The 57,671-nt window shown below is 47.6% G+C and carries 52 protein-coding genes and 1 other annotated feature (2 of these 53 only partly in view); of the genes, 13 read left to right on the top strand and 39 right to left on the bottom strand.

What is annotated here, in order from left to right:
- Positions 1-511, top strand: partial view of a helix-turn-helix transcriptional regulator gene (locus tag HPY28_RS09175; protein WP_017251032.1) — the 3' portion only. The gene continues 176 nt to the left of window position 1, outside the view; only the last 511 of its 687 coding nucleotides appear in the window; its start codon lies off the left edge, out of view; it ends in the stop codon at positions 509-511.
- A 133-nt stretch (positions 512-644) separates the two neighbouring features.
- Here HPY28_RS09175 and rplT read toward each other — a convergent pair whose 3' ends face one another.
- The 10 genes from rplT to HPY28_RS09125 all read right to left on the bottom strand — a co-directional run bounded on the left by rplT (position 645) and on the right by HPY28_RS09125 (position 10,877).
- The gene (gene rplT, locus HPY28_RS09170; protein WP_007728568.1) at positions 645-1,004 is read right to left on the bottom strand and encodes a 50S ribosomal protein L20; all 360 of its coding nucleotides are present in this window, start codon (positions 1,002-1,004) and stop codon (positions 645-647) included.
- Between the two features lie 91 nt (positions 1,005-1,095).
- Positions 1,096-1,293 carry a 50S ribosomal protein L35 gene (gene rpmI, locus HPY28_RS09165; RefSeq protein WP_017251031.1) on the bottom strand — a complete coding sequence of 66 codons (198 nt, stop codon included), beginning with the start codon at positions 1,291-1,293 and terminating at the stop codon, positions 1,096-1,098.
- Between the two features lie 30 nt (positions 1,294-1,323).
- Positions 1,324-1,827: a translation initiation factor IF-3 gene (gene infC / locus HPY28_RS09160; RefSeq protein WP_035291699.1), complete on the bottom strand. Its 504-nt coding sequence runs from the start codon at positions 1,825-1,827 to the stop codon at positions 1,324-1,326.
- 263 nt (positions 1,828-2,090) lie between these two features.
- The gene (moaA, locus tag HPY28_RS09155) at positions 2,091-3,110 is read right to left on the bottom strand and encodes a GTP 3',8-cyclase MoaA (RefSeq protein WP_017251029.1); all 1,020 of its coding nucleotides are present in this window, start codon (positions 3,108-3,110) and stop codon (positions 2,091-2,093) included.
- A gap of 212 nt (positions 3,111-3,322) precedes the next feature.
- A complete protein-coding gene (locus tag HPY28_RS09150; RefSeq protein WP_174230453.1) occupies positions 3,323-5,377 on the bottom strand; it encodes a methyl-accepting chemotaxis protein in 2,055 nt (684 codons plus the stop codon).
- Between the two features lie 134 nt (positions 5,378-5,511).
- Positions 5,512-7,425: a threonine--tRNA ligase gene (gene thrS, locus HPY28_RS09145; protein ID WP_017251027.1), complete on the bottom strand. Its 1,914-nt coding sequence runs from the start codon at positions 7,423-7,425 to the stop codon at positions 5,512-5,514.
- Between the two features lie 58 nt (positions 7,426-7,483).
- Positions 7,484-7,719: a binding site (T-box leader), on the bottom strand.
- A 25-nt stretch (positions 7,720-7,744) separates the two neighbouring features.
- On the bottom strand, positions 7,745-8,665 hold the full coding sequence (gene ytxC, locus HPY28_RS09140) for a putative sporulation protein YtxC (protein WP_017251026.1): 921 nt from the start codon (positions 8,663-8,665) through the stop codon (positions 7,745-7,747).
- A gap of 180 nt (positions 8,666-8,845) precedes the next feature.
- On the bottom strand, positions 8,846-9,952 hold the full coding sequence (gene mqnC, locus HPY28_RS09135) for a cyclic dehypoxanthinyl futalosine synthase (RefSeq protein ID WP_173622364.1): 1,107 nt from the start codon (positions 9,950-9,952) through the stop codon (positions 8,846-8,848).
- Positions 9,953-10,098: 146 nt separating this feature from the next.
- Complete coding sequence (locus HPY28_RS09130) at positions 10,099-10,323, bottom strand: hypothetical protein (protein ID WP_007728577.1); 225 nt, start codon at positions 10,321-10,323, stop codon at positions 10,099-10,101.
- A gap of 122 nt (positions 10,324-10,445) precedes the next feature.
- On the bottom strand, positions 10,446-10,877 hold the full coding sequence (locus HPY28_RS09125; protein ID WP_173622363.1) for a hypothetical protein: 432 nt from the start codon (positions 10,875-10,877) through the stop codon (positions 10,446-10,448).
- A gap of 188 nt (positions 10,878-11,065) precedes the next feature.
- On the opposite strand from HPY28_RS09125, the gene HPY28_RS09120 reads away from it, so the two are divergent.
- On the top strand, positions 11,066-11,632 hold the full coding sequence (locus tag HPY28_RS09120; protein ID WP_017251023.1) for a YqaA family protein: 567 nt from the start codon (positions 11,066-11,068) through the stop codon (positions 11,630-11,632).
- A gap of 52 nt (positions 11,633-11,684) precedes the next feature.
- Here the strand turns inward: HPY28_RS09120 and HPY28_RS09115 are convergent, their stop codons facing one another.
- The 3 genes from HPY28_RS09115 to HPY28_RS09105 are packed head-to-tail and all read right to left on the bottom strand — an operon-like array spanning position 11,685 to position 15,477.
- Entirely contained in the window at positions 11,685-13,496 is a 1,812-nt protein-coding gene (locus HPY28_RS09115) for an acyl-CoA dehydrogenase family protein (protein WP_174230452.1), read from the bottom strand.
- Positions 13,493-15,064, bottom strand: coding sequence for a class I adenylate-forming enzyme family protein (locus HPY28_RS09110; protein WP_174230451.1), 1,572 nt, complete (start codon positions 15,062-15,064; stop codon positions 13,493-13,495). Before HPY28_RS09110 ends, HPY28_RS09115 begins: the two co-directional genes overlap by 4 nt.
- Positions 15,061-15,477 carry a MerR family transcriptional regulator gene (locus HPY28_RS09105; RefSeq protein WP_017251020.1) on the bottom strand — a complete coding sequence of 139 codons (417 nt, stop codon included), beginning with the start codon at positions 15,475-15,477 and terminating at the stop codon, positions 15,061-15,063. The genes HPY28_RS09110 and HPY28_RS09105 overlap by 4 nt, the downstream gene beginning before the upstream one ends.
- A 169-nt stretch (positions 15,478-15,646) precedes the next feature.
- Here HPY28_RS09105 and HPY28_RS09100 point away from each other — a divergent pair, with 169 nt between their 5' ends.
- The 3 genes from HPY28_RS09100 to HPY28_RS09090 all read left to right on the top strand — a co-directional run bounded on the left by HPY28_RS09100 (position 15,647) and on the right by HPY28_RS09090 (position 16,998).
- Entirely contained in the window at positions 15,647-16,069 is a 423-nt protein-coding gene (locus HPY28_RS09100) for a cell wall hydrolase (protein ID WP_017251019.1), read from the top strand.
- 32 nt (positions 16,070-16,101) lie between these two features.
- The gene (gene gerQ, locus HPY28_RS09095; RefSeq protein WP_174230450.1) at positions 16,102-16,554 is read left to right on the top strand and encodes a spore coat protein GerQ; all 453 of its coding nucleotides are present in this window, start codon (positions 16,102-16,104) and stop codon (positions 16,552-16,554) included.
- A gap of 126 nt (positions 16,555-16,680) precedes the next feature.
- Positions 16,681-16,998, top strand: coding sequence for a hypothetical protein (locus HPY28_RS09090; RefSeq protein WP_174225730.1), 318 nt, complete (start codon positions 16,681-16,683; stop codon positions 16,996-16,998).
- Here HPY28_RS09090 and HPY28_RS09085 read toward each other — a convergent pair.
- From HPY28_RS09085 to HPY28_RS09020, 14 genes are all read right to left on the bottom strand, one after another.
- Complete coding sequence (locus tag HPY28_RS09085) at positions 16,995-18,137, bottom strand: DUF2087 domain-containing protein (RefSeq protein ID WP_174225729.1); 1,143 nt, start codon at positions 18,135-18,137, stop codon at positions 16,995-16,997. The genes HPY28_RS09090 and HPY28_RS09085 overlap by 4 nt on opposite strands.
- A gap of 116 nt (positions 18,138-18,253) precedes the next feature.
- The gene (locus HPY28_RS09080) at positions 18,254-18,730 is read right to left on the bottom strand and encodes a PilZ domain-containing protein (protein WP_017251015.1); all 477 of its coding nucleotides are present in this window, start codon (positions 18,728-18,730) and stop codon (positions 18,254-18,256) included.
- Positions 18,731-18,807: 77 nt separating this feature from the next.
- Entirely contained in the window at positions 18,808-18,981 is a 174-nt protein-coding gene (locus HPY28_RS09075; RefSeq protein ID WP_174225728.1) for a hypothetical protein, read from the bottom strand.
- Positions 18,982-19,071: 90 nt separating this feature from the next.
- A complete protein-coding gene (locus tag HPY28_RS09070) occupies positions 19,072-20,322 on the bottom strand; it encodes a GNAT family N-acetyltransferase (RefSeq protein WP_174230449.1) in 1,251 nt (416 codons plus the stop codon).
- 148 nt (positions 20,323-20,470) lie between these two features.
- Positions 20,471-21,907, bottom strand: coding sequence for an MDR family MFS transporter (locus HPY28_RS09065; protein ID WP_174230448.1), 1,437 nt, complete (start codon positions 21,905-21,907; stop codon positions 20,471-20,473).
- A gap of 155 nt (positions 21,908-22,062) precedes the next feature.
- Positions 22,063-22,692: an NUDIX hydrolase gene (locus tag HPY28_RS09060; protein ID WP_174230447.1), complete on the bottom strand. Its 630-nt coding sequence runs from the start codon at positions 22,690-22,692 to the stop codon at positions 22,063-22,065.
- Positions 22,693-22,819: 127 nt separating this feature from the next.
- Entirely contained in the window at positions 22,820-24,394 is a 1,575-nt protein-coding gene (locus HPY28_RS09055) for a glutathione ABC transporter substrate-binding protein (RefSeq protein WP_174230446.1), read from the bottom strand.
- Between the two features lie 833 nt (positions 24,395-25,227).
- A complete protein-coding gene (locus tag HPY28_RS09050) occupies positions 25,228-26,445 on the bottom strand; it encodes an amidohydrolase family protein (protein WP_174230445.1) in 1,218 nt (405 codons plus the stop codon).
- A gap of 36 nt (positions 26,446-26,481) precedes the next feature.
- Entirely contained in the window at positions 26,482-28,056 is a 1,575-nt protein-coding gene (locus HPY28_RS09045; protein WP_174230444.1) for a glutathione ABC transporter substrate-binding protein, read from the bottom strand.
- A 99-nt stretch (positions 28,057-28,155) separates the two neighbouring features.
- Entirely contained in the window at positions 28,156-29,742 is a 1,587-nt protein-coding gene (locus HPY28_RS09040) for a glutathione ABC transporter substrate-binding protein (RefSeq protein WP_174230443.1), read from the bottom strand.
- 317 nt (positions 29,743-30,059) lie between these two features.
- On the bottom strand, positions 30,060-31,664 hold the full coding sequence (locus tag HPY28_RS09035) for a glutathione ABC transporter substrate-binding protein (protein WP_173622357.1): 1,605 nt from the start codon (positions 31,662-31,664) through the stop codon (positions 30,060-30,062).
- A gap of 520 nt (positions 31,665-32,184) precedes the next feature.
- Positions 32,185-32,817: a sterol desaturase family protein gene (locus HPY28_RS09030; RefSeq protein WP_174230442.1), complete on the bottom strand. Its 633-nt coding sequence runs from the start codon at positions 32,815-32,817 to the stop codon at positions 32,185-32,187.
- A gap of 25 nt (positions 32,818-32,842) precedes the next feature.
- The gene (locus HPY28_RS09025) at positions 32,843-33,559 is read right to left on the bottom strand and encodes a GntR family transcriptional regulator (protein WP_174230441.1); all 717 of its coding nucleotides are present in this window, start codon (positions 33,557-33,559) and stop codon (positions 32,843-32,845) included.
- Between the two features lie 177 nt (positions 33,560-33,736).
- Positions 33,737-34,810: a branched-chain amino acid aminotransferase gene (locus HPY28_RS09020; RefSeq protein WP_174230440.1), complete on the bottom strand. Its 1,074-nt coding sequence runs from the start codon at positions 34,808-34,810 to the stop codon at positions 33,737-33,739.
- Positions 34,811-35,041: 231 nt separating this feature from the next.
- Between HPY28_RS09020 and HPY28_RS09015 the strand changes: the two genes are divergently transcribed.
- Positions 35,042-35,824, top strand: a complete 783-nt coding sequence (locus tag HPY28_RS09015; RefSeq protein WP_174230439.1) for an SDR family oxidoreductase — start codon at positions 35,042-35,044, stop codon at positions 35,822-35,824.
- Between the two features lie 50 nt (positions 35,825-35,874).
- Here the strand turns inward: HPY28_RS09015 and HPY28_RS09010 are convergent, their stop codons facing one another.
- On the bottom strand, positions 35,875-37,344 hold the full coding sequence (locus HPY28_RS09010; protein WP_174230438.1) for an amidohydrolase family protein: 1,470 nt from the start codon (positions 37,342-37,344) through the stop codon (positions 35,875-35,877).
- Positions 37,345-37,627: 283 nt separating this feature from the next.
- Here HPY28_RS09010 and HPY28_RS09005 point away from each other — a divergent pair, with 283 nt between their 5' ends.
- On the top strand, positions 37,628-38,869 hold the full coding sequence (locus HPY28_RS09005; protein WP_173622353.1) for an amidohydrolase family protein: 1,242 nt from the start codon (positions 37,628-37,630) through the stop codon (positions 38,867-38,869).
- Between the two features lie 321 nt (positions 38,870-39,190).
- On the opposite strand, the gene pdxR is transcribed toward HPY28_RS09005, so the two are convergent.
- A complete protein-coding gene (pdxR, locus tag HPY28_RS09000) occupies positions 39,191-40,570 on the bottom strand; it encodes a MocR-like pyridoxine biosynthesis transcription factor PdxR (protein WP_174230437.1) in 1,380 nt (459 codons plus the stop codon).
- Between the two features lie 102 nt (positions 40,571-40,672).
- Here pdxR and HPY28_RS08995 point away from each other — a divergent pair, with 102 nt between their 5' ends.
- The 3 genes from HPY28_RS08995 to HPY28_RS08985 are packed head-to-tail and all read left to right on the top strand — an operon-like array spanning position 40,673 to position 42,696.
- Positions 40,673-41,296, top strand: coding sequence for an FMN-binding negative transcriptional regulator (locus HPY28_RS08995; RefSeq protein WP_174230436.1), 624 nt, complete (start codon positions 40,673-40,675; stop codon positions 41,294-41,296).
- A gap of 33 nt (positions 41,297-41,329) precedes the next feature.
- Positions 41,330-41,968 (top strand): LysE family translocator, encoded by a 639-nt coding sequence (locus HPY28_RS08990; protein WP_174225712.1) that lies wholly within the window; start codon positions 41,330-41,332, stop codon positions 41,966-41,968.
- A gap of 17 nt (positions 41,969-41,985) precedes the next feature.
- A complete protein-coding gene (locus HPY28_RS08985) occupies positions 41,986-42,696 on the top strand; it encodes a B3/B4 domain-containing protein (protein ID WP_017250993.1) in 711 nt (236 codons plus the stop codon).
- 35 nt (positions 42,697-42,731) lie between these two features.
- Here HPY28_RS08985 and HPY28_RS08980 read toward each other — a convergent pair whose 3' ends face one another.
- The gene (locus HPY28_RS08980) at positions 42,732-43,106 is read right to left on the bottom strand and encodes a nuclear transport factor 2 family protein (protein ID WP_017250992.1); all 375 of its coding nucleotides are present in this window, start codon (positions 43,104-43,106) and stop codon (positions 42,732-42,734) included.
- 154 nt (positions 43,107-43,260) lie between these two features.
- Here HPY28_RS08980 and HPY28_RS08975 point away from each other — a divergent pair, with 154 nt between their 5' ends.
- Positions 43,261-44,103 (top strand): DUF92 domain-containing protein, encoded by an 843-nt coding sequence (locus HPY28_RS08975; RefSeq protein WP_173622348.1) that lies wholly within the window; start codon positions 43,261-43,263, stop codon positions 44,101-44,103.
- A gap of 52 nt (positions 44,104-44,155) precedes the next feature.
- Here HPY28_RS08975 and HPY28_RS08970 read toward each other — a convergent pair whose 3' ends face one another.
- On the bottom strand, positions 44,156-45,376 hold the full coding sequence (locus HPY28_RS08970; protein ID WP_017250990.1) for an MFS transporter: 1,221 nt from the start codon (positions 45,374-45,376) through the stop codon (positions 44,156-44,158).
- A gap of 133 nt (positions 45,377-45,509) precedes the next feature.
- Here HPY28_RS08970 and HPY28_RS08965 point away from each other — a divergent pair, with 133 nt between their 5' ends.
- Entirely contained in the window at positions 45,510-46,394 is an 885-nt protein-coding gene (locus HPY28_RS08965) for a LysR family transcriptional regulator (protein ID WP_017250989.1), read from the top strand.
- Between the two features lie 12 nt (positions 46,395-46,406).
- Here HPY28_RS08965 and HPY28_RS08960 read toward each other — a convergent pair whose 3' ends face one another.
- Positions 46,407-47,789: an MFS transporter gene (locus tag HPY28_RS08960; RefSeq protein WP_174230435.1), complete on the bottom strand. Its 1,383-nt coding sequence runs from the start codon at positions 47,787-47,789 to the stop codon at positions 46,407-46,409.
- Between the two features lie 112 nt (positions 47,790-47,901).
- Between HPY28_RS08960 and HPY28_RS08955 the strand changes: the two genes are divergently transcribed.
- A complete protein-coding gene (locus HPY28_RS08955) occupies positions 47,902-48,789 on the top strand; it encodes a LysR family transcriptional regulator (protein ID WP_174230434.1) in 888 nt (295 codons plus the stop codon).
- A 343-nt stretch (positions 48,790-49,132) separates the two neighbouring features.
- On the opposite strand, the gene HPY28_RS08950 is transcribed toward HPY28_RS08955, so the two are convergent.
- From HPY28_RS08950 to HPY28_RS08920, 7 genes are all read right to left on the bottom strand, one after another.
- On the bottom strand, positions 49,133-50,020 hold the full coding sequence (locus tag HPY28_RS08950) for an ABC transporter ATP-binding protein (RefSeq protein ID WP_017250986.1): 888 nt from the start codon (positions 50,018-50,020) through the stop codon (positions 49,133-49,135).
- 4 nt (positions 50,021-50,024) lie between these two features.
- Complete coding sequence (locus HPY28_RS08945; RefSeq protein ID WP_217444769.1) at positions 50,025-52,907, bottom strand: ABC transporter permease; 2,883 nt, start codon at positions 52,905-52,907, stop codon at positions 50,025-50,027.
- A gap of 18 nt (positions 52,908-52,925) precedes the next feature.
- Complete coding sequence (locus tag HPY28_RS08940) at positions 52,926-54,104, bottom strand: efflux RND transporter periplasmic adaptor subunit (RefSeq protein ID WP_174230432.1); 1,179 nt, start codon at positions 54,102-54,104, stop codon at positions 52,926-52,928.
- Positions 54,067-54,741: an ABC transporter ATP-binding protein gene (locus HPY28_RS08935; RefSeq protein ID WP_106832967.1), complete on the bottom strand. Its 675-nt coding sequence runs from the start codon at positions 54,739-54,741 to the stop codon at positions 54,067-54,069. The genes HPY28_RS08940 and HPY28_RS08935 overlap by 38 nt, the downstream gene beginning before the upstream one ends.
- 195 nt (positions 54,742-54,936) lie before the next feature.
- Positions 54,937-56,154: an amidohydrolase family protein gene (locus HPY28_RS08930; protein WP_174230431.1), complete on the bottom strand. Its 1,218-nt coding sequence runs from the start codon at positions 56,152-56,154 to the stop codon at positions 54,937-54,939.
- A 34-nt stretch (positions 56,155-56,188) separates the two neighbouring features.
- Positions 56,189-57,412, bottom strand: a complete 1,224-nt coding sequence (locus HPY28_RS08925; protein ID WP_174230430.1) for an amidohydrolase — start codon at positions 57,410-57,412, stop codon at positions 56,189-56,191.
- 15 nt (positions 57,413-57,427) lie between these two features.
- On the bottom strand, positions 57,428-57,671 hold the final stretch of the coding sequence (locus HPY28_RS08920; RefSeq protein ID WP_174230429.1) for an amidohydrolase. 992 nt of this gene lie beyond the right edge of the window; only the last 244 of its 1,236 coding nucleotides appear in the window; its start codon lies off the right edge, out of view; its stop codon occupies positions 57,428-57,430.

Here is a 57,671-nt window from a genome sequence, read left to right as displayed (position 1 = left end):
CCAAGAGTTATGCTCCATCCGCGATATACGGGTGGACATGCGCAACATGCCCCTTATCCAGCATGCGATCCGTGAACAGAGAGCCGTACTGCTAGATTCTGAAGCAATCCGTCAATTCCCGCCCAATTTAGTGTACGGCGCCCCTTATGCGCTCATTCTCCCCATCAGCTACGGGCCTAACGTACTCGGCTACGCCGGTATCTCCTGGCATCAGGATGGCTGTTCTGGCATCAACCAACAATTGGTACAATCTTTGAGCGCATACTGTCTGATGCTGGGCAAAGTATTGGCAACCGACTCCCATCGCCCTAAAACCGTCAAGCTCTCACGCCGAGAAGTCGAAGTCATGCAGCGGATTTCATGGGGCGAAAGCGTTAAGGAGATGGCGGACTGGATGGGAATTAGTGAGTTTACCGTGCAGGATTACATCAAGTCCGCCTTAAAAAAGCTCGGTGTGCAAAATCGCGCACAAGGTGTGGCGGACGCCATTCGACAGCGAATCATTTGTTGAATAAAAATAGAAAAAACAACCGAATGTGTTTTCGGTTGTTTTTTTGACTCAAACTGATTTCTACCACTATCTAGACCACAACAAAAAAGCCGCCCTTCCCTCAATCGGAAAGATCGGCTCTTCTATTCAAAAATTAAGCGTTCAGTTTGCTTTTTGCAACTGTTGCCAGTTCGTTGAACGCAGCTTTGTCGTTAACAGCCAAGTCAGCCAGCATTTTGCGGTTAACTTCGATGCCAGCAACTTTCAGGCCGTGCATCAAACGGCTGTAGGACAGACCGTTCATGCGAGCTTGCGCGTTGATACGAGTGATCCACAGTTTGCGGAAATCACGTTTCTTTTGACGACGGTCACGGTATGCATACAGCAGGGATTTCATTACCTGCGCATTAGCGGATTTAAACAGGCGATGTTTGGAACCGAAGTATCCTTTCGCCAGCTTCAGGATTTTCTTATGACGACGGCGTGTAACAATGCCACCTTTTACTCTTGGCATACTAAACTCCTCCTGGTCTTTCCAGCATGGCGGCCTACTGCTAGGCGCTTAGGGAGCTCATGCTGCGTAATGGTGTGTAATAAAAAATAACTTACAGGTAAGTGAGCATTTGCTCAATGCGTTTTTGATCGCCTTTGGAAACGAGTGCAGCTTTACGCAGGTGGCGTTTTGCTTTAGTCGTTTTGTTAGCGAACAAGTGGCTACCAAATGCGCGGTCGCGCTTCAATTGGCCGCTTCCAGTCTTTTTGAAACGTTTCGCAGCAGCCTTGTTGGTTTTCATTTTAGGCATCTGAAAAATCCTCCTGTCTAAACTACTATCTTACTTTTCCGCTTTCGGAGCCAGAATCATGATCATGCTGCGGCCCTCGATCTTCGGCTTGCGCTCAGGCGTAGCGAGATCTTCACACTGGGCAGCTACACGTTCCATAACGCCTAGTCCAATTTCGGAGTGGGTGATTTCACGTCCACGGAAACGGATCGTACACTTCACCTTGTGTTGATCCTCCAAGAACTTGCGGACGTTGCGAAGCTTTGTTTGAAAATCGTGTTCCTCGATGTTAGAAGAAAAACGCACTTCTTTCAGCTCGATGATCTTCTGGTTTTTTCGTGCTTCTTTTTCCTTTTTCGCCTGCTCGTATTTGAACTTTCCATAGTCCATGATACGGCATACAGGCGGCTTGGCTGTAGGAGCAACGTTTACCAGATCCAATTCAGCTTCCTGGGCAATGCGCAATGCTTCCCTAAAAGGTACGACTCCCAATTGGCTCCCGTCAGCACCGATTAAACGGACTTCACGGGCACGGATCGCTTCGTTAATTAACATTTGATCCTTGCTAATACTTGCCACCCCCGTCAATTTCGAGAAGGAACAAAAATGTGCGAACGCATTCTGCGCCCGCACATATCTCACCTAAGCAATTTCATCAGATCCGAGGATCTTTGCGTAAGAGTTACCTGTCAACAGTCGTATACGACGTCGACCCAGGTGAGAAGCTGGGCGCCTCTGCTTGTTCTCGAAGTATGAAGTGTTTATACACGCAATTTATATTACAAGGTAGCTTGGGTTTTGTCAAGGCTCATACCTAATTATCCCCCGATATGGGACATTTCGACCTTTTCACGCTGGGCGAGACCAGGCGTTTCACTTAGTCGTTCCTCCGAGTAGCGCACGTCACGCCGCTCCCAGATTGCACGTATCAGCTCGCGAATCTCTTCATCCGTGCGTCCATCGCGGACTGGTTCGCGCAAATCATCTCCAGATGAAGCAAAGAGACAGTTGTACAATTTCCCTTCTGCTGACAAGCGAGCTCGCGTACAAGTGGAGCAAAAAGCTTGGGTAACCGATGAGATCAACCCGATCTCCTGGTCCGATCCCTCATAGCGATAGCGAGAAGCCACCTCTCCATAGTAGTTCGCTTCAGTCGCTACCAACGGCATCTCTGTATGGATCATGCGCACAATTTCACGGGAAGGAACGACTTGATCCAGCCGCCACCCGTTACTGTTTCCCACATCCATGAATTCAATAAATCGAAGGGTGTGCCCTTGCTCACGGAAGTACCGTGCCATCGGCAAAATATCTTGATCATTGACTCCGCGTTGTACCACCATGTTGATCTTGATCGAAAGCCCGGCATCTGCCGCTGCGCGAATCCCTTCCAGCACGGCATCTACCTGATAGCCTCTTCCGTTCAACACCCCAAAGCGCTCATTATCCAAGCTGTCCAGGCTGACCGTCACCCGATCCAGACCCGCTTCTTTTAGTGCTTGCGCATGGCGGGACAAGAGAGAACCGTTAGTCGTCATGGCAATATCTTGAACGCCTTCTACTTCACGTATCATTCGAATCAACTCAGGCAGATTTCTGCGCATTAATGGCTCTCCGCCGGTAATGCGGATTTTCCCAACCCCAAGTGAAGTAAAGATCTGGGTCAAACGGGTAATTTCCTCAAAGGTCAGCAACTTACTTTGCGGCAAAAACTCAAAATCCGGTCCAAAAATTTCGGCAGGCATGCAATAACGACAACGAAAATTACATTTATCGGTGACAGATATTCGTAAATCTCGGAGAGGACGGTTCCGCAAATCAAGCACTTTTTCTGACATAGATGTTCACTCTCCTTTTATCTATATAGGACGAATTTTCCCCTTCATCATTACTATCATATCGCATTTCAACTTAGTACCAGTCTATAATCATAAATCGAAATAGCCAAATTTTCAAACGCAAACAGCACATTGTGTCATAAATGGGACTACTTTTGCAAAAAAAGAGTACGAATACCTCCCGACATTCGTACTCTTTCCGTTATGCATTCTTATATTTTAAACTTACTGATCATTCTTTCCAGTTCACGAGCCATCTGATTCAAGGATTCAAAGGAAACGGCAAACTCTTCCATAGTGGCCAATTGACCATTGGAGGAAGCAGCCAGATTTTCAGCATTGTGCGCTGAAATCCTTGCAATTTGGGCAGTCTCGTCCACAGATGCTGCTACTTGTTCCGATCCGGCAGACATTTGCTCAGAGACAGCAGATACCTCCTGAATTTGATCCGTTATTTGTCGAATTTCTTGTAAGATGCGTTGGAAGGCTTCCCCTGACTCCAGTACAGTAGACAATCCATCCTGAACATCTTGATTGACAGAATCCATCGAGTTGACCGCCATGGTCGTATCTGTTTGGATCTCCTGAATGAGGTTGGCGATTTGCCGAGCAGACTCATCCGATTGTTCAGCGAGTTTTCTTACTTCATTTGCTACGACAGCAAAACCTCGTCCATGCTCTCCCGCACGGGCAGATTCGATGGCTGCATTGAGAGCAAGCAGATTCGTTTGGGAAGCAATTCCTGTAATCACGTCAATGATTTGCACAATTTCTTTTGATCGCTCACCCAATTGCTTGACGACGGATACGGAATGTTCCACAGAGCCACGGATGGAGTCCATTTGCTGGATAGCTTTTTGGATGGACTGGTTTCCTAGCTGCGCTTCATCCGCCGTACATGTAGATGATTCTGAGATGATGGAGGTTGTTTCCGCCACGCGTTGGATGCCGATCGACATTTCTTCCATCGCTCTTGCGGATTCTTCCGCACCTCTGAGCTGATTTTGCGCCCCGCTCGCTACTTCCTGTATCGTGGTAGAAATCTTGTTCGTAGTGTCTACATTGTCTGCCAAGCGAACCGATATGTTGTCTGACGAAGTAGAGAGGGTGTTAACCGCTTTTTGGACTTCCCGAATGAGTCCTTGGATGGATACTTGCATCACCTGAATGCTCTGACCAAGCATGCCGATTTCGTCTTTTCTTTCCAAAAGGTTTTTGGGCAATTCACCGGTAAAGTCACCACGTCCGATCTGCGCAATCTGGTCAACGATAGCAAGCAATGGCTTGGTGAATTTGTGCGAGAAAAGAACGGAAGCGATAACCGCTAATAAAGCAAACAAAAGGCTCAATGCCCCGATGATGAAACCGATTTGATTGGCTTCAGCAGAGAGCTCAGCTTTTTCAATAAACGAAATATATTTCCAGCCAGTTTTTTCTGAAGTAAAGACGTTAGCCAAATACTCGGTATCGTTCATCGTGACCGAAAAGCTGCTTGCGGTATTCTCTGCGATAGCAGCCAATTCAGGAATTTGCGTATCTTTCAGGTTCTTCGAATTGAGCTCGGGGTTCTTGGGATTAGCCAAAATCGTTCCGTCTTTGCCAACCAGCATGAGATAACCCGTTTTCCCGATCTTAATGTCTTTCAAAATATCGGTTAGCCCTTTTAAATTCACATCCAGTCCAACAACGCCCAGTGGTTCACCCTTGTCATCCGCAAGCATCGTCACGTTACTGATCACGAGACTGTTATCGCCCAAATAGAGATACGGATCTGTCGTGATCACTTTTCCGGGATTCCCCATTGGGTTTTTGTACCAATCTCTTGTACGCGGATCGTAATTCGGAATGACATCATCTGTCGGCCACTGTATGTATCCTCCGTACTTGGTCGCTAAATAAATAAATGCAGTATTCGGATGAGAATCGACAAATCGCAGGAAATCTTGAAAAATGGCCGCCTCTACTCCGCCATTTTGCAGTGGCGTATGCTTGGTTTTGGTTGGTTTGTCCATATACGTCGTAATGGTGTTATCTGCACTTTTTAATAAGGGACTGCCTGCTATCAGGTTTACGTTTTCACGAATCGAGTCGAAATGCAAGTTAATCGCATTGTCTACTTGAGCCACTTCTTTTGTCGTGGATTCAATAAAATAAGTCTGGATTCGCTCCTCCATTTTGACATAGACAAATGAGCTAATCACTCCAATCGGGATTAAAATAATGGCAAGAAATGCTGCTATCAGTCTTTGTTTGATGCTTACCCGCATACGTATCCCCCGCAGTTCTTCTTGATGTCCATATCTATAATTACCCTACATCCTTTTCCCGTTCTTTTTTCCAAGTAAACGTATAATGAAAAAAGCCGCCCGAAACTTCAGGGCGGCTCTACTCCTATACGCTATTACTTCATTTCATTGATTTCAGCGCGGATTTTCTCTACAAACGCATCCACTGTCATCGCGCCTTCATCGCCCACTCCGCGTTTGCGGACGGACAATGTACCGTCAGCCACCTCTTTTTCACCGATGACCAGCATGTACGGGATTTTTTCAACTTGTGCTTCACGGATTTTGTAGCCGATTTTCTCATTGCGGCCATCCAACTCTACGCGAATGCCAGCTTGTTGCAGCTTTTCTCTTACTTGTTCTGCGTATGGCATGTGCACTTCGCTGATGTTCATGATGCGTGCTTGAATTGGAGTCAGCCAAATCGGGAATGCACCTGCGTAGTGCTCGATCAGGATACCAATGAAGCGCTCCATGGAGCCGTACATCGCACGGTGCAAGACAACTGGACGATGCTTCTCGTTGTCTTGACCAACATAAGTCAGGTCGAATTTCTCAGGCATTTGGAAGTCCAACTGGATCGTTCCGCATTGGTGACGGCGTTTCAGCGCGTCGGTAATTTGGAAATCGATCTTCGGTCCGTAGAACGCACCGTCTCCGTCTTTGATTTCATAGGCCATACCGAGCTCATCCAACACTGTTTTCAGAGAGCTTTCTGCTGCTTCCCACAGCTCATCAGAGCCCATGGAATCTTCCGGACGAGTGGACAGAGCCACACTGTATTCGAAGCCAAATACCTTGTAGATGCTGTCAATCAAAGTGATCATGCCTTTGATTTCGCTCGCGATCTGATCAGGACGGACAAATACGTGCGCGTCATCCTGGCAGAAGGTGCGCACCCGCAGCATTCCGTTCAATGCCCCGGAGTACTCATGGCGGTGAACTTGCCCGAATTCGGAGTAACGGATCGGCAGGTCGCGGTAGGAATGCATCTCGTTTTTATAGATCAGCATGTGACCTGGGCAGTTCATTGGCTTCAAGGCGTAAGTCGCGTTGTCTACTTCAGAGAAGTACATGTTCTCTTTGTAGTGATCCCAGTGACCAGATTCTTTCCAGAGACGCTCGTTCATGAGGAACGGAGAGCGAACTTCTGTGTATTGTGCCAATTGTTGCAGACGGCGGGAGAATTGCTCCAGCTCGTTGCGAACAGTGAAGCCTTTTGGCAGGTAGAACGGCATGCCTGGCGCTTCCTCGGAGAACATGAACAGTCCCAGTTCTTTACCCAATTTGCGGTGATCGCGCTTTTTCGCTTCTTCGATGAAGTGCAGATATTCATCCATGTCTGCTTTTTTCGGCCAAGCTGTACCGTATACGCGTTGCAGAACTTGGTTTTCTGCTTTACCGCGCCAGTATGCACCTGCTACGCTCATCAGCTTGAATGCTTTGATGAAGCCAGTGGACGGCAAGTGCGGTCCACGACAGAGGTCGAAAAATTCGCCTTGCTCATACAGCGTGATAGTCGCATCCTCTGGCAGGTCGCGAATCAGCTCCAGCTTCAGGTGATCGTTCAGTTCTTGGAAAATCGTAGTTGCTTCTTCGCGGCTTACGACTTTGCGGCGAATCGGCAGGTCTTCCTTCACGATTTTTTCCATTTCCGCTTCGATTTTGCCCAAATCCTCTGGGGAAAGGGAAACCGGAATATCCATGTCGTAGTAAAAGCCATCTTCGATTACAGGACCGATTCCGAATTTCACTTCAGCGCCGTAAATGCGTTTTACCGCTTGAGCGAGCAAGTGAGCTGTACTGTGGCGGTATACTTCCAACCCGTCAGCAGAATCGAGGGTAACGATTTCAATCGCTGCGTCATCTGTGAGTTCTGTGTACAGATCGACAACCTTGCCGTCTTTTTTACCAGCTACTGCCTTTTTCTTCAGGCTAGAGCTAATGGAGCCTGCGATGTCTTCGATAGTAATCCCAGCGTCGTATTGACGAACGGCTCCATCTGGGAAAGTAACATGAATTTGTGCCACTGCGGATTCTTCCTTCCTGTATCTTTTTGGTTGAGAAAATAAAAAAACACTCATCCCAAAAAGGGACGAGTGTGTTCTCGCGGTACCACCCTACTTCAAGTCTGTTCACAAAAACAGACTCCTCATTCCATGTAACGGTATTTAACCGGCATACCGATAGTAAAAGCCTACGCTTCGTTCCCGGCAGCTACTCGAAGGTGGTAGATCAATAACAGTTCGCAGCGAGCTTCCAGCCTGTGGCCCGCCTCTCTAGAGCGTCCTTACTATTGTCCGTGTCCTTCTCATCGTATTTATAAGCGATGTAAAGTTGTTGTTGCTATTATAGTTTAGAGGGATTATTCCCGTCAAGTACACGTCGCTCGGATAGGCAAAGCGAACAAGAGTGGCAAGTAACGAGCCGACTGTCAAAAATACTGCGGATCGTCTGTGCAAGCCCAGGCTTTTCCGAAGCCATATGGAGCACGATACTCTCAGGAGCCAGTGTAACCAAAGCACTGACCAAATAATCCTCGTCCCTGCATTTTTGTTCATCCATGTTCAGAACGGTATCCAACTGTTCAAGCCAAAGACGATCCCCTTTTTTGTCATAAAGATGGAAAGGTTTGTCCACACTAGGAACGACATGAACGACTTCCTGCTTCGTTTCCTGTACAGCGATGAAATAGCGCAACAACTCGACAAACTCTTGGTATTGCTTGTCTTCCAGATATTCATCAATGCCAGTTTCCACGAGCTCGAATAGCTCGTTCCAATGCTCCTGCAGTCGAAACCGGACGAAGCCCAAGACGTTGATCGTTCTCTCCCACTCCAGATAGGTGAAAACTTTGCGATATACGTTTGCCTTGCGTGTCGTAGCTGTTAACAGTTCCCTACCATCAAGCTCGACTTCTTGGCACATGCGTTGAATATAAGGAAAAATCTCTGCCCACTCGTTCTCCATCTGTTCGGCAGCGAGTAAGTCAGCGGCCATTTCTTCCATAATTTTCGGTTCCTTCACCTGAATGACCCATTCGGCTAATGTAAGAGCAACGAAGGCTCTCGCCCACTCGATGGTCTGCGCGTCATACTCAGTCTCACACCAGCTTTGAAAGTAGAACAAGAGGTATCCATTCTCTTCTTGCTCCCTGTATGTAATGCGCACCGGTGCAGTGTTGACCCGCTCCGTCATCTCATTTACGATAGCCCGATACGTGTCACAATGCTCAGGGACATTCTCCAGCAATACGCGAAACGTCTGCATAACCATCCCCCCAACCGCCATTGTAGTTACAGTATATGTCCCGTCAGGAGCGATATACTTTTAAACGGTTGGAAACTCAGGGAAGGTTGCAGGTAAAAAATTCCTGAATTAAAAACCAAAAAATGCTCCCCTGCCGGTTTCCCTTTGTTAGGAGGGGGCAGAGAAGCGTTTGGAGGTTATTTAGTTTTGCATGACAAAATCACGTTCTGACATCTCGCCGTCTTTGAAAACGCGCAGAATGTCATACTTTGTGTTGCGCTGTGCAGGGATTTTGCCTGCGCCGCGAATGAGCTCCAAAATTTGGTTCGTGTTGACCTTGTACGTACATGCCGCTGCGGAAACCACGTTTTCTTCCATCATTGTTTGGCCGAAATCATTCGCTCCGTAAGAGAGGGAAAGCTGACCGTAATGTGGGCCCATCGTCACCCAAGAAGATTGGAAGTTTTCAATATTATCCAGCATGAGGCGGCTGATTGCCAGTGTTTTCAAGTATTCCTCTGGCGTGTTGTTGACTGCCTTCATATTGGTGTTGTCCGGTTGGAATGTCCAGACGATGAACGCTTTGAATCCGCCTGTCTCATCTTGGGCATCACGAATGCGCAAAAGGGACAGTACGCGCTCCTCCATCTCTTCCCCAAAACCGATTACCATGGTAGCAGTACCAGGCAACCCTGCACGGTGTGCGGCTTTTTGGGTGTCAATCCATTCAGTCCAAGAGCCTTTCAATCGGGAAATCTTCCGACGTGTACGATCGTCGAGGATTTCGCCACCCGCTCCTGGCAAGGAATCGAGACCCGCTGCCTTCAGCTCTTTCAGCACTTCCTCGACAGACATGTTGGAAACTTCCGCGATTTTCATCACTTCCGCTACAGACAGAGAGTGCATCGTAATCTGCGGGAAGCGCTGCTTGATCGCGCGCAACAGGTCGGTGTAATAATCCAGCTTCAGATCCGGATTGGTACCGCCTTGCATCAAGATTTCCGTACCGCCTACGTCTACGGTCTCTTGAATTTTTTCGAAAATAGTCTCTCTGGGTAGAACGTATCCTTCCGAAGAGCCTGGCGCTCGATAAAAAGCACAAAATCGGCAATAGGTGTCACATACGTTCGTGTAATTGACGTTGCGGCTAATAACAAAAGTCGCAATCGGTTCTGGATGATGCTTTTGCATGACCAGATTGGCGTAATGTCCGATCTTTTCGATTTCATTGCTCGCAAACAAAGCCAGACCATCTTCAAGACCCAGACGTTCACCTGCGAGAGCACGTTCCAATATAGAATCGATCATAAGGATCACTCCTTGTACCATACGTAAATTCCATCCCACATCATATCACAATACCGGGACATCGGCTATAGCCCGAGGTGCTGGCAGATTCGCTGCCATACGCGAAAAAACCCTGCTAGAGACAGGGCTTGGAATCGCCATTATTCTTATTGTTCTTCATATCCGATCTGTTCGTATACTTCTGGCTCCCAGTAAATCACCGTTTGCGCGAGTGGCAAATTCGTTTCGCGCGCTCCGTTTGGTTGGCCATTAAAATAAATGATTTCTGTTATGGATACCCGATCACCACGTACGTCAATTTCCCCTGACAATTGCAAGTTAGTCCCGTTTGGCGCATAGAAAACGACTTTTCCCGAACCCAATGTTTTCATTGGTTCCTCCCATGATGTTTGTCCTGTTTCCCTACATTTTAGTGGATAATCTTTCCTAGCGTCAATGAAAAAACAAGGACTTCATTATCAATATTCGACCTAGGATAAGCTCATTGGACCACTCATTTTGAAACTGTTTGGATAACTTGATGATGATTCCGATTAAAATATGCCTTCGATTGTTTGTTGTGGGTCACAACCAAAAGAAGAGTTACATACACGATTGCAATCAAGAAAGCTCCGTTGCTTATATCCAGTAAAATCGCCAGACTTATGCAGACAATCGCCGACTTGAGAAACCTCATCTGTATGAAGATGAACAATAAAGTCGTGATGATCAGCGGAAGCATTAATCTTCCTTGCATTCTTCCTAACACATAGCTTTGATCTAACATATCTTCTGGCATAGTCACAACGCTGAAAACCATTTTACTGGCCCAGTGATTCAAGTTCATCGGATCTACCTGTGAAACCACAAAATATAGTCCCCCCAATACGATGACTTGCAACAGCATTAACCCTTGAATAACTTTGATTGATAATGGCATTTTCATGTAAAAGATATCCCTTTCGTAATGACTTCCATACCAACTTATCTTCGGGATATTTTGGAAACCAATTGATGGGCCAATCTTCCTATTTCCTTAATTTCCCTCTCGACATCCACCTTCAGTTGTGGTCTTTCTTTGGACAAACTGGCATAGGATAGCTACAATAGAAAAAACCTTCTAAGGAGATGCTCATGCTCGAACATATCACACAGCTATTCATGCAATATGGGATGTGGGGACTTGTTGCCATGGCATTTTTGGACTCATTTATTAGTCCGATTCCTCCGTTTTTTATGCAAATTGCGATGAGTCTGCTCGATCCAGGCTCAGCGATTCAGTTTGCAACAGTAGCCTTTACTGCTTCCGTCCTCGGCGCTCCCATCGGATTTTTGTTGGGGAGATGGCTAGGAAAACCACTTTTGCACAAGCTTCTCCCTGAAAAATGGGTGATCGTAGCGACGGAAAAATTCGCAAAAAACGGGGATGCTGCCGTACTGATCGGAGCTTTTACCCCCATTCCTTTCAAGGTTTTCACTGTGCTCTCCGGCGTATTCAATTACTCGCTGACCAAGCTCATGTTTTATGCGATCATCGGGCGGGGATTGAAGTTTTATTTGATTGGCACCTTGTTTTATTTATATGGAAAACACGCCAAGGTTCTGATCGATGAATACTTTGAGATCACTCTGCTGGCGGTCGCAACAGGGGTTGCTGCGATCTGGTTCATTTGGAGTATGCGCCGCAAGCGGTATGCGTAAAAATCAAAAGCGCCTTCGCCACCTCAACAAGTGGTCTAAAGGCGCTTTTTGATTATCGGGTCGGAACAATAGCGGACTGTTGGGTCCACTCTTCTACGCTGACAGACTGATACTCCATCAGTTGGGTAAAGAACTGTACATCCAGCAAAGAATCGGCTTGAATCCCCCGTTTTTCTTGTGAATGGAAATGCTTTTCGGCATACAGCTTTGCCAAAATGTATTTTCGCGCATTTCCCTCCCCGGTCACCTGATCCTCTGCTTCACTGACGATGCATGATAAGGTGTACAAATCTACCATATGATCCGCGAGCGTTTTTAATTTATACGTTAAATAATCGTGGGTCTGTTGCATGAGATAGGCGATATTCTCCTCCAGGATGGCCAGTTCTGTCCGAATCAACTCGGCATACGGCTGCGAAAAGGCATGCTTCCAGCCAGCTATGCGCTCCCGAAGCAATCTGCAATACACTTCGTGGCTGTTTTCTTTTTGCATCACACGCAAAATATCGAGTGCGAGTATATTCGAGGTGCCTTCCCATACGGTCAAAACTTGCGCATCACGCAATAGACGCGGCGTCACGTACTCCTCGATATAACCGTTACCGCCATGAATTTCAATTGCGGTATGGGTCGATTCGACAGCCTCTTCCCCTGTGCGGTATTTCAGCAAAGGAATCAGCAGGCGAGCAAGCGCGTTATCCTCTTTGCTAGCGGAATTAGACTGCAAGCGATCATAAACAGCAATCATATCAAACACCGCACCCGTGCTCACCTCCGTATCCAAAAAGAGGCTCACCAGCATTTCTTTTACCATCGGGTACTGATCGATTGGCTTCCCGAATGCACGACGTTGCTCGGCATAATACCTCGCTTCATAAAAAGCTCGACGCATGATCCCAATCGAAGCAATCGCGTTGCAAATGCGAGAGAGGTTCAGGGCTTCTGCCATGTACTTGAAGCCGTTCTCCGGCTCCCCGATCAAATAGCCCTCTGCCCCGTTCAACAGTATCTCCGCAGATGGTACGGCGTTAACGCCCAGCTTATCTTTTAGGCGGCGGACCTGAATGTGATTGCGTTCGTTGTCAGGCTTTATCCAAGGCACCAAAAACAGTCCGAGCCCTTTTGTCCCCGTTTTCTCTTCATCGATTCTCGCCAAAACAGTGGCAACAAATGCGCCAGCATTGCTCGCAAAAAACTTTTCTCCTGTCAATCGGTACACACCCGGCCGGTCTGCTACTGGCTCTGCTACAGTCAAATTCGCACCGACATCCGAACCGCCCTGTCTCTCTGTCAGCCAAGTAGCTCCTTCATACAAGCGAGTACGATCGCGAGAGGTCAGTCCTGTCAGGTACTGCTCCTTCTGTTCTTCGCTGCCGTAACGATCAATCAAATAAGCGGCTGACATCGACAAGGTGACAGGGCAATAGAAACCCGGCTCAGACTGACTCACGAGATAGCCCATGAAAAAGGAATAGCTGTACGGCGCTTTTCTCCCCAACTCAGGAATGTCTTGATACAAGTAGCTGACGATGCCTGCTCTGTAAACTTCTGCTACTGTTTCCTTGTAGCCTTCATTGGTAATGATCTCAGAAATATCCTCACCCAGCCGATTGTACTTGCGCAATCTCGGCTTGCCTTCTCTGTCTGTATAGGCGGCACGCTCATCGATGGGGCCTGCCACTTGCGCCCCTAGCCAGCTCAACTGCTGTCTGGCCCATTCATGCATGGAAGCAGGGAGATAGCGTTGTAGCAAGTAATCGAGGTTAGGATCTGCTTTGAAAAAGTTTTGTGCCTGTGGCGTACGCGGGTGCGGGATGTTATCGCTGTATGTTCGCTGATCAATGCTCGTTTGCAAATCACTCATCGCAGTTCCACTTCCTTTTGGGAACTGACATCACGTAGTACATGCTTCAGGACTTTTCCGCTCGTGTTCCGCGGCAATGAAGGAACGATATTCACCTGTCGCGGGAGCTTGTAATCGGCGAGATGACCACGCAAAGAGCCTTGGATTTCTTTTAGCCAATCTCGATTGGTATCGACTCCTGGTTTCAGTACCACATAGGCCGTAACCGTCTCACCCCACTCAGGATGCGGCAAACCTACAACAGCTACCTCACCAATCGACGGATGACGCTCTAACAATTGCTCGATTTCCTTGGGGTAGACGTTTACCCCGCCCGTAATCATCACGTCTTTTTTGCGATCAATCATCCACAGAAATCCATCCTCATCCACGCGTGCAATATCGCCTGTGTACACCCAACCATCCCTTATGGTTTCTGCTGTCGCCTCCGGATTGTTATAGTATCTTTTCATTGTCCCTTCTCCGCGCAAGCGAATTTCGCCCGCTTCGCCACTGGCGCATTGCTCTCCTCGCTCGTCAACAACCTCCATTTCGACGAACAATACACCACGATTTCCTATACTGCCGATTTTGTCCGGATGCTCTCGGTGTAAGAGGCACATTCCAGTCGGCCCTGCCTCCGTCAAGCCGTAGACGCACGCCAGTTTATCGCGTCCATATGCTTCTTCCATAAGCGAAGCCATCTCTTTGGACAGCGGAGCCCCGCCATACATCCAATATTCGATCGAAGACAAATCGTACGCCGTAAACTCTGGGTGCTTCATCGTCAGCAAATACGCCACTGGCGCTCCGAAGAAATGCGTAATTCGATGCTGCTGCACCAAATCCAAGAGAAGCTGCGGCGAGAAGGTCAGGGCCATTACCTGGGTGGCGCCAAGCATGAGCCCTGCAATGAAAAAGAGATGGAGGGGAGCCGAATGACTCAGCGGCATCAAATGCAAAATTCGCGAACGATGTGTCATCGTCAGTTCAATCGACATCATCTTCGCGACAGTCAACAAGCTTCTATGTGTATAGAGCACCCCTTTAGGGCGTCCAGTCGTGCCAGATGTATACAGGATACTAACCTCGCTATCTTCGTTCATGTTCGCCAAATACGGCTGCGAAGAAAGCGTATTCATTTTTTCGAAAGACACGTCACTGGCATCCCAGTCAGCGATTCCATGCCAATTCCCTTGGCTCGCACCTGTTTTGATTGCCACAAGCTGTGACGTTTGCAGGACCCACTCATTCACGATAGGCACGAGGGCATCGTGAACAAGAAGTGCCTTTGCTCCGGCATGTTCACATATATGTCGTACTTCTTCTTGGGTTGAGCGCGCATTGATCGGTACGACGAGGGCACCACTGCGAATGACGGCGACGTAAAAAATGGCAAACTCCGGGCAATTGGGCATCAACATGACAACACGATCCCCTTGCTCGATGCCAAGCTCTTGCAAATGGCAAGCCCACTGAGTAGAACGTGTGTCCCACTGGGAAAAGCTGACCTCTACATCTCCTGCAATCAGCGCGGACTTGTCAGGGTATTTCCTTCCGTTTGCTGCGAGCAGAGCTGATACATTCATCGTTTCTCCTCCTCGTTTTCTTCAAGCAATTTTTGTTCAAAGTTTTGCTTGTAGACGAGAATGTCTTCTCTCAGTTGTCGGAGTTCCATGATTTTCTCGTCGATCTCAGCCAGCTTTTGGTTGCCGTACTCAATCGTTCGCAAAAGCTGCGCACGACCTGTACGGTCCTCGTCGAACAGTTCAATCATCTCGCGAATCTGATCCAACGAAAATCCGAATCGCTTTCCTCGCAGAATGAGTCGCAGCCTGGCACGATCCTTTCGGTTGTAGTACCTGCTTCCCTTCTCTGTCCGACTGGGGGAAATCAAGCCGAGCTCTTCGTAGTACCGAATCGTTCTGGTGCTGACATCTAATTGTTGAGCGAGATCAGAAATGGTCCACGATTCTTCCTTCTGTTTTCCTTCTCCGCTCATGTCCAGCGCCCCTTACTAACATTTATAAAATTCTAAATTTACCGAATAAAATGATTGTAACTGCCGTTTACGTAAACGTCAACTTGATGAAAAATTTATCGGGCCAATCACCATATCTATTATTCGCCCATACATTGTTATTGTGATTTTTGTGGAAGGAGGTGAAGCAATGGCCGTCATTAAAGCGAACTCCAGTGATGTCGATATGCTTGCCAGACTGATTCGGGCTGAGGCTGAGGGGGAAGGTGAGTTGGGCATGTTGATGGTTGGCAACGTTGGGGTAAATCGGATTTTAGGGAACTGCCTTGACTTCAAAAACATTCGTAGCATGCGTGACATGGTCTATCAATCTCCGGGAGGATTCGAAGCGGTCCAGAAGCCGTATTTCTATCAACGTGCCAGGGAAAGAGACAAACGACTGGCACAGCGTGCAGTCAATGGAGAGAAAACCCGCCCGGCGAGCAACGCATTGTGGTTCTACCGTCCTGCCGGAAACTGTCCTCCTACCTGGTGGGATCAACAAAACTCCGGTCGCTATAAGGCACACTGCTTCTTCGTTCCAACACCAGCAGATTGTCCACGCGTCTATTAAAAGAATTAGATAGATAAAGGAGCGAGTTCATCATGAGTCAACAAATGCCTTACACTGGTTTCCCTCAACAACAATACGGCTACGACATGTACCCATCCGCCCAGTATCCATACGGTATGCCTCAGCAACAGCAGCAGATGGTTCAGCAGCAGCAACCTCAACTGGTTCCGATGCAGCCAAGCGGATCCTTGATTCCTGGAATGCCCATTACTCCTGGGCAAGTGATGGAAGAATCGTACATCGAAAACATCCTTCGCCTGAATCGAGGCAAAGTCATTACGGTGTACCAAACGTTTGAAAACAACAGCCAATGGAACGCCAAAATTTTCCGTGGTGTCCTCGAAACAGCTGGCCGCGACCACATCATTATCAGCGATCCGCAAACCGGCAAACGCTATTTGCTCCTCATGGTCAACACCGATTACATCACTGCGGACGAAGAGTTGAATTACATTCCGCCTCAGCTTCCAACAGGAGTTCGGTAAGCAACCAAGCACAAAAAGACAGTTTCCATCGGCTATCCCCGGGGGAGAACTGTCTTTTTGACGTTTACACCATTCCATGCTATTAATGAGTGAGAAACACGACCGCTTTGCAAAGGATGAGGAAGAGTGGCATTTGGGATTACACGAGAGGAACTGAACCGTTGGAAGCAAGCCGTTAGTCGAGGCGAATTGGCATTTCTCACCCACTATTGGCTGGACCCACGGTTTCCTGGAATCAAAACCGTTACAAAAGTAGGCTGTGCCAATTATTCGTTACTGACAGACTGGTGCCTTGCCAACGGGCTCGATCCTGTCTACATTCATAACCGAGCACCCTTCCCACATTTTGATTTACTTGGTGAAAAACAAATTCAGATTTTGCATAAGGAAGGTCTGTGGGATCACTTGGAGCGCTTCTGTATGTTGGATGATGGACGAGACTAGGACGGATCTTTTTGCACGTGATAGCCTCGATCACCATATGGCGCCAGCTTTTTCATCCATTTATCTTCGAGTTTTTCCAGTGCATCCTTTCCATCAAAATACGGATGGTCTTTCTTCTCAACCTTCTCTAATACCTCGATTTCAAAAGCGTCCGGACCGTATTTATCCCAGTCTTTTTGCAGCTCACGATTAGGATGTGAGCCATGCTGAAGCATGAACTTTCTACCGTTGATCGTTTTTAGGTTATTCGTGCTGGCGATGAACACTTTGTCATTTTGCTTGTTCTTAATTTGATAAACGCCTGCATCGGTTTCTACTTCCTTGTACATCTGCTTGAGCTCTTGCTTGCGATTCATCTGTTGCGCCCCTCGTTCCTCTCCCTCATTTTCCACTGCGATCCGCCAATATTGACTGCCGTCAGCCTGTCTATCCATCAAACCAACATCGACTAAATATCTCCGCAAGGTCACATAATCGTCGTAGAGACCTTCCAAAATCTCATTCACTTCCCGCTCCGTGTAGAAACGATCGAGCTCAAATTTTTTGGAAATCTCTTCGAGTAAGATGAGTTTATGCTTGTGCTTGCGCGGGAATCGTTCTAATCGACCAGATAGTCCATTCGGCAAGAGTTTCTTTACGATCGCGGCATACTCTGCGGCATCGCCATCTTTCGAGGTATTCTTTTGCTTGCTTGATTTGGCATCGTTGGTCGTTTGATGTTTATCCGTTTCATGCAATAACTCCATCATGACCAGGAACACCTTGGCCTGACGTTCTTTTTCCTTGAGTGCAAAGCGGTGATTACGAATCGTCGATGCACTGCCGATCCCCATTTCATTTTGAACCTCGGCGTCTGTCTTGCCCTGGTAAAAGAGGCGAAGCAAATTAACCTGATGATCAGACAAGCCCGTCAATCGTTTATCCAACTGGCTCAAGTGAGTAAAGACAGAACCGTGCACAGCCTCGATGTGATGGCGCATAAAGCGGGACGCTTCGTACAGGGCACCCTCCACTGGATAAATAATTCCTTTCTCCACCTGTTCCCCACAGAGCAAACACATATAATGTTCGTCTTGTTCGATGTAACCTTGCTTCCATTCTTGAAGGGAAGCGCTCCAAAATGCTTCATGAAGACTCATATATAAACACAACCTTTAATCGTTTGATTTATTATAGATAACTTATCACTGCGTTTGTTTTGTGTCAAACAAAAAAGCTCCCTGTTGTGTATTTGCACAACAGAAAGCCTCTTTGTCTATGCTTCACTGGCTCGCATCGCAAGACTTGCTTGGGCCAGCTCTTTTAAAAATACCAGGCGATCGCCTTTATAGAAACGCCCCTCTGTTGATGTCCGGTTTTGCCGATAGCGGATCGCCAAGCGGTTTACCATACGATTGATCTCCAGATGCTGTTCCTCTTCCATTGTAAAACGTACGGCGTATTCGTAATAGTCCGTTTCCCACGGAATCGTGCGAACGACGTGGCCGTACATTTTCAGAGCCTGTCCGCACAATTCCGTCGCAAACTGCAGAACGAGCTGGTCATTGGCTGGCATTTTGAGATGAGAGAGAAATCGAAGTCCACCTGCTCCGATATCCTCGATCAATACCTGTGTGCTCCCAATCTCCATGGTTTTCCCTTTGATCAGCACAATAGTCATGTCTGCACAGAGGGCGTATTCTAGACGTAAGCGAAAAAATTCACGTTGATGCCCCTCTGATCTACCTGGCATTGTCTTCTCCTTCTTTCTCTTCTCATAGTGGGTAATACGCAAAAGAAAGAGCGCCTGTCACCTTGGCGCCTTTCTTTTTATTTTTTGGGCTTTCGGTATTTGATCTCCTTCTCTTTCACCTGAAAGCGATTCCATAATTCTCTCTCATCATGTGTGATGGAATCATGCCTTTCCAGCCGGAAGAGGAGTCTAACGACCACCCAAACAATCAAAAGAAACGCAAAAAAGATAACCAGTGTAAGAAAGATCATATAACCTGCCTCCTCCCATTTACTAACAACATATGGGAGGAAGCAAAATAAGATAACCAAATGTGTCAAAAACGTGACAAATCCTCTTGTTTAGCAGGTAGTCACACATCGCGGCTTCTCGGGAACACCAAACAGCCTATCCAAAATCGGAAGCTTTTCTGGAGCATCCAGCTCCAATTGGCCGTATTGATACAGCTTGTGGGCAGTTACTACCCCCATCACGAGTGAAGAAAAATCCGAAATATCTAGCTGCACCGCAACGTCAGGCTCCACTGCCTCCCTTAGTTCCGGACGACCATCGATAAACTTGATGAGCCATGTTCCTGCATTCTCAGGCAGAAACGAATCGCGGATCGTCAGCTTCACATTTACCGTTTCCGAACCAAAATGGTGGTGGGACAGCTGACGGAAAAATCCCGGCACATCAATGATCCGATACATCAGACCGACTCCAGATGCATGACTCTCATGATAGATGCTCCACAACATTGTATCCGTTCCATTACCCGGATCAGATAACAACAAGTGAAAGTCTTCATCCGGCGTCGTGAACTCAATCCGTTGAATCTGATCGGCTTGACTACGAAGGAAAGAGAGCAATTGCGCGAGTGCTTCGCGGTTCTCATACTGAAGCTCTCTTACTTCTATGTTGTTGAAGAGTTTGTTTTTTTCATGGGCGCCATGGAATTGGAAAGCGAGATAGCCTTCTAACCTTCCTTCCTTTTTGTAGCCGACGACAATCATTTCTGGAACATCGAGGAGTCTGTCCCAGTCCCGCTCTGTTCGCTTAATCATGCCATGTGTTTCACGGGCGATTCGATGATAGCAAGCAGACAGTTCTTCTTTGTCCTCTTTTCCTATATAGACGATTTTGTCCTTGCCTACAAACGGCAGGCTGGACGGCTTGAACTTGTATTGGTGAACCTTGGTCCCTACTCCAAAACCCATTTGCTTGTAAAAATCAACACGAAACGGATAGAGAGAGACCAGCGAGATTCCCCTCTCCCGATAGCTGGAAAGAAAACCTCGCAGCATCGACATGGCCACTTTTTCCTTTTTATGCAAAAGGTCTACGGCGACCAGCCCAATCCCGCCAGTCAAAAGCGGTGTACCATGAACATTCATAGGAAAATCGTACCATTTCATAATCCCCACTAGTCGTCCATCACGGTAGCATCCGTGGTAGCTGACATGTGGGTCGTTTTCGATCGTCTCCCTTACGCGTTCGGCAAATCGCTGTCTGCTCTCTGCACCCAGTAGATTGCTTCCAGGGTAGCTCATCGCTGCAATCCTAACGACCTCATCGATATCGTCAATGGAAACTGGTCGAATCTCCTCCATCGTCCCATGCACTCCTGTCCGCAAGAATTTGGGCATCTAGGAAAATAGTATCGATGAATGTACCAACTGGCAATATGTAGTTTGTATTTTTTGGAAAACTGTAACCAATTATTTGAAAAACGCCCGCACTCGGCGGACGTCTTTGAATTTAGTGTGTCTGTTTGACTCGGTTTCCTTTTGCGATCACAAGCGTCAGAACAAAGCTGGCTATCGCAAGCACTAAGGTGCCTGTGAAGACTACATGAACACCACTAGCCAACAAGTCTCGGATCTGTGCCAGCTGTGCCACTGGAATCGATCCGTGTTCAAACGAGGCCCCTAAATTCGCATGACCACTTGCTACAGTCACCATGTTGAACAACATTCCGAATACAGCTGCCCCGAAGGTTTGGCTAAATGTACCCGTGAACGTATTGAGGGCAACCGCTGTGCCCCTCTTGTCTACTGCAACGGACGATTGAATTTTTACCATGATGATCGGAGAAATGAGTCCCATTCCCAAACCAATTAAGCCTACAGCCACATAAATGAGGTATCCCGCTGACTGAGCGGACAGGAAGCTCAACAATGTTGTCGCTACCGTCAGAACGGCAGTTCCTGCGACAAACAGCTGTTCAGCTCGCAGCTTGCCTAACAAGTTCCCTGCAAGGATAGAGCCGATCGTCCAGCAAACCGGCATCGGTGTCAGGACAAAGCCAGCCATTGTCGCACTTTCTCCCAAGACTCCCTGGCTCCAGATCGGCAAGTAAACCACCATGCTGATGACAATTCCATTGGTCAAGAGTGTCAGCAAATTGATCATGGTCACGTTTCGATTGGTAAAAAGCGACAGCGGAATCAGCGGCTCAGGCGATTTCTTTTCCACTGATACAAAGATTAGATAGCTCACCAATGCAAATACGATCAAGGAAATCGTCACCGAACTGGTCCAGGATTGATTTTGGCTACCTGTTAACAAGGCATACAACAAAGCGATGGTCCCGACCGAAAAAATAAGCGCGCCCGGATAATCGATATGACGCTTTTCTTTGACGGCAAGCTTTTCCTTATACATAAAGACGAGCATGAAAAACGATACGAGGCCAAAAGGCAAGTTAAGAAAAAAGATATAACGCCACGTCAGTGTATCGACCAAAAATCCTCCAACCAACGGACCTGCCACACCGGACAGTCCCCATACAGCACTAATCCAGCCCTGCGCTTTTGCTCTGGCAGTCTGCTCGGTGTACAAATCTCCGATGATGGTCATCGTAATCGGCATGACTGAACCTGCACCCAAGCCTTGAATGGCACGGAAAACAATGAGCTGCCACATCGACGTCGCCACTCCACAGAGCGTGGAACCTAACAAAAAGATACCGATACCGATTAACAATACGTTTTTTCGGCCAAATAAATCAGCCAGCTTGCCGTAAATGGGAGCAGATACGGCAGTGGCAAGCATGTAGATGGCATATACCCAGCTCACCTGTTCAAAGCCTGCCAAATCACTCGTAATGCGCGGTACGGCTGTACTCACAATCGTTCCTTCCATCGCAGCAAGGAATGTCGAGAGCATTAGGGCAATCATAATCTGTAGTCTCATCTCGATCTCCTCTCTCTATCTACGCATGATTGCGAGCAGTGAAAAAGCATTGTCTAGTATATCACATTAGAGAACGTGTCTTCGCCAATCTTTCTCGCCCAACGAAAAACCTCGTCTTGTCGATGACAAGCGAGGCATTGTTTTTCCGATCAGGGTTATCGATAGGCTGCGCGTAGTTTCACTGCTGCAAACACCTGCTGGTAATAATGCACTTCATGTGGAACAAAGTCAGGTTTTGCCGCGATCATCGCTGTATCTTTTTGCTCACCATTTTCCAATAGCAAAAATCCAATCACCGTTATCTGCCCGATTTCGTTCGCAAACAACCGCTCGAGCTCTTGCAGATTGACCCAAAAGAGCCCCGTGACTTCTTCTTCCTGTACACGGTACGCACGTAAGGGTTGATCGCATTCATACAAAAAGGTATGGCACATTTCCTTATCAATGATGGAGGGGGCAACCGTTACATCACGAATCACGCCTAGCTTGTCCAATTCCTCAAAGCCCACGGACAAGCCCAGCTCCTCCTCCAATTCCCGCACGCCGTCACATGGCTGTTCCGAAGCGAGAAGATGACCAGCAGAGGTAATGTCGAGCAAGTTCGGACAAGTATCCTTTTGTGGATGTCTTTTTTGGAACAACAATTCGATCTGTTCATCTACTACACGGTAAATCCAGCAGTGAAAGGTTTGGTGCCACAGCCCCAAGCGGTGTACTTCGCTACGCGCTTCAACCCCGATGTGCTGTCCTGCTTCGTCAAATATGTCTAGCTGCTCTTCCTGCATGTTTTCCACCCCATGACTTGTCTCTTGCGCTTTTCTTTTCCCCAAGTTACATTCCCGGTCCAGATCGTGAATTCCTCTCTATGGACGAAAGAAGGGACAGCGACAAACGCCATCCCTTCTATCACCATTAGTTGATCGATACTTCATCTAGCATCAAGTAGCCAACAGGGCTCAGCCAGAAGCCATTTACATTCTTGGATGTAACCGCCACATGGTCAATCGTGCGGATGGGAAGGATCGGTACTTCCTTCAGCTCGATTTCTTGCAGCTTTGCGTAAATTTCATTACGTTTTTGCGTATCTTTTTCGCGACGTCCTTCTTCAATCAGCTTGTCCACCTCTGGGTTGTTGTAGAACGCCATGTTACCGGCGCTGCCTTTCGAAGTGCTGTGGAAGACGTTGTACTGGTTGTAGTCGCCATCCCCTGTTGCATTGCCCCAGCCCCCGATGAACATCGCATGCTCACCATTGTCTGTGTGCTCCAGATACGCACCGTATTCCATTACTTTGATCTCCAAATCAATGCCGATACCTTTCAACTGTGACTGGATGACTTCTGCTACGTTCATGCGCTCTTTACGGTCATCTGTCACGATGGACGTTTTGAAGCCGTTCGGGTAACCTGCTTCTGCGAGCAGTGCTTTTGCTGCATTGACGTCATACGAGTAATCCTGGAGATTCGGGTTATAGCCAATTACTTTTGGTGACATTGAGGAAACCGCTTGTGTCCCTACATTGTTGTATACCCCTTGTACAATGGCTTGCTTTTCGATAGCATGCGCGACAGCTTGACGTACGCGTACATCATCAAATGGCTTCTTCTGCACGTTAAAGCCGATATAATCCACACCCAAGCCTTCTGCACGTACCATGTTCATGCCAGGAGATGCCTGTGCGCGCTCTACTTCTGTCACAGGAAGCTGGTCGCCGATGTGCGCTTCGCCTGCTTCGATCATCGCTACACGGGTCGTATCTTCTGGAACGACCTTGTACAATACTTCATCTACCTTTGGCTTTTCACCCCAGTAGGTATCATTTTTTGCGAGTTTCATATCTTGGCCCGGTGCCCACGATGCGAATTTGAAAGGCCCGGTTCCCACAGGCTGCTTCGCCAATGTATCGGAATGCTCTGCGATTGCTTTCGGGCTGATGATACTTCCTTCTGAGCTAGCCAAGATGGAGAGCAGCGGTGCAAAAGGATACTCCAGCACGAAATGTACGGTCTTGTCATCCACAATCTTGATTTCTTTGATCATGGAGAAGTTGGATGCACGCGGTGATGCAACCTTTGGATCGAGTACACGTTCGAACGTCTTTTTCACAGCGTCTGCTGTAAACGGTGTACCATCGTGGAACGTAACCCCTTCACGAAGCTTAAACTCCCATGTCAGGTCGTCGAGCTGTTTCCATTCAGTAGCGAGTGTAGGCTTGTACTCGCCGTTTTTATCGCGAGAAACCAAGCTCTCATATACTTTTCCATACACATAGTTTGCCGAAGGAATATTGGAGATGAAATGCGGGTCCAGATTGTTGGCGTCTGCTTTGCGGGCTACAATCAGGGTTCCCCCTTCTTTCGGAGCTTCTGCAGCAGTTGTATTTGTCGAACCGGATTGCTCCGATCTTGCACCTCCACATCCAGTCAGCGCAACACTAACCGTCAATGTCAGAGCCAACAAGGAACCGACCATGCGCGTTTTCTTCATTTGTGTCTACCCCCTGTAGAATACTGTCGAAAATTCTGAATGTATTTCTTATTTGCATTATACGGTAGATTTTCAATCGAACCTTTCAGCATCTTTACATCAATTTATAATATTTTTACTTTTATTTAATTTCGTACAGATGGAAAGATACTTGGATTCGTAGCTTCGGTGGAGAAGCGTGTTTCCAGTCTACGCTTCGGCCTACGCCCCGCAAGGGGGAGGACTGTCCGCTCCGGTATGAATGACGGGAGCCGCTTCAAAAGTGGTAGCCTCGATGATGTATTCGCACGTTGAAGCTAAATACGCTCCCATCATTCATCCCTCCGCTTGGTCGGGCTCCAGAGGCGCTCTGACTGGAAACACGCTTCATGGACGTAGCTTTTACTGATTTTCCGATCTGTATATGAAAGGCCATAAGAAAATGATTGAGGGTTCTTGATGATTGTCCTCATTCTAATGAATGGATTTGTTTTAAAATCATTTATAGTTCGTTAAGTAATCTTTTATCATCTTGTATTGCCTGCCTTTCAAGATGTTACAAAAACTACGTTGGAAGAAGTGCATTTCCAGTCCAAGCGCCTCTGGAGCCCAACCCAGCGTAGGAATGAATGGCGGGGAATTTCAGCTTCACTTATGAGATACTTCTTTGAAATTATCTACGTTTGAAGCGCTCCCGCCATTCATTCCGAAGCGGACAGTCTTCTTTACCCCTTGCGGGGCGGAGGCCGAAGCGTAGACTGGAAATGCACTTCTTCCTTCACTACGGCTACTATTACTAACAAATGAAAAATCCGACCTCCCTATGAAGATCGGATCACATTTCTTAAATTTTATTATTTCTGCCAAACCAGCTTGCCCGAGAAAACCACTGCTTCCTTAGGAGATAGTCTAGCCACAGCCTCAGCGGAGCATTTGGCACGGACGAAAACCGCATTTGCCTCATCTCCGACTTTCGGCCAAACCTGATTCCCAGCTTGGTCCAGTGGAGTCACACCACCTGTAACGAATCCCAGTGCTCGCGATAGAGATCGCTCATCGATCCAACGGAACCGTTCAGCCAAACGGTTTGCTTTTTGCAGCATATCTCCGGTTCCAAATGGGTCCCAGTGATCAGTGATGTTGTCATTGCCCAATCCAACATGGACGCCTTTGGCATGAAGCAATGGAATCGGGATGGTCGGCATATCAATGGGCACAGCTGACATGACAGCGATTTGCTGCTCGGCAAAAAGCTCCGCAACCTCTTCTCCCACAGCAGTCGGAACCTCTCCTAGCCCGTAAGCATGACTGACAGTGACTCGACCTTGCCACCCCGCATCCTTCGTCATAGCAGCCAGTTTTTTCATAATATAAACACCCAAATGTCCAGGCTCGTGCAAGTGCAGGTCAATATCCGCATTCGCTTCTACCGCTATGTCCATCATCGTATCAAGAGATTTCTCGATATCATCGTCAAACGTGGCAGGATCGACACCACCGACGAGACCAGCTCCATGCTTCATCGCCTCGCGAACGAGGGAAACAGAATCACTGCGCAGCAACCCATGTTGGGGAAACGCGACAATTTCCCAGGAAAGTTTTTCACGATAAGTTGCCAATGCCTCCAATGTGGCTTCCAGGTTTTTCAGCCCAATGACCGGGTCAATGTTGCAATGGGTTCGTACGTGGGTAGCACCGTGCGATTGCACTAACTCCAGCAGCTTTTCTGCACGCTCACGGGCGACGGGAAGCTGCCGAGGCAACAGTTCCTGCTCTTGTTCGATTCGAAAAAAACGATTGGGAGCAGGAAGAACAGCTTGCCACGGACCTCCATAAAATGTTTTGTCCAAATGAATGTGCATTTCCCGGAAAGAAGGAAGCATCAGTAGACCGTGTGCATCCCATACAGATACCCCATCAGGTATATCCAACGAAGCAGGTACGATTTTCTCCACGCGACCGTCCGTGAGCAAGACATGAAAACGCTCCGTCTTTGTTCCCGTCACGATGCCATTCGCCTCTGTATAACCACATTCCAGACTCGCATTTTTGATCCACAAGCTTTCGTTCATGCTCCGTCTCCATCCTTTCCTCTCTAAATATTTGCGTTACTCAATCGTAATGCCATTGATCATCATGTACCCAGAAGGGCTGATCCAGAAGCCTTTGATGTTTTTGCTGATTGCAGCGACATGCTCAAGATTGCGGATTGGGACGATTGGTGCTTCTTGCTTTTCAATCTCCAACGCCTTTGCATAGATTTGCTTGCGCTTTTCCGTATCCTGCTCGCGGCGCCCTTCTTCGATCAGCTTGTCCACTTCTTTATTCACGTAGAATGTTGTGTTTCCGCCTTTGCCCAAAGAGCTGGAGTGGAACAGATTGTACTGGTTGTAGTCAGCGTCGCCAGTGGCATTGCCCCAGCCACTGATGAACAGCTCTGTTTCACCGTTGTCTTCTGCATCTAAATAAGCTCCGTACTCAAGCACTTTTACCTCTACTTCGATGCCGATCCCCTTTAACTGGGACTGGATCACTTCCGCGGCATTAATTCGTTCCTTGCGATCGCCTGTCCACAAGGTTGTCTTGAAGCCGTCCGGATAACCTGCTTCTTTCAACAGGGCCTTCGCCTTGTTCGGATCAAACTCGTATCCTTTTAACGCCTCATCGTATCCCAGAACTTTCGGACTCATTGCAGAATTCGCTTTCGTTCCGACATCGTTGTACACACCTTTGATGATCGCATCGGTCTCAATCGCATAGTTGATCGCCTGGCGAACACGGACGTCGTCAAACGGTTTTTTCTTTGTATTGAACCCGATGAAGTCTGTCCCCAAGCCCTCTGTCCGGTACAAGCTCATATGAGGGGAATTACTGACACGGTCAATCTCTGTCACCGGCAATGGTTCAGCGATATGCGCCTCTCCCGTCTCGACCATGGCTACGCGTGTCGTGTCCTCTGGTACGACTTTGAAGACGGCCTTCTTGAATTTTACCTTTTCTCCCCAGTAGTTGTCATTTTTCACGAGTACGATCTCTTGGCCAGGTGTCCATGATTCGAATACGAACGGCCCTGTACCGACGGGATGTTTGCTCAGGTCCTTGCCGTATTGCTCAATTGCTTTTGGACTAATGATACTACCTTCGTGGTTGGCGAGGATCGACAGTAATGGGGAATACGGGTAGGCTAGCTTGAAATGGACGGTGTAATCATCCACTACCTTGACTTCCGATACCATCTTGAACTGAGACGCGCGTGGAGAGGCGACCTTTTCATCATCGAGGACCCGTGCGAATGTTGCTTTCACCGCCTCGGCGTTAAACGGCGTACCATCGTGGAAATGAACTCCCTGACGCAGCTTGAACTCCCAGGTGACATCGTCCAATTGCTTCCATTCCGTGGCTAGCATCGGTTTGAATGCCATGTTATCATCTCGCTGGACAAGACCTTCGTACACTTTGTGATGAACGACACTCGCTGCATTGATCGCTGAAATAAAGTGCGGGTCTAGATTGTTTGCGTCTGACTGGCGCGCAATCACCAGCGTCTGATCTGTTGCTGGAGCTTCCTTCGCAGTCGGAGTTCCTGCCGCACCTTGCTCTGTACCCGATGAACAGCCTGTAAGCACGAGGCCAACGCTCAGGATACCTGCCAGCATTGAACCTATCATTTTTTGTTTTTTCATAGACTCGCCCCCATTTACTTCTTCTTTGTATAATCAATCAGCATAGCTCGTTCCCAGTGGGCGAAGCTATGCTGATCATGAAGCATTTTTTGCTGAAAATTATGGCAATGATATATTGTCGATCTCAATGTGTCCTGCTGGGCTAATCCAAACTCCTTCTACACCTTTTTGAATCGCTGCGAGGTTTTCTGAGAAGCGATACGGTACCATTGCCGCTTCGTCCATTTCGATTTGCTGTGCTTTTTCGTAGATTTGCTTCCGTTTTTCTTCGTCTTTCTCTTTGCGGCCCTCATCGATCAGCTTGTCCACTTCCGGATTGCTGTAGAAAGCGTGGTTACCGGCTGCCCCTTGCGACTTCGTGTGGAACAGATTGTATTGGTTGTAGTCTGCATCTCCTGTGGCATTGCCCCAACCACTGAGGAACAATTCTGTTTCGCCTTTGTTAGCTGCTTCAATATAAGCACCGAACTCTAGCACTTTCACTTCCAAATCGATATTGATTTGTTTCAGCTGTTGCTGCAGCACTTCTGCCAAGCTAATCCGTGCCTTGTTATCATTTAAGTAAATGGTTGCTTTGAAACCGTTCGCGTATCCAGCTTCCGCCAACAGCTTTTTGGATTTTTCCAGATCGTAAGGCAAGTCTTTTACATTCGGGCTGTAACCAACCATGGACGGGGTAATGGAAGAATGAGCAACCGTTCCGACATCGTTGTAGACCCCTTGAATGATGGTTTTCTTATCGATCGCATGTGCAATCGCTTGACGAACGCGTACATCATCGAATGGCTTCTTCGAGTTGTTAATTCCGATATGATCGCTAGCGAATGCAGGGTAACGACCAAGTGCCATACTCGGAGAATTTTTCACCCGATCGACTTCTGTCACTGGCAATTGCTCAGCTATATGCGCTTCTCCTGTCTCGACCATCGCGAGTCTGGTCGTATCCTCTGGAACAGTCTTGAAGACGACCTTGTCCAAATTCGGTTTGTCGCCCCAATAACTATCATTTTTCACCAGGACGACTTCTTGACCAGGTGTCCATGATTCGAATTTGTAAGGCCCTGTTCCCGTTGGATGCTTGGTCAACTCTTTCCCATACTGTTCGATCGCTTTTGGTGACAAAATGCCACCCTCTGCACTGGCGAGTACGGACAGGAGTGGTGCGTATGGATAGTGCAGGATGAATTGAACCGTTGTATCATCCACGACCTTTACTTCTTTGATGGCTTCAAACAAATTGGCGCGGTTAGAGCCTACGGCCGGGTCCTGGACACGAGCAATCGTCTTTTTCACAGCTTCCGCATTGAATGGCGTGCCATCGTGGAACGTCACACCAGAGCGAAGCTTGAATTCCCATGTCACATCATCGAGCTGCTTCCATTCGGAAGCGAGTGAGCCTACATATTTGCTTTCTTTGTCCATCCGAACAAGACCCTCGTATACCTTGTGATGAATGATGGCAGCAGAGTTGATTTGCGTTAGAAAATGCGGGTCAAGGTTGTTCGCATCAGACAAACGGGCGATGACGAGTGTCCCGCCTTCTTTGCCGACTGGTGCAGAAGCATTGGTTTGCCCTGAAGAATTGGTACTCCCTCCTGCTTCAGGTGCTTGTGAGCAGACTGCCAACGCTGTAGAAACCGCAACGGTCATGGCAAGCAGCGTCTGGAAAAAGCGCGTCTTTTTCATGTAGTGATCCCCCTCTTTTGTGAAAAACGTCTCGACGTTTTTCATAAATGTTGATGTGACCGCTTGCGGTCAAAAAAACGGTCGTGACCGTTTTTTGCGCCAGATGCACTTGAATATTTTGACCATTCGCGCATATTTCATTTTACCCACTATTCTGTCATTGCATTTTCACTCTCTTTACTTGTATTTTCACTTTCTTTACTCTTTTTTTCACTTTTTCTACTTTTATGCGAACAGTGGTTGTTCAAAAAGTCGACTTTTTGAACAACCACTAAAGAAGACCCTCTCCATTTGTTGGAGAAGGTCTCAAGCTCCTGCTATTGAATCGTCACTTGGCTCACGTCAATGTATCCGGACGGACTGATATACACTCCCTGTACATTTTTCGCAATGGCCGCGAGGTTTTCACTGCTGCGAAATGGCAGCAATGGCACCTCCTCCATCTCGATTTGCTGTGCTTCTGCGTAGATTTCCTTGCGCTTCTCTGGATCTTTCTCCTTACGCCCCGCTTCAATCAACGCATCGACTTTCGGATTATTATAGAAGGAATGGTTTCCTGGCACACCTGCTGACGTGCTGTGGAAGAGGTTGTACTGGTTGTAATCTGCATCCCCGGTCGCATTGCCCCAGCCACTAATGAACATTTGCGCTTCACCTTTTGCCGCCAATTCCAGGTACGCACCGAACTCCATCACTTGAATCTGCAAGTCGATGCCGATTCCCTTCAGCTGGGATTGCAGCACTTCTGCCACATTAATCCGTGCCTTGTTGTCATTGAGATAGATCGTTGCCTTGAATCCGTTGGCGTAGCCTGCTTCGGTGAGCAATTGCTTCGCTTTGTTCAAATCGTATTCCGGCGTTTTAATATTTGGGCTGTAGCCGATGACTTTTGGCCCTAATGACGAGATGGCTACTTTTCCGACATTGTTATAAACCCCTTTAATAATCGCTTCCTTATCGATCGCATGGGCAATGGCCTGACGGACGCGAACATCGTCAAAAGGCTTCTGCTTGACGTTCATCCCGATGTGGTCAACTGCGAATGATTCGAACCGGCCTAAAGACATGCTCTGCGAGTTCTGTACCCTTTCCAGTTCAGTGACCGGTAGTTGTTCTGCGACATGAGCTTCACCTGTCTCCACCATGGCTACACGTGTCGCATCCTCAGGAATGGTCTTGAAAACGACTTTTTCTAGCTTCGGTTGGTTCCCCCAATACTTCTCGTTTTTCACCATGACGATTTCTTGTCCAGGCGTCCATGATTCAAAGATGAACGGCCCCGTTCCTACTGGTTTCTTGGACAACTCTTTGCCAAATTCCTTCATCGCCTTCGGACTGATGATGCCACCCTCTGCACTCGCTAGTACGGACAAGAGCCCTGCGAACGGATAATGTAAAATAATATCTACCTTCAATGGATCGATGACCTTCACTTCTTTAATCATGCCAAACATGTTTGCTTTCGGAGTCGGATTGTCTTTGTCCAAAATACGGTCGATTGTCTTTTTCACAGCTTCCGCATTGAAGGGTTCCCCATCATGGAAGGTAACACCGTCACGCAGTGTAAATTCCCAGGTAACATCGTCTTTTTGCTTCCATTCCTTTGCCAAAAGAGGTTTGTACTCACTATTCCGATCCATCATGACCAGACCTTCATAGAGCTTGTGCTGCGTCACTGCCATGGAATTAATCTGGGTACTGAAATGCGGGTCCAGATTATTCGCATCGGACAAGCGCGCAATAATCAAGGTACCGCCTCCACCCGCTGCGGCCGATGAAGACGCGGGGCTAGTCGAAGCTTGATTGGAGTTGGACGCGGAATTCGTCCCACTGGATGTCTGACCGCCACCACAGCCTGCCAAAACTGTGGAAAGCAAGACAGACAGGGCAAGAATAGATCCTAGCATGTGCTTCTTCTTCACTGTGAATGCCCCCTTATTCTGGATGATAGAATGAAAAGAATATGACATGACTAAATATTACTAATTTTCTTACTATTAATCTTTTCATTATCTTTACCTTTCTTTTCATTTTCTTTACCATGTGGTTTTTGAATGTTCAAAATAACTCTATTGAAGCTAGCTACATAATGGAGGAGAAGAAAAAGCACAGGTCTCTTCGACTCTGACATGCCCGCAAGGGGGATTCACTGGACGTCTCCACTTAAAAAAGGGGACCGTCGAGCCAAAGCCACCCTACGGGCGGACGTTTCTCAAAGAAGAAGTGTTCGACAAGCGTGGTCCCCTTTTTTAAGTTCCGACTGGGTAGGCATTGTCAAGGTCTGCGAGCCCTGTGCTTTTTCTTCTCACTAGCTTTGGCGGTTTTCGATACCTTCTAAAACTTAGAAAGAAAAAACCCATCCCTCAAAAAAGGGTGGGCGTGCAAAAGATGATGGAATGTGCTCTTCTATACGAATACAAATGACGGGCAAAGAAAGAACATTTACAGTTCAACATCTTTGTCCCAGCGTCTTTCCAGATCCCTCACCGTCGAACTTTTCTCGACATCCTGTTCATTCTTGTAAGTTCCCAGGATGACGTCAAAAACAGGGCTGGTAACACCGTACCAATAATGTTCATTTTTGAAGTGATGCCATAGATGGAGCTTTTTCATCCAGCGCCCCCATGGAGATATGGGTTGAACCGGTCGATGGGCGATATAGTGCTTCCATTCATAAAATAGCAGAAATCCTATCACGCCTGTAACAAAGGCATTGGTCACAATCAAGTCGGAAGTAAGCAGAAAACAAATGGCTCCGGTTCCTACAATGAGCGGCAAGCTATACCACACGGGCAAGAACAACAGGTGCAAGTTGTTCGGATCGGCATGATGATCGTAATGTAAGCGCTTTAACAATTGGAGAAAAAATGGATTTCGAGGCGGTTTGAGGTGAAAGAGAAATCGATGAATCAAGTATTCGCTTGCCGCATATCCAATCATTCCCGCCACAAGTGCCACCCATGTTTTCAACACGTACCATTCAGAAATAGTGAAAGACAAGCTAATCAGGAATAGGATGCTCATGATGAGGATATCTGGAAACGTAAAGAATTCTTTCAGAAACTTTGCCTTCAACAGAACGCCCTCCTCTTGTGTTCCTTCACTTACCTTGTTCCATCACGGTTCGGTTTCTCCACAGCTCCAAACTTTTTTCCATTGCCTTTCTGGCTACACGCTCTGCTTCGATGAAATCCCCCTGTAAAGCGACGTTCAACAGTTCATGGTAATAGTGCCAAGATGCCTCGCGGTGTTCTGGGATAAAAAAATACTTTCGTGCCATATTTAGGTAAAAGGAATCAAAACTGTTTACAATCAGTAAATAGATAGGATTTGGGGAAAGTCTCGTCAGATTTTTCTGCAGCTCCCAGTCAAACGCTGCATAAGAATCAGCATCAGGTTTCAGTTGATCGAGATTGGCAAGCAATGCGACTACCTTCGCCTGATGAGCAGCAACTGCGTTACGAATGTAAACAGGCGCCAACGATATCCGCAGTTCCAGCAAGTGCGAAATAAACTCATCTGTAACATCGTCTTGGTTTTGAATGATATGGACAAGGGTCATTATATTGCCTTGATGCCAATAATCGTTGACAATTGCCGGATGTCCTTTCCGCACAGTGATCCAGCCATCTCTTTCCAAGCGTTGCAGTGCTTCTCTAACGGTTGGCCGACCTACCCCGTAGTATTCTGCCAACTCCCGTTCCGGCCGCAGCGTACCTCCTGTAGGATACTCTCGAGTCAAAATTGCCTTGATTAATTTCATCTCAATTTGATCCGACGAGCGTTCTTTCTTTCCCCCTTTTTTCTCCGATGTCATTGTCGCCTCCCTGTAATGATGGTCCTACAACCACTTTTCGTGGTATTACCACAAATGGTAGTATTTTACACTCTCCCCTGTCAAGAGATGAAGTGATTGAACTTTCCTACACGATCAAAAAAGGCATAGCCCTCTTCTGATAAAGAGAAGGCTATGCCTCTTGTGTTACTGGCGTGATTATTCTGTCACTTCTACCGACCAGCCAAACTTGTCTTCACGCTCACCGTACTGGATTCCTGTCATCTCATCGTACAGTCTCGTTGTCAATTCCCCGGTTTTTTCACCGTTAATGATCATCTGATGTCCGTTCCAGTTCAGATCACCGACTGGGGAAATAACAGCCGCTGTTCCGGTACCGAATGCTTCTTCCAGCTCACCGTTGACGTAAGCGGTATGCAGGTCTTCCATGGAAATCCGCTTCTCTACGACTGGAATTCCCCAGTCCTTGAGCAATTGGATGGTCGAATCTCTCGTGATACCCTCGAGAATGCTACCGTTCAATGCTGGGGTCCACACTTCCCCTTTTACCTTGAAGAACACGTTCATGCTGCCTACTTCTTCAATATATTTATTCTCTACACCATCGAGCCACAGCACTTGCTCATAGCCTTTTTCTTTTGCTTCTACTTGTGCTTTCAGACCGCCTGCGTAGTTACCTGCCACTTTTGCGTTTCCTGTTCCGCCTTTTACCGCACGCACGTAGTTGTTTTCTACATAAATTTTCACAGGCTTCATGCCACCCGCATAGTACGCTCCAACTGGAGAGAGCACGATCACCAATTTGTACGTATGCGAAGCGCGCACACCAAAGCATGGCTCTGTCGCAATTACGAAGGGACGAATGTAGAGAGACTGTCCGCTTTCTGTTGGAATCCATTCTTTATCTACCGCTACCAGCTGTTTCAATGCCTCGACCATGAAATCCTCGTCGATCAACGGCATGCTCATACGCTCCAGTGAACGGTTCATACGCTTGAAGTTTTGATCAGGACGGAACAAGCTAACCTTGCCCTCTTCATTGCGATAAGCTTTCAAGCCCTCAAAAACAGCTTGCCCGTAATGGAAAACCATTGCTGCCGGGTCCAATGTCAGCGGAGAGTATGGGACGATTTGTGGATCATGCCATCCTTTACCTTCTGTATAATCCATGGTGAACATATGATCGGTAAAATGAACACCGAACCCCAGCTTGTCAGAAGCTGGTTTCTCTTTTTTCTGTTCTGTCCGGGTAATTGTTAACTGACACTCCATCTTCTACATCTCCCTTAGTATTAAATCCACTATTTGAACAACTTCCTATATATACAAAATAGCAACAATTTTGCATGATTTCCAGCGTAAGTTTCTGCTACCCCTACAATTTATGGTTATTTAGCGAAAACTTCGCAAAATTTTCGTGATCGATTTTTTTCTTCGTAGGCAGGATGAAAGGAATAGGTACCCCGAAAAGAATGGATAGGGACAGAATGAGGAGGGATATGTATGACCACACATCTTCGCTTACACGGAAAAATTGCCATCGTAACAGGAGCCAGCCGCCTTCAAGGGATTGGGGCTGCTATCTGCAAAATGCTGGCCTCACACGGCGCCGATATTTTCCATACGTATTGGACCCCCTATGACCAATCCATGGCGCATGGGATTCAAAAGGATGAACCCGCTATCTTGCAGGAAGAGATCAGACGCTACGGAGTCAGATGTGCGGGAATCGAGATCGACCTGTCACTGCCTGATGCCTACAAGAAGGTGCTCGACACAGCTACAGTACAACTGGGCGAACCAAGCATCCTCGTCAACAACGCTTGCTACTCCACAAGTGACGGCTACGAGGCACTGGATATCGCTAGTTTGGACGCACATTATGCCATCAATGTGCGGGCAACCACAATGCTCAGTGTGGAATTTGCACGTCGCTTCTCTCAACAACGCGGAGGCCGAATCATCAACATGACATCTGGTCAGTCCAAAGGCGCGATGGTCGGTGAGATCGCGTATGCCGCAACAAAAGGAGCCGTGGATGCCCTGACGACGACACTTGCTGCCGAAGTAGCTACGCGAGGGATTACGGTCAACGCTGTAAATCCCGGGCCTACCGACTCAGGCTGGATGAACGACGAAATCAAGCAAAACATTTTGCAACGATTTCCTTTGGGACGGATTGGACAGCCCGAGGATGCAGCGCGTCTTGTCGCTTTTCTGGCAAGTGACGAAGCGGAGTGGATTACCGGACAGATTATTCATTCCGAAGGCGGGTTCATCCGGTAAGTGAAAAAAGCACAATCCGCCGTTTCTAGCAGATTGTGCTTCTGTTCAGGCTATCGTTTGCTCACGATTGGGAAAGAAGGCTTGAACAGCTCTTTTTCGCCCAGCTGTTGATAGTCGCGCTCGACGTAGCCCAGACGCATTTTGTCAAAGTAGCGCTGTCCCTTTGCTTTGATCTCTTCCAGATCAACTCCTGGCAAGAGGCGGTCTTTCATTACGGTGCGTCCAGCGATGATGGAGAGCTTCACATCACGACCTGAGCCACACGTGATAATCGTACGGATTGGATCATCAACCGCACCCATGTGGAAACCGTCCAAATCGATGGCAATGATATCTGCTTTTGCCCCCGGCGCTAATCGGCCCAGATCATCTCTGCCGAGGAAACGTGCTCCGCCCAATGTCGCTGCACGGTAAATATCCGCATAGCTGGAATCTGCGACATCGCCTTCCACCAAGCGGGAAAGCATGCTGGCTGTGCGAATGTTTTGGATGAAGTCAGGCGGGAACGTATCGGTTCCAATCGCGATGTTGACGCCACGACGCTTGTAACGGGCAAACGATTCGAGTGCCTCGCCATGACGACCAACTACAAGCGGGCAGTGAATCACGGTCGTACCTGTCTCTTGCAGGATCGCCAAATCGTCTCCCTCTCCGAATTTCGCTTTACTAAAGCCTGGAATGAAATGTGCGTGCGGAATTGCCGTTTTCTTTCCAAGGAAGCCGATCTTATTCAGGAACTGAATCGGTGATTGGTTGTGACGACGATAGATTTCCGTATATTCATAGAGACCTTGTGCAGCATGCAGACGGATAGGACATCCGAGCTCCTCGCTGTAGCGCTTTGTGTTGATCAAGTTCTCTACAGACTGTGACTCGATTCGCTCTGGCGCCAGCATTCCACGGATGAGTCCGTTGTGAGCCCCATCGAAATCTTTGACAAATTGTACAGCTCGCTCCAGACCTGCTTGTCCTTCTGCTTCATTCCACAGTACTTCGATCTCTCCATTTGCCTTCACGACACGCATGCCGGATTGATAGCTCGGCCCCATGTACATACGCAATCCCAAGCGTCCTGCATGATCGGCTGCGGCTGCCAGCTCCTCATACGTTTCCGCCCAGCGCTTGTAGAAGACCGATGTAATCGGCATCGCTGTCGTTACCCCGTTTAGAATCAATTGGCTGTAAGCGTAAAGAGATTTGAACGCCTCTTCCTCAGGGGTCATTACCTCATGGTAGCCTTTGCGGTAGTAGTCTTCTGACCAAAGCATGTTTTTGTTTCTAGCAGGAGCTTGCTCCAGATGTACGATGTCGTGATCAATGTCCCCCAACGCATTCAGGTCAATGAAGCCCGGACTGACTACTGCATTGCCAGCATCGATCACTTCATCTACCTCGCCATCAAAATGGTGCCCCACATACACAATGGTGTCATTCTCGTAAACGACTTCCCCATCTGTGATAATCACATGATCTTCGCCGTCAAAACCGATGACATATTTTGCGGTTATTTTCTTTTTCATGATGATCCTCCCTGCTCTTTCTCGTTCCGGCCTCTTCACTCCATTGTATCCTTCGTTATTATAGGAAATATTCTGTAAAATTTGTTTCAAAACTTTTACGTGTATTTGCACAATCTTTACTCCTTTTCGAAAACAGGCAAGATTCCAAGCAATACGTAAAAATCATGCAAAAACTAGTAAAAAAGATGAACAACCTTGTTCGAAATATTCACTACAATTAACATAGACAGCTAGACTGGACTCTCATCCACTACATGCAATATAGAGAAAGGGCTGATTTCTAGTGATGCAAGCTTTTTGGTTAACCAACGTTCGTCTCGATAAAGGATTTGAAACAGGTGACGACGGCGTCTTTCACACAATCTCAGAAATCTGTCATTTGAAGATCGAAGACGGCAAAATCGCAGAGATCGTATCGGCGAGCGAACCACTCGACACCACTTTACCGCAAGAAGATGCAAAAGGTTTATTGGCCCTCCCCTCTTTTGTCGAGAAGCATAACCATCTGGATAAAACGTATGCGGGCGCAACCTGGAAATCTTGCCTCCCTCCGAAAAAATTGATCGATCGCTTGGAGTTCGAAGCAAAAGAAATGCCGCTGATGACTGGGACGACCAAAGAACGCGCACAAGCAATGCTCCAGTGGCATATCAAAGGCGGTGCCACACATGTGCGCACACACGTCAACATCGATCCATACATCGGCCTGAAAAACCTGGAGGGTGTGCGTGCAGCCCTGGAAGAATACAGCGATCGTCTGACGTATGAAATCGTCGCTTTCCCGCAGCAGGGGCTCCTGCGCACACAAGCAAGCTCCTTGATGAGACAAGCGATGAAGGAAGGCGCTACATTGGTTGGGGGATTGGACCCGGCTGGGATTGACAATGAATTGGAAGGCTCCTTGCGTGAAATGATGGACATTGCGGTGGAAGCAGATGCGGATGTCGATATTCACCTGCATGATCCGGGGACACTCGGCTTCTATACGATCAAAAGACTGCTCGATTTGACTGAAGAAGCTGGCTGGCAGAACCGTATGGCGATCAGTCATGCCTTTGCGCTCGGAGACGTGTCGATGGAGGAAAGCTCGGACATGGCAGACCGATTGTCCCAGCTGGGAACGATGATTATGACAACAGTTCCGATTAATCGTGCCATGCCACCTGTTCCGATGCTTCATGCCAAAGGCGTACATGTCGCACTTGGTTACGATGGATTCTACGATTCGTGGTCGCCATATGGAACAGGCGATATGCTGGATAAGCTAAACCGTCTGGTCGAGCGCTACCGTTGGGTCGATGAGAAATCATTGGTGCAATCGTTGTACTTCATCACCGGAGGAAAAACAACGCTCGATAAAGATGGCAACCGTGCATGGCCAATGATTGGCGACGATGCAAGCATCGTGTTTGCAGAAAGCTCCTGCTCTGCGGAAGCGATTGCGAGAAAATCTCGTCGGGCTGCTGTTATGTTTAAAGGGAACATTGTGCATGGTGCTTTGGAGAGAATGGAAGAAACAAAGTAGTCATGTGGATACGAAGGCTTCGCTGATTTTTCAGTGAAGCCTTTATTGTTTTGGTCTAAATCGAGCCTTTGGTGGTGGGGAGAAAAAAGAAGAAAACGCTCAAGTTCTTGGGCTACCTCCTAAGGGGTCATCCCTGCCCAGCTCCATGGAAAAAAAGAAACCCGCGTCCAAAGTCGCGCCTCTGCGAAGTATTTCAGAGGTGGACGCTAAAGGCAGGTTTCTTTTTTTCCATTGCGCTTCGGTTGGTATCCCAAAGGCTTTCGCTTATTTCTTCTTTTTTCTCTTACCAGCTTGGGTGTTTGTCCCCGCTTAAAAGCTTTTTTATAACCAAGCCTTTTTTAAGAGCTTTACACCAAGTTGGATTTCATCAGTTGATAAATTACTGAAACCAAGTTTGATGATTGGGTGATCGGTTTTGTTTTTAATGAAATAGAGTGAAGTAGGATAGACTTTCACTCCCTGAAGGGAAGCTTGTTGAATGAGCCATTCTTCTGAACGCTCCACGTGTACTTTGACTAATAAGTACAATCCAGACTGCTCGCCAATGATAGAAATATGTTGTTTGAAATGCTTCCTTAATTCACAAACGAAGTGCTGCATTTTTCGTTTATAAACAAGGCGCATGCGTTTAATATGGCGATTCCATTCCCCTTCTTCCATAAATTTCGCCATTGCGAATTGGCTAAGTAGTGAAGTGGTGCTCTCGAAATGTGCGAATTGATTTTTATAAAGGTTGATAAGCGGCTGTGGCAACACCATATAACTTAAACGAATTCCTGGCAGAAAGCACTTCGAGAAATTCCCGAGATAAATCACCCTTGTTGAATCGATGGAAGCGAGAGCCGGAAATGGTTGTTGAGTATAGCGATATTCACTATCATAATCGTCTTCGATAATATATCCTTGCCTATTTTTTGCCCAATGGATAAGGGTATGCCTTTGTTGAATGGACATGCTTACCCCATATGGACTGTGATGGGACGGCGCCACATAAATCAATCGTGATTTCATTTGTTCCAAGTGTGAGAAATCAGCACCTGTCTCATAAACGGGTACTGTTTCCAGTGCAAAACTATTTAATTGAAAAGCTTCCCTAGCGCCATCATAACCAGGATCCTCCACAATCACGCTAGAAAAATCATGTTTCAGGACAAGACCGAGATACACAAGCATTTGTTGGGTACTACTTCCGATAATAATTGCATCTGGTTCTGTTTTCACTCCACGAGACTGGAGTAAATATGCTGCGATTTGCTCACGTAAGCTCCATTCACCAAAAGGTTCCCCGTACCGAAAGCTGTCCTTTGCCGTTAATACTTGATTCGAAATCCTCCGCCATGTTTTTAAAGGGAAATGCGATTGATCGACGACGTCTGCGCGAAAATCTATACGAACAGGTGATACCTGCTCTGTTTGTTTGTGAGTAAAAGAACGGCGAGCCTCTTGAAATAAAACAGGCTCTAACTCATTTACAAAATAACCTTTTCGGCCCTCTCCACGAATATATCCTTCCGCAACAAGTTGTTCATACGCCATTAATGTTGTATTACGGCTTACATGTAAGGAATCTGCAAGTTGACGAATGGAGGGCAATAGCTCATCCGCCTTTATATCGCCTTGTTCAATAAATGATTTAAATTTCTCATAGATTTGTTTGTATTTAGGAGAATGATCTTTGAATGTAAAAATGGTATTTTTCATTACCACCCCTCCTGACATGTATATTTATTTGTTATTGTATCTTTTTTTATGTCAGTTTGTATCATACGCTTGGTTCAAATACACGTTGAAAGGGTGGTTACTGTGTACATTCCTAAGCAATATCAGATGAAACATGATGAGGCAGTTCAAATGATGAAGTCTAACCCGTTTGCTTTATTGATTACGGTTGATCAACACCGCCCGTTGGCTACGCACATTCCGTTGGAAATTCATGAAGAGGAAGGGAAAATCTATGCGACTGGGCACATCGCATACGGAAACATGCAGAAGAAAACCTTGGATAACGATAGGGATGTTTTGCTTATTTTTCAAGGACCGCACGCTTATATTTCGTCAAGCTGGTATGAGAGTGAACAGGTTCCCACATGGGACTATCTCGCTGTACATGCGTATGGGACAGCGCGTATCCTTACGAAGGATGAACTGAAATCTGCTTTGGATTCGATGCTTACCCACTATGAATCTCACCGGGAAAATGGTCGGCTCTGGAAGACGTTTGATCCTGAGCTGCTTGAGAGAGAAATGAAAGGAATCGTTGGCTTTGAGATTGAAATCACCTCTATTCAAGGGGCAGCCAAAATGAGCCAAAATCGCAACAACACCGATTATCAATCGATTGTGGCAGAGCTTGAAAAATCAAATGAACAAGGGGAAATTCAGGTTGCTCAGTGGATGCGTGGGCAACGGAAAGAGTTATTTAAATGATCAGCCTATAGATACAACAAGGAGTTGCTTCTTATGGAATTTTCAACTATTTGGCTATTTGTCATTGCCGCTTCTACATTGTTAATCATACCTGGACCAGCCGTGTTCTATATTATGGCTAGAAGTATCGATCAAGGGAAGAAAGCGGGTCTGGTATCAGTTCTAGGAGTGTCTCTTGGTGGTTCTGTTCACGTTTTAGCTGGAGCAATTGGAGTTTCTGCGATCCTTATGACATCAACAACAGCCTTTCATATCGTGAAATACTTGGGTGCTGCTTATCTTATCTATCTGGGGTGTAAGACTTTATTTTCTAAAGCTGATAGAACAGATTCCGAAATTCCAAAAGCCCCTCGCAAAAAATTACGAAAGATATTTTACGAATCAGCGCTTGTAGAGGTAATGAATCCTAAGACAGCCCTCTTCTTTTTAGCCTTCTTTCCGCAATTCATATCACCTACTGCTGGGTCAGTCACCGTTCAATTTTTGCTTTTAGGAACGATATTTATTATCCTAGCTTTTGTTAGCGATGGTCTGTATGCCGTTCTCGCAGCAAGTATGAGAAAGCGGATTGTGAGTAGTACGGCGAGTTCAAAGGTAGTGAATCAGATAACTGGTTATTTTTATATTGCGCTAGGGATTTTCTCCGCCTTTGCGAGCCCCTCCAAAACATAAGAATGGAGAGATAGGATATGCCTAGATTTATCATCGAAGATGATTTTTGGTCGTTATTTCCGCATGCGAAAATAGGTATCGTGATTTGCCAGGGAATTGATAATTCAATGAGGGACGTTGAAATCTACGAAAAGCTGCTAAAGGAAGCCGAGAAAGACGCGCATAAATTCTTAAGTCTAGAGGAATTCAGTAGTAATCCTGTCATTTCCGTTTGGCGAGAAGCTTTTCAGAAATTCAAGACAAAGAAAGGCGCAAGGTGTTCGATTGAAGCTTTATTAAAAAGAGTCAAAAATGGCAACCCCATCGGAACAATAAACCCGCTTGTTGACATCTATAATTCCATTTCATTGCGTTATGGACTTCCGTGTGGTGGAGAAGATATCGACACTTTTGTAGGCGATATTCGCCTGACGCAGGCAAATGGCAACGAACCGTTTCTCCCATTGGGACAGGATGAAAATGCTCCGCCCTATGAAGGGGAAATTGTTTATAAAGATGATGACGGTGCCATATGTAGATGCTGGAATTGGCGTGAAGCTCAGAGGACAATGCTAACAGAAAACACGAAAAATGCATTCCTCTGTATTGAATTAATAGATGAATCAAGAAGTGATGAATTCCATATGGCGCTAAAAGAATTGTCTGATTTAGTGCCACATCATCTTGGTGGTATGGTGAAGATGGAAGTGTTAGATATCAGTCAGAAGGAAATGACCATCTTTGAGTAAGGTCAAACGGTAGCCAAATGCATTGGCTGCCGTTCTTAAAACATTCCATTCTCATTGGGGGAATCATCCGGTATGGCCTGCCCTACATCCCAGAATTCGACGATCTGGTCGTTATGAAAACGGAAGATATGGACCACAGCTCCGCCAAGATCCTCTTGGTTTTGCTTCACATGGGAATGGACCGCAACGATATCCCCCTCTTCGATGGACCGTTTCACTTCGAGAATCTTATGAGGATTCTTTGCGGCGTTCTCTTCCATTGCGAGCATAAGAGAATGAGCATCGCCACGGAAAAAGGGATTATGATGGTGGAAATTCGGACCTGTGTATCTTTGGTATGCTTCTCGCACATTCCCCGACGCTACCAGTTGCAAAAACGACACCGCATTCTCTTTGAGAGAAGTCTTCATAACAAATCACCCTTTCTCTAAATAAGATACCCGATCGTACAACACGTCTATCTATGCCCAACTTTTTGCATGTTGTAACGTTCTAGCAATAAACTCCCTCATTTTGCCTGCTACGTTGAGGTATAATAGTTCAAAGCAAAGGGGGCGGGAACCTGTGGAGTGGTTAATCGGTCTGGCCTGTAGCGCTGGGATTGCGGGGGCGGCTTATGTAAAACGGTCGCTGTCCGGCTCCGGCTTTTTGGCGGCAGTGATACTGGGCACCGTGATGTACGCACTCGGTAGCCCTATCTGGTTCGGCTCTCTCATCGCTTTTTTTGTCTCGTCCACCTTATTGTCCAAGTGGAAAAAGCATAAAAAGCAAGAGGCCGAGAGCGGTTATGAGAAAACAGGGAGACGCGATGCCGGCCAGGTGCTAGCAAACGGCGGGCTCGGACTCCTGATATGTGTAGCAAATTGGGCGTGGCCGCATCCGCTTTGGTGGTACGCGTTCCTCGGCGTGATGGCGGCGGTCACAGCCGATACATGGGCAACAGAAATCGGCGGTTTAAGCCGCAAGCCTCCGCGATTGATCAAGACGGGTCAGCGTGTTCCACCCGGCACTTCTGGCGGTATTTCTGGCCTGGGCATGGGTGCTTCGCTGGCTGGTGGCCTATTTATCGGCGGTGCAGCGTGGTTGCTGCTTGCGCTACCCAGCCAAACCGCGCCGGATGTGATCACCCCTCCCCTTAGACTGGTAGCTTGGATCGGCATAGCAGGACTAGCGGGCATGATAGGGTCACTGGTTGATTCATGGATCGGTGCGACTTGGCAGCAAATGTACCGTTGCGGCGCTTGCGGTCGTGAAATCGAGCAGGCTCGTCACTGCGGCAAGCCAGCCGTGCGAATCCGCGGTCGCGCTGGTTGGAACAACGATGCCGTCAATGTCGCTGGCTCGCTTGCAGGTGGTGCTTTCGCCGTCTTATTGGCGCTGGCAATCGGCTTATCTTTTGACCTATAAAGAAACGGAAAGACTTCGTATCACAAAAACGATACTGAGTTTTTCCGTTTCTTTATTTTGGGGCACATGTGTTGGCTATTTTCGTCACTTTCTTCGCATTGTGTACCATTTTTGAGACGCACGCCCAAAGTATGAAGCCAACTAGGAGAAAGCCGACATTCATGCTGATGACGCCTCCCCATCCGTATGCGGACCAAAACAATCCTCCGAGTGTTCCTCCTACACTTGAACCCGTATAGTAGAAAAACAAGTACAAGGAAGAGGCCTGTGCTTTGTTCTGTAAAGCAAGCTGTCCCACCCAGCTGCTTGCAACGGCATGAGCTCCAAAAAATCCAAAAGTAAAAAATCCAAGCCCTACTATCTTCATAAGGAGATTCGCTTCCCAGGTCAAACAGACGCCGATTAATGCAAGGAATAAGCTAATGAATAACAGCCTTTGCTTACCGTGACGATCGATTAATTTTCCTGTCCAGACAGAGCTGAACATTCCGATGATCATAATTAAAAACGTCCAGCTTATAAAGGTTTGGCTGAGTGAATAGGGTTTTTCGAGCAATACATAACCGATGTAATTGAACAACGCTACATTACTACCTAAAAGTAAAAAGCCGATGACAAATAAACAAATGAGACGTGGAGCCTTTAGATGGTCTATTAAAGACAGACCTAACTTTCTAATGACGAATGGGCGTGCTTTGAAATGTTGTGAAGGTGGTAAGGTGTTCCAAAAAATCAGTGTGGCAGCTAAACTTATGAGACCAATTCCCCCTATTGCGATCTGCCAGCCGAAGTAGTCACTCATCATTCCTGAGAAAACCCTGCCAAACACAGCCCCAATTGAATTGCCGCATATATAGAGACCCATAGCCGCTCCCAGACTTTTGGATTCGATTTCTTCTCCAAGATACGCCATCGCTATGGAGGGTAAACCGGCCAATGAAATTCCTTCAATCGTTCGAAATACGAGGAGAACATGAAAATTCGAACTGAATGCTGTGAGAATACAAAACACAGAGGAAGCGAGCATGGAAACGATCATGATTGGCTTGCGTCCCCATACTTCAGACAACGAACCAAAAATGAGCATACTGACGGCAAGAACCATTGTTGTAATCGAGAGGGAAAGGCTTGCTGTCGTTGGACTAACCGCAAATTCTTTTGAAAATTCCGGCAATAAAGGCTGTACGCAGTAAAGAATAGCAAACGTATTGAAACCAGCGGCAAAGAAAGCAAAGCTGGTTTTGCGGAAGAGTGGCGTGCCTTGTTGTATCATGTGATCACCATATCATTTCAGGATGATTATGGTTTCATGGTATCACCATTTATCTATGATGTATAATTCATTATAATCATGTTTTTCATGCATTTATGTAATGAACAATCCGAACGGAAAGTGGTGCTTTCGAATGGAATGGCAACAGTTCGAATATTTTCAGACACTGGCAAGAATCCAACACGTGACACATGCTGCCAAAGCTCTCTCAATTTCCCAGTCTGCCCTCAGTCGTTCGATTGCCCGATTTGAGGATGAAGTAGGCGTGCCCTTATTTGACCGTCAGGGACGTTCGATTCGGCTCAATAAATATGGTCATCTCTTTTTAAAGCGAGTCGAAAATATGATGAAGGAATTCCATGAAGGAAAACAAGAAATCATGGATTTACTTGATCCAGATAAGGGTGAAGTGTCTCTTGGGTTTCTGCACACGTTAAGTACCAGTCGTATCCCTGATTTACTGGCTTCTTTTCGCTCCCACTACCCAAACATTCATTTTCGACTCGGACAAGGTCCCTCCCATACGCTTATGAATCAGTTGCAAGGAGGAGAATTTGATCTTTGTCTACTAGCTCCTATGGATATGAAATCTCCCTTTGTATGGAAGCCGCTTTGGAATGAAGAGCTTTTTGTGATTGTCCCGAAAGACCACAAATATGCAAATCGCACCTCGATTACGTTGGAAGAGATTGCAGATGAATCATTTATCCATTTAAAAGCAGGGTACTCCCTTCGTATTACCGTCGAGCAATTGTTTCAAGAAGCAGGCATTACACCTCCGATTACATTTGAAGGAGAGGAAGCAGATACCGTTGCAGGACTAGTCGCTGCTGGACTGGGAATCTCCCTTTTGCCCAATTTAAAGGGAACGGACCAGAGTAAGATCACACAAATCCCTGTCAAAAGCCCGAAGTGCCAACGTACCATTGGCATTGCTTGGGTAGAAGGGCGATATTTATCACCTGCCACTGAAAAATTTAAACAATTTGTGATGAATCATGCCTGCGATTTTGAATAGGGATGGGTGAACCTACGACTCCCCCCTTTGCCTTGATTCCCGTCGCCAACTCATCAGTACCAAAGACAATGCGATTGTCGTGAGGATAATGCCAAGCGCTTGCAACCCCTCGGCGCTAAACTTATCTCCCATTACAATGCCGATCAACAACGAGGAGAGAATGGTTCCCAAGTATCTGGAGGTTTGAAATAATCCGGATGCTACTCCGATGATTTCTTTTGGAGAACTTTTGAACAAGGCTGCTTGCATTCCTACATTGTTTAACCCGTTGCTAATACCGAATGCTGCTAACGCCACACATACACTAATCACATGTGAATCTTGATTGGACGTCACGAGCCACAATGACCCAAATGTCATAAGAATGGCGGATGCGAGCAATGCAGGCCGAGGTCCTGATTGATCAATCCATCTTCCTGCTAGTGGAGACACCACAAGTGAGCATAAACCTAAGCTGAGCATGAGAATTCCTGTATGAAACTCGCTGACATGACGAACCATTTGCAAGTAGGACGGAAGCCCGAAAAAAAGCGAATAAAAAAGGACGTTCACGAGCATGAATTCGATATTGACCCATGTCATAGCAGGATACTTGGCGAATGTCCGTAGAGGTATAAACGGAGAAGTCGTTTTTAACTCATGTCGTACGAAAGCCCCCAGTGTAATGAGGCCGATCCCTCCAACCATGATATGCCACCATGAGACATGCCCCGATGATTTTACTGACAGTAATCCAACGAGCGATGCAACCAGACCCACTGCGAAGAGCACGATCCCTGTTGCATCTATCAAATCCAACCATTTTCGAAAGGACATGTTATGTGCAACAGATGCTGCCGATTCATCCTTTGGAATCATCCTCCAGGCTACTAGCAAGCTCGCCACCACGAACGGAATATTAATGAGAAAGATCGCAGACCAGTCCCAATAATGAAGCAAGACCCCGCCAACAAAAGGTCCAATCGCTGCTGCTCCGGATAGGAATATGGACAGTACGGAAAGCGCAGTCGCTTGTTTCTCCGTAATATGAATTCGTACGATAGCCATTCCAACCGCAACCATCATGCTGGTTCCGATCGATTGCACAATTCGGAACACAATGAGCCATCCAAAGTTTGGTGATAATGGAGCCAATATTGAGGCTACGAAGGATACGACAAGCCCGGTAAGAAATATCTTCTTGCGGCCGAACAAATCGCTTGCTTTTCCCATAACAGGTTGAGCGATCGCACTCGCAATGTAGAAAGAGAAAATGATCCACGAGACAACCGTGAAGTCAAGACGATACACATCTTGCAGCCTTGGAATCGCAACCGAAATCATCGAAGAATTTAATGGGTTCAATAATATCCCCAGTCCAACGGAAATCATCAACCACCTGCTGTGAGCCCCCATTTTTTAGCCCCCTTAAGCGTTTTGATGATATCGTACTGGAAATCAAACATTTACTCCAACGCATTTCACGTTATAATTTCATTGATTGAAAGGAATGAATGGAGGGTGCTGAATGGAGCTTCTTCAACTGCAATACTTTCTCACGGTAGCTCGGATGGAACACGTGACCGAAGCTGCACGAAGTCTGCATGTGACCCAATCGTCCCTAAGCAAAACGATTCAACGATTGGAGGAGGATCTGGGAGTCCCGCTGTTTGATCGAAAAGGGAGAAAGCTGCGTCTGAATGAGTTCGGAAGCAAATTCCTCTGCCGGGTGGATAGAGCTTTGTTTGAATTGGAACAGGGGAAGCTGGAGCTTCGCGATTTGTCCAACCCGGAACATGGCACGCTTGAATTGGCGGTGACTACGGCAAGCACACTACCCAATATCCTTCGAGAGTTTCGGAAAAAGCGACCCGATATCCAGTTTCATGTACAAATGCTCACCACACAGGAAATGGTTACGCTTCTTCATAGAGGAGAGATCGATTTTTGCTTGTCCTCCCCTCCTATCCAAGAGGATGGCATTGAATGTCAAATCGTCTTCATTGACCCTATTCTCGTAGCTGTTCCAAGGGGACATCGATTAGCAGACCGAAGCATCGTATCTTTGACAGATCTAAAGGATGAATGGTTCGTCGGTGTAAAGAAAGGGTACGGGACACGCGATTTCGTAGACTCTATATGCAAGTCGGTTGGATTCACACCTAAATATGTGTATGAGGGAGATGAACCTGCAAGGCTAATCCAGCTAGTGGAATCAGAAATTGGCATAGCCTTCATACCAAGCACGGCAAGAGATTCTCGTGAACAAATCAAGTATCTTCGAGTAGAGAATCACGAATTGGTACGGGAAATCGCTTTATTATGGCACAAGAGTCGGTACATTTCGCGAGCTGCCCAAGACTTCCGTGATGTCGTTATCGATTATTTTGGGGATGTATGCAAACTTGAGAGGTGATGAATCATGAAGCTTCACGATTGTCCTACTTGTCATACCAACAGTCAAGAATGTATGATCGTCATCGAGAATGCGCTGCACCCTACATCTGAGAGATTAACGTGCAGGATATGTTCCTGGAGCGGAAAGTGGTCGGACATGAAAGTGCGCGAGATCCCAGATGAACCAATCCCGGGCGTCGAACCGATTACCGACTATGGTGTGCTCCATTCAGATCAAATTCGCCTTCGATATACAGGAGGTTGTTGCCCTCATTGTGGGGGAGATGATCCTTTATGCTGGTGCCATGCATTTTAGGTACAGGTGTATCCCACTAGCTGAACAAAAAACAGACACGTCACATTCACGTGTCTGTTTTGGTGGAGGCTACAGGCGCCTTTAGGATAATTCGATCTTCTTCCAGCTCAATTCGGAGCTTGCCGTCCGCTTGGATCGCCTGGAGGTACTCCATTGGGATCTGCAGCCTCCCCACCTGATCAAGCACCGCCAATTCCTCATGAGTGTCCTCGTTAGCTGACTCATCCGAAGACTCGGAAGTGTTTTCTTCTGTTCCTTTTCGCCGCAACAACTCGCTGGACGTTTTCCCATCCCTAATGGCTACGACACGATCTACTTTGCGCGCCAGCTCCAAATCATGAGTCACGATGACGACGGTTAGCCCAAACGAACGGTTCAGCTCTTGAAACAAATCGAGAATGATAGCTGCCGTTCGAGTATCTACACTGCCAGTCGGCTCATCTGCCAAAAGCAGCTTGGGCTCGTTCGCCAACGCGATCGCGATGGCTACCCGCTGTTGCTCCCCGCCGGAAAGTTCGCTCAGCTTGTTCTTTTTTCGGTGGCCCAGTCCCACCAGTTCCAACAACTCGTGGGCGCGTTCCCTTTTTCGCTTGCCCCGCAAAAGCATTGGCATCTCCACATTTTGCAGTGCGGATAGATACGGGATCAGATTGCGGGCGTTGTTCTGCCAAACAAAGCCTACGGTCTGCAAGCGATACTGAACCAGCTCGGAAGTCGTCAATCGAAATAAATCAGCTCCCGCGACGGAAAGTTTTCCTGCCGAGGGACGGTCCAGCCCTCCCAGCATGTTCAAAAGCGTTGATTTGCCGCTGCCGCTATTCCCAATGATCCCCATCAGTTCTCCGGTCTCTACACGCAAATCCAACCCTTGCAGCGCGACCACTTCCAGATCATTTGCCTTGTAAATTTTCACCAAATTTTCGCATACGATCATCTGATTAGTCCTCCCCCAGCTTTACGGCTTGATGGATCTGCATCCGTGATAGCAGAATACCAACGATCCCGATTCCGATCACCAGTGTCACGTCAATGAACGTATAAATGATTTGTTCATCTTGCAGCATCGAAATAACGGTAAAGGGAGGAACTTGCTTATCGGCATGTAAATAGAGACTAAGTGCAGGCAAAAACAGGCTATTTGCCAGCTTGCCCGCTGTCATTCCCATCGCAAAAGCGACACCAAACGTCAAGAGCTGCTCCCACGCAAGAATGGCAAGAAGCTGTCTGAATGGCATTCCCATCGCGCGGAACACGCCGTATTGCAATTTTCTGGCTCCAAGTGTAAGCACCCAGTACAACACATAGCCGATAAAGGTGACCAGCATGGAAAGCAGGAACCCAAGCGTCAGCGATCCGTTCAGCCCCAAATAAAATGCGCTGTTTTTCATCTGGATCACTTGCTGTTTGGCATTATTCAGCATGGCGAGCTTGACTCCCTCTTGTGACAGACCCTTGTACAGCGATTCAGAAGAGGCTCCCTCTTTCATCTTAATCCAAACCTCATAAGGCTCCAGACGCATCTTGTCTTGCACAAACGGGAGATTGGCGACTGCCAAATACTGTTCTTCCATACTGCTTCCATATGTACTTTTTACAGGCGCAGGATTCCATCCCGGCCAGTAATCCACGATAGCATACACAATCATTTCAACCCTGCGAGAATCCCCCCAGCCGAGCAGGATGGTTTGTCCCTCCACCACGTGCAGCTTGTCAGCGAGGCTGCGAGACAGCAATAGGGCGCGCGGTTCTTTTGCTATCAAATTCAAATAATCGTGGAAGTGATGCGGCAGCAAGTCAGACTTCATCCAAGCGGTCTTTGCAAACTCTTTGGGCTCGATCGCCATCAAGGTGACGTCCTTCACAGGATCGCCCCGAAAAGAAGCCTCCGCCAGGCCGTTCACAAAGACTTTTGTTGCATGCTCAACCTCAGGTAATCGACTGTACACTTCGAAATCTGGCTCTACATACTGAACGGGAGGAGCTGCAGGCGCTTGTTCCACTTCTGCTTCCTCACCTTCTTCCGCATTTCTTCCTCCCCGATAGACCGTTACTTCCGGTTTGTCGCTCTGCCACTCTGCCTTCAAACGAATATCCGCGCCGATTTGGTAACGGATTCTCTCTTCTGCATTTTGATTGATCGTCCGTGCCATGCTTGCACTGAACATTCCTACTGCGACCGTAATCGTCACAAACAGCATGAGAAAATGATACTGACGTGGAGCTCTCCCTACCTGAACCAGCGTCGTATGCAGAGAAAGCGGGAAGAAGGAGCGTCCTGCCCAAGACATCAGACGCAGGAGCCACGGGTACAACCGGAGAAGCAACAGGCCAAAACCGAGCGAAAACAGAACGGGCACAAAAAAGAGAAGGAAATCGATCGAGATCGCCGTAGCTCCTTCGCTCGTTTTTGCTGCGGTTTCAGCGGCGTTTTGATAGGAATACCATCCATACCACGATATCGCAAGCAGCAATACGTCGAAAAACAGCCGGTGCCAAATGGCGGATCCACTCATTCTCGCCATGTTTTGCTTGTGCGTGACGATATTTTGCCTGGTTGCCAGAAACACAGAAATCAAAACAAGTGTAATACAGGCAAGCACCATCCACGCAGCATACACGAATACTTCCGGACTGATCGTGACATCCAAACCTTTGCGATCGACAAATTCGAGAAATCCATTCGAGACGCCAAGGATCTTACTAAGCTGAATCCCCACTAAGGGACCGATCAGAAAAGCACATCCCCCAAGAATGGCGATCTCCATGAAATAAATAGAAAAAATCTGCATTCTGCTGGCTCCCCTGCTGCCCAGCACTGCGATTTCCGTTCGTTGCCTTTCCACAATTAATCCCGAAACCATCACGAGATAAAGGCCCAGCATAATGAAAATGGGGATGTAGAGTGACCAGAGAATGGTTTTGAATTGCTTCTCTTGCTCATTGTACTTGCCCACGAGACTAGCCGCCGGAAACTGAACGTTGATCTCCGCTTTTTTCAATCCATGCTGTTGCAGCTTCCCTTCGATTCCGGCCACCAATGAATTCAGCTTCTCTGTATCGCTGATCCGAAAAGATTGGTAGTGAAAGGCCGTATACATCTCGGTTGAAATGACCAGATTTTTCTCTTCCAAAAACACACTCCGAAAAAGTCGTTCATCCAATACGAAGCCACTGGAGTATTCACTGGTCGAAGCAAACCAATAAGGATCGTTCCCCTCTTTTTCCTTGAAAACACCGACCGGCTTGATTCGCACCTTGAGTCCTTCTACCTGGTTCGTGGTCAGCTCATACAAGCTGCCTAGCACCATCCGGCGGTCCTTTAACGCTTTTTCTGTTACCAGTGCTTCGTACACGCCATCAACGGGTGTTGCAGCAGGCAGGCGACCGTCGACAAGCGTCATATGCTGCGCAAGTCCGCTCAGCGAATAGATCCGCGAACTGTCGGAACTGAGCAAGCTCTTCGGCTGTATGTTTTCCTGAATGGCTTGAAACGGAATGGTCCGCAAAACTGTCACTCCTGCATACACCGGAACATCCAGTTCAGCGATTACTTCGTTTTGTAGATGAGCGGTCATTTCGTCTACAAGTACCGCCCCATTCTTTCCCAGTTTGTTTTGATTGACCGCGATCAGCAAGCCACCGGGGAAGCGGTTCACATTCTTCTGGTATTCCTCCATATCCTTGGTCAACATGCGTTGGAGTACCCCTGACGTGAATGCCGGTATACTCGATACCAATCCGACAGCGACGATTAGACCAATCAACAGACTGCCGACCAGCCAGCGGTTATTCATCATTTTCCGCAAGATCATTTGCAGCATCGCCACGACATTGTCCCCCTATTCCAAAATAACCAGTTGGCCTGCCGAAAGACCTTTGCGAATCTCAACCTCCGTCTGGGTCATGATACCGGTCTCCACGTCCACTTCCTTCTTGCTATTCCCGTCGAGCACCCGAACGTACTTCCTGCCTGATAATTCATGAAGTGCTTTTCTCGGTATAAAAAGCGTCTGATCCTCCTTGTCCACAATCACTTCAATACTGACTCCTGTCCCGATCTCTAAGCCCTTTGGAGGGATTTTCGGTGTAATGAGTAGACTTCTCTGATACAGCTTCGTCAAATCCTCTGGTAAATTGGAAGGGACATGCAGGGGCGTCTGAACAACTGTCCCCTCGCCTTTTTCGCCGTCTTTGCCCGAGAGAATCACTTTCATCCCTTCCCTAACATCTTGCAGCGCCTCTTTCTCGGGAGCGGTATACACCACGAACAGCTTGTTCGGATCGCCTATCGTTACCAACTTTTGATGCGCCTCCACCTCATCCCCTACCTGTTGATTGCTTACGAAAAGCACGATTCCGTCAATAGGCGAGATCAGCTTGGTCTCAGCCCAACGCTGTTGCAGATTCTTCAAGTCCATCTCTTTTTGCTTCACGTTCAGCCTGGCACGCTCCACCACGTACTGCTGCTTCTTGGGATCCTGCAATTTCGCCAAGTCTAGCTTAACCTTTTCCAATTCGATCTTGGCTAGCTTGGTCTCGTCTACCTTGGCATTCATCTCTGCCTTCAAAACGTCCAGCTTGGCGGATTCGACTTCGTAGTGATTATCCTGCTGGGCTTCAAGCAGCTCCAGCTTTGCCTTCTCCACTTCATACCGGGCCGACTCGATCGACCTCTCCATTTCAGCCGCATCCAATTCAGCAAGTACCTGTCCTTTTTTCACCTGATCGCCGCCTTGGACAGAGAACGACTTCAGCCGCAGTCCCTTCGTCTCTGGGAAAGAGAGCTCCGCCGTTTTCACGGTCGTGAAGGAGGCGTTTCCTTTCACACTTTTTACGATCGGCCCTTGTAAAACTTCTGCCACCTCGTATTTGATAGGCGACGGCTCCACTAATGGCGGAGCCAGAACCTCCTCTTCCTTAGGGAATAGGGAACAGCCCGTCAATAAAAGGAAAACGCTCAAGTACGCCCATTTTATTTTGCTATTCCTTGATACGACCGTCCTCCAATTCATAGACATCGTCCGCCACCTCCATTACACCAGGATCATGTGTCGTCATGACAATGCTCATAGCACCTTCATCGACCAGTTGGCGAAACAAACGGCTAATTTGCAGACCCGTTTTACTATCCAGCTCAGCTGTCGGCTCATCCGCCAATAGTAGTGTCGGCCTGTTCGCAACAGCTCTGGCAATCGCACAGCGTTGCTGTTCTCCACCGGACATCTCAAACGGCCGATGATGCGCCCGTTTGGACAAACCAACGATATCCAGCGATTCGCGAACACGCTCCCTCCATTCGGCAGCAGGCACCCCTGACAGGCGGAGTCCAAACTCGACGTTTTCAGCGGCTGACATCAGCGGCAGCAAACCAAACGACTGGAAGATAAACGCCATGTTCTTTTGCCTGATCTTCGTTCGCTCATGATCCGATAGCTGGCCGATTTCTCGTCCCTGAAAGTACACGCTTCCTGCCGTCGGACGATCGAGACCACCCAAAAGGTTTAATAGAGTCGTTTTTCCTGATCCTGATCTGCCTTTTAGTACGAGCAATCTTCCTGATTCTACGCGCATTTTTACGCCCGCAAGCGCTCTGACGGCAGTTGCCCCTCTACCAAAGGTACGTTCTACGTTTTTTGTCTCTGCAATGAACGACAAAATGACACCCCCAAAACATGTCTGAAAAATATGAGTTTTACTAATAGTAACTCAAATAAAATCCATTGTTTAATAAAATTGGAATAAACCAATATAAACGAAAATAAATTCCACGTTATGGCCACTATAGCCACTTACCAAAAGAAAAAAGGCAAAACCCTGTGGTTCTGCCTTTTTCTTCTTTCCTTTTCGATTTTACAAAGCCCCGGAAACAACATTACCACGGTACATGACCGCTTGACGCTTCGCACGGCGTGCAACTGCTTCTGCTGCCGAGGATGCGTGAACGAATACGATATCCGCCTCGTCGCCAACATTCGGCCACATGCGGCTGCCCTCTTTATCCAGCGGCGTCTTCCCGCCTGTAATAAAGCCCAGTGCTTGGGACAGTGAACGCTCATCCTGCATGCGGAAGCGCTCTGCCAAGCGACCTGCTTTTTCTAAGCTATCGCCTTGTCCAAATGGCGACCAGTGATCAGTAATACTGTCGTCTCCGAGAGAGACGGAGACACCTTTTTCATGCAGCAATGGAATGGGAATCGTCCCTCTGTTCACCGGTACGGTGGAAGTGATCGAAATGCCCAATCCAGCGAGCATTTCAGCTACTTCGCCTGCTTCTTCCAGACTGATGTCAGCAAGGGAGTTGGCATGGCTGATCGTAACGCGACCTTGCCATCCTGCTTCTTCGGTCATTTTAGCCAGACGCTTGAATGTAAACACCCCGAGATGATCCGGGTCATGCAAGTGTACGTCGATTGGAGCATTCGCTTCGACTGCCAGCTCAAAAATGGTAGCGAGCGATTTCTCGATGTTTTGATCCACTGTCGCCGGGTCTACACCCCCAACGTAGGTCGCGCCCATTTTCAAGGCTTGGCGGATGTTCTCCACTTGGTTGCTTCGCAGAAGACCTTGCTGCGGGAAGGCAACGACCTCGCACTGCAATCTGCCGCTGAAGGTCTCCAGGGCTGCCATAGTCGCTTCCAGGTTTTTAAGTCCGATGTACGGATCAATATTACAATGGGAACGAATATGGGTGGAGCCTGCGGACAGCAGCAATTCCAGCATTTTTTCTGCGCGCTCTTGTGCTGTTGGCAACAGCTTCGGCATGAGCTGGCTCTCTTCTTCCAGTCGACCCAAGATGTTTTTCACTGGTGTCACGGCTTTCCAAGGACCGCCATAGTACGTTTTATCGATGTGGATGTGCATATCCCTAAATGACGGCAGTGCCAACAGACCGCTGGCATCCTTCGTTGGCAGCTCGGTTTGTGGAGCAGCTCCACTCACGATCTGTGCAATTCGTCCGTCTTCGATTAATAGATGCGCCACTTCAGTATCTGTAGCAACCACCTTGTCGTTTTCTTTGCGGTATCCGCTCTCTAAGCGGAGGTTGGTAATCCAATAGGCTGTAGACATCTATCCATGACATCCTTTCTATTTAAAAGTAGTACTACCACTCACCCGCTACCCGGTTGCCTTGGAAAAGAACGACCTTGCGCTTGGCACGTCTCGCAACAGCTTCTGCTGAACATGTCGCTTCGACCGCCATCAGGCTCGCCTCATCTCCAACCAATGGCCACAGGCGATTTCCGGTTTCATCGAGAGTGATCCGCCCTTCTGTCACGAAGCCGAGTGCTACGCCTAACGATCTTTCATCCGTCAAGCGAAAGCGTTCAGCCAGTCGTCCTGCTTTTTCCAACAAGTCTCCACTGCCAAAAGGTGTCCAGTTGTCGGTCAAGCTGTCGTTTCCAAGCATGACGGCAACCCCTTCTTGATGCAGCAACGGAATCGGAATGGTCAGGCGATTGATCGGCACGGTCGATGCAACGGAGATACCAAGGGAGGCGAGTCGTTGTGCCATCTCTCTGGCTTCTTCCTGCGAAACATCGCCTAACCCCATCGCGTGACTAATCGTGACACGTCCTTGCCAGCCTGCCTCTTCCGTCAGATCAGCGAGGCGCTTCATCGTAAATACGCCGAGATGCCCCGGATCATGCAAATGCATGTCAATGTCGGCATCCGCTTCGACTGCCAACTCTAGCATCGTTTGCAGAGAACGCTCGATGTCTCCGTCTACTCCACCTGGATCGACGCCGCCTACATGAGTGGCGCCTTGACGCAGTGCCTCACGTACCATGTCTCGCGCTTGTGTACGCAGCATGCCATAATGCGGGAAAGCAACGATTTCGTGGGAGACACGGTCTGCATACGTCTCGAACGCCTTCTTCATTCCTTCCAAGAACCCAAGACCAACCTGTGGGTCTACATGACAATGTGTTCTTACATGTGTAACTCCTGTTTCCACCAGCAGCGAGAGAATATTTTCTGCTCCTGTCTGAGCCTGTTTGAGGTACATTGGCAACAGCCCTCTGTCCTCAGCGTGGCGTTCGAACAAGTTTTTTACGGGAGTTGTTGCCTTCCACGGACCGCCGTAATACGTTTTTTCCAGATGAATGTGCTTCTCGGCCATAGACGGCAAAATCAGTAAGCCTTTCGCGTCCTTTTTAGGTAGCCCATCCTCCAAAATCTCACTGGAAGGGACAATCCGCGTAATTTTCCCATGCTCAATGAGCAAATCGCACAGCTCTGTCCGCGTTCCACTGATCACGCCTTCTTCCCACTCATACCCGTTTTCCAATCGAGCGTTGACGATCCAATAAGGAGAAGATTTCACCGGCTTTTCCCCCTCTTAAACGTTCACTTCTTCCACTTGACCAGAAGCGAGAGTGCCTTTGAAAAATACAGCGTGTCGATCGGCACGGCGCGCGATCGCTTCTGCCGAGCAGGTCGCGTCCACGAGGATCAGGCTAGCGTCTTCACCTTGTGCAGGCCACAGCTGTGTTCCGTTGGCATCCAGCGTCGTTTTGCCACCTGTGATAAAACGCAGCGATTGTGACAGAGACAACTCGTCCAGCCAACGATTGCGTTCAGCA

Source organism: Brevibacillus sp. HB1.2, assembly GCF_013332495.1.
In the GTDB taxonomy this organism is placed as follows: domain Bacteria; phylum Bacillota; class Bacilli; order Brevibacillales; family Brevibacillaceae; genus Brevibacillus; species Brevibacillus porteri.
This window is presented reverse-complemented; position numbering and strand designations above follow the sequence as displayed.

Coding starts and splice junctions, on each gene's coding strand:
- rplT (WP_007728568.1), bottom strand. CDS start 1,004: ATGCCAAGAGTAAAAGGTGGCATTGTTACACGCCGTCGTCATAAGAAA.
- rpmI (WP_017251031.1), bottom strand. CDS start 1,293: ATGCCTAAAATGAAAACCAACAAGGCTGCTGCGAAACGTTTCAAAAAG.
- infC (WP_035291699.1), bottom strand. CDS start 1,827: ATGTTAATTAACGAAGCGATCCGTGCCCGTGAAGTCCGTTTAATCGGT.
- moaA (WP_017251029.1), bottom strand. CDS start 3,110: ATGTCAGAAAAAGTGCTTGATTTGCGGAACCGTCCTCTCCGAGATTTA.
- HPY28_RS09150 (WP_174230453.1), bottom strand. CDS start 5,377: ATGCGGGTAAGCATCAAACAAAGACTGATAGCAGCATTTCTTGCCATT.
- ytxC (WP_017251026.1), bottom strand. CDS start 8,665: ATGCAGACGTTTCGCGTATTGCTGGAGAATGTCCCTGAGCATTGTGAC.
- mqnC (WP_173622364.1), bottom strand. CDS start 9,952: ATGATCGATTCTATATTGGAACGTGCTCTCGCAGGTGAACGTCTGGGT.
- HPY28_RS09130 (WP_007728577.1), bottom strand. CDS start 10,323: ATGAAAACATTGGGTTCGGGAAAAGTCGTTTTCTATGCGCCAAACGGG.
- HPY28_RS09125 (WP_173622363.1), bottom strand. CDS start 10,877: ATGAAAATGCCATTATCAATCAAAGTTATTCAAGGGTTAATGCTGTTG.
- HPY28_RS09120 (WP_017251023.1), top strand. CDS start 11,066: ATGCTCGAACATATCACACAGCTATTCATGCAATATGGGATGTGGGGA.
- HPY28_RS09115 (WP_174230452.1), bottom strand. CDS start 13,496: ATGAGTGATTTGCAAACGAGCATTGATCAGCGAACATACAGCGATAAC.
- HPY28_RS09110 (WP_174230451.1), bottom strand. CDS start 15,064: ATGAATGTATCAGCTCTGCTCGCAGCAAACGGAAGGAAATACCCTGAC.
- HPY28_RS09105 (WP_017251020.1), bottom strand. CDS start 15,477: ATGAGCGGAGAAGGAAAACAGAAGGAAGAATCGTGGACCATTTCTGAT.
- HPY28_RS09100 (WP_017251019.1), top strand. CDS start 15,647: ATGGCCGTCATTAAAGCGAACTCCAGTGATGTCGATATGCTTGCCAGA.
- gerQ (WP_174230450.1), top strand. CDS start 16,102: ATGAGTCAACAAATGCCTTACACTGGTTTCCCTCAACAACAATACGGC.
- HPY28_RS09085 (WP_174225729.1), bottom strand. CDS start 18,137: ATGAGTCTTCATGAAGCATTTTGGAGCGCTTCCCTTCAAGAATGGAAG.
- HPY28_RS09080 (WP_017251015.1), bottom strand. CDS start 18,730: ATGCCAGGTAGATCAGAGGGGCATCAACGTGAATTTTTTCGCTTACGT.
- HPY28_RS09075 (WP_174225728.1), bottom strand. CDS start 18,981: ATGATCTTTCTTACACTGGTTATCTTTTTTGCGTTTCTTTTGATTGTT.
- HPY28_RS09070 (WP_174230449.1), bottom strand. CDS start 20,322: ATGGAGGAGATTCGACCAGTTTCCATTGACGATATCGATGAGGTCGTT.
- HPY28_RS09065 (WP_174230448.1), bottom strand. CDS start 21,907: ATGAGACTACAGATTATGATTGCCCTAATGCTCTCGACATTCCTTGCT.
- HPY28_RS09060 (WP_174230447.1), bottom strand. CDS start 22,692: ATGCAGGAAGAGCAGCTAGACATATTTGACGAAGCAGGACAGCACATC.
- HPY28_RS09055 (WP_174230446.1), bottom strand. CDS start 24,394: ATGAAGAAAACGCGCATGGTCGGTTCCTTGTTGGCTCTGACATTGACG.
- HPY28_RS09050 (WP_174230445.1), bottom strand. CDS start 26,445: ATGAACGAAAGCTTGTGGATCAAAAATGCGAGTCTGGAATGTGGTTAT.
- HPY28_RS09045 (WP_174230444.1), bottom strand. CDS start 28,056: ATGAAAAAACAAAAAATGATAGGTTCAATGCTGGCAGGTATCCTGAGC.
- HPY28_RS09040 (WP_174230443.1), bottom strand. CDS start 29,742: ATGAAAAAGACGCGCTTTTTCCAGACGCTGCTTGCCATGACCGTTGCG.
- HPY28_RS09025 (WP_174230441.1), bottom strand. CDS start 33,559: ATGACATCGGAGAAAAAAGGGGGAAAGAAAGAACGCTCGTCGGATCAA.
- HPY28_RS09020 (WP_174230440.1), bottom strand. CDS start 34,810: ATGGAGTGTCAGTTAACAATTACCCGGACAGAACAGAAAAAAGAGAAA.
- HPY28_RS09015 (WP_174230439.1), top strand. CDS start 35,042: ATGACCACACATCTTCGCTTACACGGAAAAATTGCCATCGTAACAGGA.
- HPY28_RS09010 (WP_174230438.1), bottom strand. CDS start 37,344: ATGAAAAAGAAAATAACCGCAAAATATGTCATCGGTTTTGACGGCGAA.
- pdxR (WP_174230437.1), bottom strand. CDS start 40,570: ATGAAAAATACCATTTTTACATTCAAAGATCATTCTCCTAAATACAAA.
- HPY28_RS08990 (WP_174225712.1), top strand. CDS start 41,330: ATGGAATTTTCAACTATTTGGCTATTTGTCATTGCCGCTTCTACATTG.
- HPY28_RS08985 (WP_017250993.1), top strand. CDS start 41,986: ATGCCTAGATTTATCATCGAAGATGATTTTTGGTCGTTATTTCCGCAT.
- HPY28_RS08980 (WP_017250992.1), bottom strand. CDS start 43,106: ATGAAGACTTCTCTCAAAGAGAATGCGGTGTCGTTTTTGCAACTGGTA.
- HPY28_RS08970 (WP_017250990.1), bottom strand. CDS start 45,376: ATGATACAACAAGGCACGCCACTCTTCCGCAAAACCAGCTTTGCTTTC.
- HPY28_RS08965 (WP_017250989.1), top strand. CDS start 45,510: ATGGAATGGCAACAGTTCGAATATTTTCAGACACTGGCAAGAATCCAA.
- HPY28_RS08960 (WP_174230435.1), bottom strand. CDS start 47,789: ATGGGGGCTCACAGCAGGTGGTTGATGATTTCCGTTGGACTGGGGATA.
- HPY28_RS08955 (WP_174230434.1), top strand. CDS start 47,902: ATGGAGCTTCTTCAACTGCAATACTTTCTCACGGTAGCTCGGATGGAA.
- HPY28_RS08950 (WP_017250986.1), bottom strand. CDS start 50,020: ATGATCGTATGCGAAAATTTGGTGAAAATTTACAAGGCAAATGATCTG.
- HPY28_RS08945 (WP_217444769.1), bottom strand. CDS start 52,907: ATGCTGCAAATGATCTTGCGGAAAATGATGAATAACCGCTGGCTGGTC.
- HPY28_RS08940 (WP_174230432.1), bottom strand. CDS start 54,104: ATGTCTATGAATTGGAGGACGGTCGTATCAAGGAATAGCAAAATAAAA.
- HPY28_RS08930 (WP_174230431.1), bottom strand. CDS start 56,154: ATGTCTACAGCCTATTGGATTACCAACCTCCGCTTAGAGAGCGGATAC.